The 44,810-nt window shown below is 38.9% G+C and carries 41 protein-coding genes; 24 read left to right on the top strand and 17 right to left on the bottom strand.

Going from position 1 to position 44,810, the window contains the following annotated elements; all coding sequences use genetic code 11:
- Positions 1-223 precede the first annotated feature (223 nt).
- The 10 genes from Q0625_RS11975 to Q0625_RS11930 all read right to left on the bottom strand — a co-directional run bounded on the left by Q0625_RS11975 (position 224) and on the right by Q0625_RS11930 (position 7,537).
- The gene (locus Q0625_RS11975) at positions 224-898 is read right to left on the bottom strand and encodes a hypothetical protein (protein ID WP_298827629.1); all 675 of its coding nucleotides are present in this window, start codon (positions 896-898) and stop codon (positions 224-226) included.
- A 3-nt stretch (positions 899-901) separates the two neighbouring features.
- Complete coding sequence (locus Q0625_RS11970) at positions 902-1,282, bottom strand: AHH domain-containing protein (protein ID WP_298827627.1); 381 nt, start codon at positions 1,280-1,282, stop codon at positions 902-904.
- Positions 1,283-1,397: 115 nt separating this feature from the next.
- Positions 1,398-1,736: a hypothetical protein gene (locus Q0625_RS11965; protein ID WP_009411958.1), complete on the bottom strand. Its 339-nt coding sequence runs from the start codon at positions 1,734-1,736 to the stop codon at positions 1,398-1,400.
- The gene (locus Q0625_RS11960) at positions 1,730-2,176 is read right to left on the bottom strand and encodes a papain fold toxin domain-containing protein (protein ID WP_298827622.1); all 447 of its coding nucleotides are present in this window, start codon (positions 2,174-2,176) and stop codon (positions 1,730-1,732) included. Before Q0625_RS11960 ends, Q0625_RS11965 begins: the two co-directional genes overlap by 7 nt.
- A 40-nt stretch (positions 2,177-2,216) precedes the next feature.
- Positions 2,217-3,074: a hypothetical protein gene (locus Q0625_RS11955; protein WP_298827619.1), complete on the bottom strand. Its 858-nt coding sequence runs from the start codon at positions 3,072-3,074 to the stop codon at positions 2,217-2,219.
- A 49-nt stretch (positions 3,075-3,123) separates the two neighbouring features.
- Positions 3,124-3,675, bottom strand: a complete 552-nt coding sequence (locus Q0625_RS11950; protein WP_298827617.1) for an RHS repeat-associated core domain-containing protein — start codon at positions 3,673-3,675, stop codon at positions 3,124-3,126.
- A gap of 169 nt (positions 3,676-3,844) precedes the next feature.
- Positions 3,845-4,519, bottom strand: a complete 675-nt coding sequence (locus Q0625_RS11945) for a hypothetical protein (RefSeq protein WP_298827614.1) — start codon at positions 4,517-4,519, stop codon at positions 3,845-3,847.
- A 193-nt stretch (positions 4,520-4,712) separates the two neighbouring features.
- Positions 4,713-5,609, bottom strand: a complete 897-nt coding sequence (locus tag Q0625_RS11940; protein WP_298827612.1) for a leucine-rich repeat domain-containing protein — start codon at positions 5,607-5,609, stop codon at positions 4,713-4,715.
- A gap of 67 nt (positions 5,610-5,676) precedes the next feature.
- On the bottom strand, positions 5,677-6,246 hold the full coding sequence (locus Q0625_RS11935) for a hypothetical protein (protein WP_298827610.1): 570 nt from the start codon (positions 6,244-6,246) through the stop codon (positions 5,677-5,679).
- A gap of 181 nt (positions 6,247-6,427) precedes the next feature.
- Positions 6,428-7,537, bottom strand: coding sequence for an adenylate kinase (locus Q0625_RS11930; RefSeq protein WP_298827608.1), 1,110 nt, complete (start codon positions 7,535-7,537; stop codon positions 6,428-6,430).
- A gap of 171 nt (positions 7,538-7,708) precedes the next feature.
- On the opposite strand from Q0625_RS11930, the gene Q0625_RS11925 reads away from it, so the two are divergent.
- The 5 genes from Q0625_RS11925 (at position 7,709) to Q0625_RS11905 (ending at position 12,113) form a co-directional block, all read left to right on the top strand.
- A complete protein-coding gene (locus Q0625_RS11925) occupies positions 7,709-9,070 on the top strand; it encodes a 3'-5' exonuclease family protein (protein ID WP_298827607.1) in 1,362 nt (453 codons plus the stop codon).
- A 63-nt stretch (positions 9,071-9,133) separates the two neighbouring features.
- Complete coding sequence (locus Q0625_RS11920; protein ID WP_298827605.1) at positions 9,134-9,682, top strand: redoxin domain-containing protein; 549 nt, start codon at positions 9,134-9,136, stop codon at positions 9,680-9,682.
- A 32-nt stretch (positions 9,683-9,714) separates the two neighbouring features.
- Positions 9,715-10,365 (top strand): PASTA domain-containing protein, encoded by a 651-nt coding sequence (locus Q0625_RS11915; protein ID WP_298827603.1) that lies wholly within the window; start codon positions 9,715-9,717, stop codon positions 10,363-10,365.
- A gap of 68 nt (positions 10,366-10,433) precedes the next feature.
- Complete coding sequence (locus Q0625_RS11910; protein WP_298827602.1) at positions 10,434-10,928, top strand: hypothetical protein; 495 nt, start codon at positions 10,434-10,436, stop codon at positions 10,926-10,928.
- Positions 10,929-10,940: 12 nt separating this feature from the next.
- Entirely contained in the window at positions 10,941-12,113 is a 1,173-nt protein-coding gene (locus Q0625_RS11905) for a sigma-54 dependent transcriptional regulator (protein WP_298827599.1), read from the top strand.
- A 149-nt stretch (positions 12,114-12,262) separates the two neighbouring features.
- Here Q0625_RS11905 and Q0625_RS11900 read toward each other — a convergent pair whose 3' ends face one another.
- Both Q0625_RS11900 and Q0625_RS11895 read right to left on the bottom strand, forming a co-directional pair.
- Entirely contained in the window at positions 12,263-13,840 is a 1,578-nt protein-coding gene (locus Q0625_RS11900; RefSeq protein ID WP_298827596.1) for an outer membrane protein transport protein, read from the bottom strand.
- Positions 13,841-13,864: 24 nt separating this feature from the next.
- Positions 13,865-14,896: a hypothetical protein gene (locus Q0625_RS11895; protein WP_298827593.1), complete on the bottom strand. Its 1,032-nt coding sequence runs from the start codon at positions 14,894-14,896 to the stop codon at positions 13,865-13,867.
- 136 nt (positions 14,897-15,032) lie between these two features.
- On the opposite strand from Q0625_RS11895, the gene proS reads away from it, so the two are divergent.
- Positions 15,033-16,511 (top strand): proline--tRNA ligase, encoded by a 1,479-nt coding sequence (proS, locus tag Q0625_RS11890; protein WP_298827590.1) that lies wholly within the window; start codon positions 15,033-15,035, stop codon positions 16,509-16,511.
- Positions 16,512-16,547: 36 nt separating this feature from the next.
- Here proS and Q0625_RS11885 read toward each other — a convergent pair whose 3' ends face one another.
- The gene (locus tag Q0625_RS11885; RefSeq protein WP_298827587.1) at positions 16,548-17,300 is read right to left on the bottom strand and encodes a polyprenol monophosphomannose synthase; all 753 of its coding nucleotides are present in this window, start codon (positions 17,298-17,300) and stop codon (positions 16,548-16,550) included.
- Between the two features lie 180 nt (positions 17,301-17,480).
- Between Q0625_RS11885 and Q0625_RS11880 the strand changes: the two genes are divergently transcribed.
- The 12 genes from Q0625_RS11880 to Q0625_RS11825 all read left to right on the top strand — a co-directional run bounded on the left by Q0625_RS11880 (position 17,481) and on the right by Q0625_RS11825 (position 33,428).
- Positions 17,481-19,427 carry a M3 family metallopeptidase gene (locus Q0625_RS11880; RefSeq protein ID WP_298827584.1) on the top strand — a complete coding sequence of 649 codons (1,947 nt, stop codon included), beginning with the start codon at positions 17,481-17,483 and terminating at the stop codon, positions 19,425-19,427.
- An 82-nt stretch (positions 19,428-19,509) separates the two neighbouring features.
- The gene (locus Q0625_RS11875; protein ID WP_298827582.1) at positions 19,510-21,105 is read left to right on the top strand and encodes a peptide chain release factor 3; all 1,596 of its coding nucleotides are present in this window, start codon (positions 19,510-19,512) and stop codon (positions 21,103-21,105) included.
- A gap of 196 nt (positions 21,106-21,301) precedes the next feature.
- Positions 21,302-23,785, top strand: coding sequence for an endopeptidase La (lon, locus tag Q0625_RS11870; RefSeq protein ID WP_298827580.1), 2,484 nt, complete (start codon positions 21,302-21,304; stop codon positions 23,783-23,785).
- A 145-nt stretch (positions 23,786-23,930) separates the two neighbouring features.
- Positions 23,931-24,227, top strand: a complete 297-nt coding sequence (locus tag Q0625_RS11865; protein ID WP_298827578.1) for an ErpK protein — start codon at positions 23,931-23,933, stop codon at positions 24,225-24,227.
- A gap of 72 nt (positions 24,228-24,299) precedes the next feature.
- Positions 24,300-25,634, top strand: coding sequence for a signal recognition particle protein (gene ffh, locus Q0625_RS11860; protein WP_298827576.1), 1,335 nt, complete (start codon positions 24,300-24,302; stop codon positions 25,632-25,634).
- Positions 25,635-25,713: 79 nt separating this feature from the next.
- Positions 25,714-26,172 (top strand): DUF2750 domain-containing protein, encoded by a 459-nt coding sequence (locus Q0625_RS11855; RefSeq protein ID WP_298827574.1) that lies wholly within the window; start codon positions 25,714-25,716, stop codon positions 26,170-26,172.
- A 194-nt stretch (positions 26,173-26,366) separates the two neighbouring features.
- Positions 26,367-26,837, top strand: a complete 471-nt coding sequence (locus Q0625_RS11850; RefSeq protein WP_298827572.1) for a hypothetical protein — start codon at positions 26,367-26,369, stop codon at positions 26,835-26,837.
- Positions 26,838-26,860: 23 nt separating this feature from the next.
- Complete coding sequence (rpoN, locus tag Q0625_RS11845; RefSeq protein WP_298827569.1) at positions 26,861-28,333, top strand: RNA polymerase factor sigma-54; 1,473 nt, start codon at positions 26,861-26,863, stop codon at positions 28,331-28,333.
- A 4-nt stretch (positions 28,334-28,337) separates the two neighbouring features.
- Positions 28,338-30,083 (top strand): ABC transporter ATP-binding protein, encoded by a 1,746-nt coding sequence (locus Q0625_RS11840; RefSeq protein WP_298827565.1) that lies wholly within the window; start codon positions 28,338-28,340, stop codon positions 30,081-30,083.
- 47 nt (positions 30,084-30,130) lie between these two features.
- On the top strand, positions 30,131-30,676 hold the full coding sequence (locus Q0625_RS11835; protein WP_298827561.1) for a hypothetical protein: 546 nt from the start codon (positions 30,131-30,133) through the stop codon (positions 30,674-30,676).
- Positions 30,677-30,757: 81 nt separating this feature from the next.
- Positions 30,758-31,222, top strand: a complete 465-nt coding sequence (locus Q0625_RS11830) for a hypothetical protein (RefSeq protein WP_298827558.1) — start codon at positions 30,758-30,760, stop codon at positions 31,220-31,222.
- 88 nt (positions 31,223-31,310) lie between these two features.
- Positions 31,311-33,428, top strand: coding sequence for a glycoside hydrolase family 97 protein (locus tag Q0625_RS11825; RefSeq protein WP_298827556.1), 2,118 nt, complete (start codon positions 31,311-31,313; stop codon positions 33,426-33,428).
- A gap of 45 nt (positions 33,429-33,473) precedes the next feature.
- On the opposite strand, the gene Q0625_RS11820 is transcribed toward Q0625_RS11825, so the two are convergent.
- Complete coding sequence (locus Q0625_RS11820; RefSeq protein WP_298827553.1) at positions 33,474-34,241, bottom strand: MBL fold metallo-hydrolase; 768 nt, start codon at positions 34,239-34,241, stop codon at positions 33,474-33,476.
- A gap of 134 nt (positions 34,242-34,375) precedes the next feature.
- Between Q0625_RS11820 and rpiB the strand changes: the two genes are divergently transcribed.
- The 6 genes from rpiB (at position 34,376) to Q0625_RS11790 (ending at position 40,584) form a co-directional block, all read left to right on the top strand.
- The gene (rpiB, locus tag Q0625_RS11815) at positions 34,376-34,798 is read left to right on the top strand and encodes a ribose 5-phosphate isomerase B (protein WP_298827550.1); all 423 of its coding nucleotides are present in this window, start codon (positions 34,376-34,378) and stop codon (positions 34,796-34,798) included.
- 21 nt (positions 34,799-34,819) lie between these two features.
- Positions 34,820-35,839, top strand: coding sequence for a phenylalanine--tRNA ligase subunit alpha (pheS, locus tag Q0625_RS11810; RefSeq protein WP_298827548.1), 1,020 nt, complete (start codon positions 34,820-34,822; stop codon positions 35,837-35,839).
- A 24-nt stretch (positions 35,840-35,863) separates the two neighbouring features.
- Positions 35,864-36,655 carry a YoaK family protein gene (locus tag Q0625_RS11805; RefSeq protein WP_298827546.1) on the top strand — a complete coding sequence of 264 codons (792 nt, stop codon included), beginning with the start codon at positions 35,864-35,866 and terminating at the stop codon, positions 36,653-36,655.
- Between the two features lie 80 nt (positions 36,656-36,735).
- On the top strand, positions 36,736-37,482 hold the full coding sequence (gene grpE, locus Q0625_RS11800; protein ID WP_314992842.1) for a nucleotide exchange factor GrpE: 747 nt from the start codon (positions 36,736-36,738) through the stop codon (positions 37,480-37,482).
- A 21-nt stretch (positions 37,483-37,503) separates the two neighbouring features.
- Positions 37,504-38,622 (top strand): molecular chaperone DnaJ, encoded by a 1,119-nt coding sequence (gene dnaJ, locus Q0625_RS11795; RefSeq protein WP_298827544.1) that lies wholly within the window; start codon positions 37,504-37,506, stop codon positions 38,620-38,622.
- A 57-nt stretch (positions 38,623-38,679) separates the two neighbouring features.
- Entirely contained in the window at positions 38,680-40,584 is a 1,905-nt protein-coding gene (locus Q0625_RS11790) for a S9 family peptidase (RefSeq protein ID WP_298827542.1), read from the top strand.
- 91 nt (positions 40,585-40,675) lie between these two features.
- On the opposite strand, the gene Q0625_RS11785 is transcribed toward Q0625_RS11790, so the two are convergent.
- The 3 genes from Q0625_RS11785 to Q0625_RS11775 form a co-directional block, all read right to left on the bottom strand.
- Positions 40,676-41,092 (bottom strand): CBS domain-containing protein, encoded by a 417-nt coding sequence (locus Q0625_RS11785; protein WP_298827540.1) that lies wholly within the window; start codon positions 41,090-41,092, stop codon positions 40,676-40,678.
- Between the two features lie 194 nt (positions 41,093-41,286).
- Complete coding sequence (locus Q0625_RS11780; protein WP_298827537.1) at positions 41,287-41,949, bottom strand: protein-L-isoaspartate(D-aspartate) O-methyltransferase; 663 nt, start codon at positions 41,947-41,949, stop codon at positions 41,287-41,289.
- An 87-nt stretch (positions 41,950-42,036) separates the two neighbouring features.
- Positions 42,037-44,745, bottom strand: a complete 2,709-nt coding sequence (locus Q0625_RS11775) for an AsmA-like C-terminal region-containing protein (protein WP_298827534.1) — start codon at positions 44,743-44,745, stop codon at positions 42,037-42,039.
- Positions 44,746-44,810: the final 65 nt, after the last annotated feature.

Here is a 44,810-nt window from a genome sequence, read left to right as displayed (position 1 = left end):
TCTTCTTCCTGTTGTTTTAGAATCCCAATCTGTACGTATTCTATAATATTTCATATTTCACTAATTTAGATATTCTATATTTTTGAGGATAATCATTTAGGTTTTTATTCCCCCTACCGCAAGCATTTTACTCATACCTCCTACAATTAGGCTTTATTTTTTTACATTATACTGCTTGGTAGGTTGTTGTAACTTTAACAACACGTCTTATACATTACTAATATTAATTTTCCAAGATACCTTCTTTTATCTCATAGCCCGTAATCATTTCTTTTTTAAATTCCTCTATAATAGTAGAGGATAAGAATATTCCTACTCTTGTATCTATTATATCATAATCCATTTTAGTATTTAGAAACAAATGAATAGGTGTAGCCATATGTCTATTATAATCAGTGTTTTCAAAATCATAAACATTTTCAAAAATTACTTTTTTACCAGTTCTATAGTCAAAGAAAATAGATTTGCTAAAATCAAAAGTATCCGCAAGTAATGTGGGGAAGCCTATTAAAAAATAATTCTGCGAAAAAGTATTTATTTTTACAGGGATTTTGTTGTGAAGAGGCAACTTATATTTAGAGAAAATATTGTAGACTCTTTCACTAATTAAAAATTCAATTCCTATTAGTCTAACACGATAAGTCATAAAATCCAATTCCTTGACACTTTTCGTTTTAGGGAAATAGGTAAGATCAAAATCCTGAGGAGGTTCATAAATAGCATAACTTCCCCAACGAGTTCGCTCAATATTTTTTATATTGGCTATAAAAAATTCTTTAAAATTTTTCTCCACTCTTTTATCTGTGAAAGAATTTTTATTCTGTTCAACAGCGCATCCTCCATTTCTTCTTCCTGTTGTTTTAGAATCCCAATCTGTACGTATTCTATAATATTTCATAAACTAATTTTTACATTCTATTTTATGTAATCCATTCTTAAAGTAATCATTTAGATTCATCCCTGTCCTTTCAAAGTTATCTAAAGCATTTTTAATATGATTTCTAAGATTATCTTGTAAGGTTTTTATCTTTTCTAATGTTAATCCTCCTTTTTTTAAATTATTTATCTCTTCTTCAACATAATCATTATATTTTGGATGATTCCCATGGAAAGGTTTATCTAAATCCAATAGATTTGTTTTATCTTGTGCTTTTTTTGAAACTTTTTGTATATATCCTTTTATACTTTTAAATAATTCTCTATTATTTCTAAAAACGGCATTAGGTATAAGATGATGAATATCCAACCCAAAAACATCTACCTGCACATTACTATCAAACACATCCGCATAGAAGTTGGGGTTGTTGCCTGCAAGACCTATGGAGTCTTGAGAGATATATAAACCAGTTTCGGGTGAGTAGTACTATGGTTTTAACAATACATTTGAGATGTTACCATTACCTTTCTATTTTATTAAATTCTTGATAATCTTTATAGAATGTATTTATTTTTTCAGATTCATCTGTAAATAAATCATTATAAATATTTCTCCAATTATCCCTTATTTTTAAATCATATTTAATATATAACCATTCGTCAAAAAATAAGAATTTTTCTTCTACATTTTTTCCTGAAGTATTTTTATGAAAAAGAAAACCAATTATAAAAAAATACAAATTATCGAATTTTTCTTCTTCTCCAAAAAACATAATACTTTTAGCTTTTAAAAGTTCTATTAACTCAGATAAGCTATAATCAATGTATTCCCGTTTTGTATAACTTGTTATTTTCACCATTCTAAAATATTAATATATTGTGTTTTATACTTATTGTTAAAATGAAAATCTATATCATCCAACCAATCATCCAATTTTACTCCTTTTGTTTCTAAATTATCAAAAACTATACTATCAATTTCGATTGCTTCATGAAACTTATTTTTACCTATAATTCCATTCTTTTTTGATATTATATTAGGGGCTATTACATTTTGAATTTGAATATGCTTACCTGTTATTCCAGCTTCTTTCATCAAACTTTTCAATTTTTCTGCAAAATCCTTACATTTGAATATTGCTTTATCTTCATCAGGTATTTTATCTACTAATTCTCTAACTTTCTCTATAGTGTTACAATCCAACCCAAAGACATCCACTTGTATGTTGCTATCAAACACATCCGCATAGAAATTAGGGTTATTCCCCGCCAGCCCTATAGGATCTTGGGAGATATACAAGCTCGTTTCGGGGGTGTAATGCTATGATTTTAACGACACATTACCCACTCTTTTCTCTTATATCTTCAAAAGTAATATCATAATTCTTATTCATAGAAATATGCAGTTCTTGCACACTTTCTTTATCTAAAATATGCTTGATACGATGGTCTTTTATATTAGTATCTCCAATGATATATACTATTTTTAGATTTGGCAATTCTAAAAGAAAATCTAAAGAAGGGATATCTCCACAATTTTCTATATATATTTGCTCCAAATAAGAGAGATTGCTTATCCTATCCCAGTTGGTGATTTTTTTACAATTCTTAAGTGCCAAAATTTTTAAACTTGTAAGAGCTTTATCTATCCAACTAATATCGGTTATTTTAGGATTATAACTCATACTAAATAACTCAATAGCTTTCATTCCCTCAATAACTTTAAATTCAGTAAATCTACAAAAAGAAATTTTTAAGTCTTTTACCTTGGTAAATACCTCAAATGGTACAGTTGTGTTCTCTGTGTAATGATATAATCGAATATATTCTAAATTACAGAGCGTAAAGAATTTCTTACAAGTTTTTTTGTCATAATTCAACAAAATATCTCGTACCTTTGTCATATACTCAAAAGGAATTTCAGTTCCTATTTTCCCTTCTATACTTATATTTTCTATATTAGGCAGTTTGTTAAGTATAGAAAGATCATCATAATATTTCCCTATAAAAGAAATCTTTTCTAAAAAGGGAAGTTGGGCAAGTAGTGCTAGTTCTTCTTCATCTATATCATTAACTACCCAGCTATTAATCTGATTCTTCACTAAAAATTCTTTACTTATATCCTTGAGACTTTTAATTAAAGGAGTGTATCTGTATATTTTTCCGTGAATTTCTTTCTCTTCTATATATGTTTCCATAAATTCTTTATTTTATTCTTTTTAAGTTTTACATATAGGGCTATTAATCTCATTTGCAAGATTTTTTATACCTCCAAATTCTTTTTATTACATTAGCCTCTGCTTTGAAAAAATCTTTTACTACACCATTGATGATTACTATAACATTTATACTTTCAAGAAATTTACTTTCAAGTTTTCCTTTTTGTAGATGTTGAAGCAATCTTCTATATAGATTGTTTGCTTTTCCAACATACCATTTTTCCTTCCCTTCTTTAAGGACTCTAAACATATAAGCTCCTCCTTTATTTTTATGTTCTCCTAGAATTTTTTTAAGAAAAGCCCTATCTACAGGATTAGTTGGAGATAACCCAAACACATCCACTTGTATGTTGCTATCAAACACATAGGCATAGAAGTTGGGGTTGTTGCCAGCAAGACCTATGGGGTCTTGAGAGATATATAAACCGGTTTCGGGTGAGTAGTATCTAAAGCGGTTGTAACAGAGTTGCGTTTCTTTATCGTAGTATTGTCCTTGATAGCGGAAGGGGATAAAATCTTCTTCTCCTTTTAAGAAACGTACTTTACCATAGATATCTAACTCCCGCTTCCAAATAAGCACGCCTTCGGCATTAAAGGCTTGAGTGGGGGTGCCTAAGGTATCTCTTTACGCTATTTAGAGCGCATTATAGGCTTTAAAATGCTTATCTCTAAGTGGGTAAAGGGAAAAATAAAACTTTGGTTCTTTTGTATTTTGTATTGAAACTTTAACAATATACATGATACATCCCTTAATTCTCTAAAATACCTTCTTTTATAATATAACCTGTAACCATTTCTTTTTGTAATTCTTCTATAAGTGGTTGAGAAAGAAATAGTCCGTGCCTTGTATCTATCACATCATATTCCATCTTAATATTTAAAAAAATGGATACAGGATCTGCCATATGTCTATCATATTCAGCGTTTTCATAATCATCTACATTCTCAAACATAACTCTTGGACCTTTTTCATATCTGCAAAAAACAGATTTTTTAAAGTCATACATATTAGCCAAAAGAGTAGGAAAGCCTACTAAAAAATAGTCTTGCGAAAAAGTTGCTATTCTTGCAGGTATCTTGTTGTGAATGGGAAGCCTATATTTAGCAAGAATTTTATAAGCTCTCTCACTTATTAAAAATGGAATTTCAAATAGTTGTTCACTATAATTCATAATATCCAATTCCTTGATACTTTTCGTTTTAGGAAAATAAGTAAGATCAAAATCCTGAGGAGGTTCATAAATAACATAACTTCCCCAACGAGTTCGCTCAATATTTTTTATATTGGCTATAAAAAATTCTTTAAAATTTTTCTCCACTCTTTTATCTGTGAAAGAATTTTTATTCTGTTCAACAGCGCATCCTCCATTTCTTCTTCCTGTTGTTTTAGAATCCCAATCTGTACGTATTCTATAATATTTCATAAACTAATTTTTACATTCTATTTTATGTAATCGTTTAGGGTTATTCTCGTTTCTTTAAAATTCCCCGCTGGCACGCCTCTTGTTGCTTGCACTCTATCAATCAAGCTTTATCTTTTTACATTGTACTGCTTGGTAGGTTGTTGAGGTTTTAACAACACATCTGATACATTACTAACCAATTTTGTAAAGCGTATTATATCCAACAATATATAATGTCATTTTTTGTCATTTGTCTTCTCATATAAGGAGAGACTTTATGTCTTTCAATACCAAATTTCTTTAAATGCTGAATAGGTTTTATACTATCTATTTTCTCTATTGGATTTCCAAATAGCTCAAGTACTTTTAAATTGTGCATCTGTTCTAATCCCTCAAGACTCTCTATTTCACTTTCTTGCAAATCTAAAATTTCAAGAGAATTTAATTTTACAAAAGGTAAAAAATTTGTAAAAGGTTCTCCATACAACTGCAAATATTTTAATTTAGTACAAACAGCAGCTCCATCGAAACTTTGATTTTTTATGCAATCATACGCATAAAGGTCTCGTAAATTCGGGGTGTATTTCAATGAATAGAGATCAAAATTTCCTGCAGTAATATATAATTCTTTTAATTTAGGAAAAGAAGTATCTATTGCTTTGATAGGATTACGTGTCATCGATAAATCTTTTAAGTTGGGAATGTTTACATTTGCTAAAGTTGTTACTGATGTTTCTGTAATACTTAAAGACTTAATTGAATTACTAAAAATATTAAAATGAGTTATTTCCCTTCCGTCAATTCCTAATCCTTTCAAATTTGGAAAATTAGGGAAATTTTCAAATATGCCCGTATTAGAAAAATGACAATTTCTAAATCCCAATCTTATAAGTTGTTTAAAAAATTTTAAACTACTTAAGTCAGACAAATTACAATTACGAAAAGCTATTTTTTTTAATGTATCTGCAAAGGGCAACAAATCATCTAAAGTATCAATATCCTCTTTAAAAAATATCACCTCTACTACTTTATTTCGATATAGCCTTATATAGCTTTTTTCAGACTTAAGGTAGTTTGCAGAAACCTTGTCTAAGTGATATTTTTCTTTCAAGTATGATAACATATTTATTTACAAATTGATGCTTATTATTAAATTTATCAAGATATGTTGCGTTGAATTACCTTACTAAAGAAAAAGTAAGACAATTCAAATTCATTTTCTGCCATTCCTTCTTTATTTCTTCAGAAACAAAAATACTCTTTTCACTATCCACACATATACAATCCTTGGTAAGTGTAGCTATTTTCAAAGGATCATAAATGGCATTAAGAAAAACATAACTCTTCTTCGCTTCATCTCTTATCTTAAAGTATGATTTGTCCCAATCAATACATTCTTCTGTTTGTAGGAAGTTGATAATCTTATAATTATGTTTTATCTCTTCATCATTGGTATTAAATAGCTTAAAGGGCAACAATTGTATCCCCTCACTTATCTTAGAGTTTTGCAAAATAACGTCCTGGAATCTTTCGCTCAACAAGTAAATCCCAAAATAAGGCGTGATAATATCTTGATCAAAGAATAATTTTTCTTCTCCATACATTTTAAAACTAATATAATCAAAAGATGCATCTAATTGCATTCCATAATTGATTAACCAACGATTATCATTAAGATCCATCATTTCTAACATGAAATTCTCTTCCGTGATATGTTCACTATAATTCTTTATTGCATAATATTTCATAAAACTAATCTTTACGTTTAATGTTATCTCTCATAAGGTACCCTTTGGCAAGAGTTTTCATTAGTTTCTGTGGAGGGAATAACTTATCTATGGGGACAAATATACAAAAAATTATACCACAACGCAATAAAAAAATCTCTAACCATCAAGGTTAGAGATTTGCTTTCTATATAGGTGTTTCTTACAACACATCTATCACTTTGGAGAGGCGCTGGGTGATTTCCTCAATAGAGCCTATACCATTGATAGGGTGATATTTGCCTTGTTTTTTATAAAAGTCAATCAGTGGAGCGGTTTTTTGGTTGTATTCTACAAAGCGATTGCGGATCTTGCCTTCGTCTTGGTCATCAGAGCGCCCACTTACTTTGCCACGCTCTACAAGTCTTTTGATAAGTTCTTCATCATCTGCATCGAGGGCTAAAGTCGCACTGATATTCATTTGTTTAGAGGCCAAGAAAGCATCTAGCGCTTCGGCTTGGGCTATAGTACGTGGGAAGCCATCAAAGATGAATCCTGCAGCATTGGGATTCTTTTCTATCTCTTCTTGAAGGATCTTGATTGTTACCTCATCAGGAACAAGAGCCCCCTTATCCATATAAGATTGAGCTAATACCCCCAACTCTGTACCATTTTTCAAGTGATGACGGAACAAATCGCCTGTGGAGATATGTACCAATCCATATTTTTCTTTTAGGAAAGCTGCTTGTGTCCCCTTCCCTGCTCCTGGTTTGCCAAACAAAACCAAATTCTTCATATTTTCTATATTTAATTGATATATTTCTGGTAGATTTCGCCCTAACTCATCATAGTCCAATCCATATCCTACGATAAAGCGATTGGGAATAGAGAAACCTATATGGTGTATAGGCAAGTCTTTCTTATAGGCTTCGGGCTTGAAGAAGAGGGTAACAATACGTAAGGAAGCCACCTGCTTATCGGCAAAGAGGTTATAAATCTCCTCCAAGGTATTACCTGTATCCACAATATCTTCTATCACTACCACATCACGACCAGCTATATCTAAGGGAAGTCCTAAGAGTTGTTTTACCTGATGAGTGGTTTCCATTCCTTGATAAGAGGAAAAGCGTACAAAGGAGATTTCGCACTCACCCTGATAAGCACGGATAAAATCCGAAGCAAACATGAAGGAACCATTGAGTATGGAAATGAAAAGGGGTCTCTTTCCTTGCATCTGCTGCTCCACCTCTTGGGCAAGCCTTGTTATCTCTTGAGCAAGCCTTTCTCTTGAAATATAAGGGCGGAACTCTTTATCAAGTATTTTAATTAACATAAACAGCGTTTTTAAAGCTACAAAGGTACTATTTTTTTATCATATAATGATACTTTTTTTCATATTTTTATTTTATGGGAATCATGCAACCTCTTCGAGGCAAAAATAAACTGTTTTTCTTTTTGTGAAAATAGCTAAAATTGCTACCTTTGCCCACTAAAAAAAGTAGATTTGTACGCCATTTTAGATATAGAAACCACTGGAGGAAAGATGGGTGAGGAAGCCATTACGGAGATAGCTATTTACCGCTTTGATGGTAGGGAAGTTACCGACCGATTTATCTCTCTTATCAATCCCGAGAGAAAGATAGATGACTTCGTAGTACGCCTTACGGGTATTTCCAACAAAATGGTTCGCCAAGCTCCCAAATTCTATGAAGTAGCCAAGCGGATCGTTGAAATCACCGAAGGATGTATCTTGGTTGCCCACAATGCTTCGTTTGATTATCGTATATTGTGCTTAGAGTTTCGACGATTAGGGTTTGAATACCAGCGTAATACAATATGCACGGTGGAGATGTCCCAGCGCCTACTTCCCGATGAGCCTTCCTACAGCTTAGGAAAGCTCTCCCGCTCATTGGGCATTCCTCTGTCCGATCGACATAGAGCCAATGGTGATGCAATGGCTACGGTACATCTTTTCAAACTCCTTTTGGAAAAGGATACTCAAAAGATTGCCTTAAGTGAGTTCGTCAAGCAAAACCTCACTACCCTACCCATCCACTTACTATCCCTCTTGGATGGTCTGCCTAACCAATTGGGAATATATTACCTATATGACAAATCGGGAAAACTGCTTTTCCTCTCCAAAAGTAAGAATATATATAAGCGTGTCAATGAACACTTTACCTCAGAGGGGAAACGTGATCTTTTCCTACAAAAACAGGTGGGGAAGGTTATGTATGAGCTTACTGGCACCCTACTTATTGCTACCCTCAAGGAAACAGAAGAGCTTCAAGTACAATCGTCACTCCGTAAATATAGAAAAAAGAAGAAAACCTACCCCTTTGCTCTAGTCTGCCATAAGAACAAGAAGGGATATCTCTGCTTGTCTGTTGTTCTAAGAGCGGGCGCTAAGGAACCTTTAGCCATCTTTGAAAGCAAGGAAGAGGGACTAAACCTACTTTTTGAGATGACTGAACGTTACGGGTTATGTACCAAGCTCAATGGCTTTTCTCAAGCACGTACCTACTGCTATAATCATTCTATCGGAAAGTGTGCAGGCGCTTGTATGGGGGATGAAGAGGTAGAGAGCTATAATCAGCGTGTGCAGGAAGCTCTTGCACACTATACCCTCACAGGTAGAACCTTTGTTATCATGGACAAAGGGCGTACCGTACATGAGAAAAGTGTTATCCTAATAGAAGATGGCAGGCTTAAGGGGTATGCCTTTGTCGCTCTGAACTATCAGCTATCCAAACCTATCCTTGAAAAACACCTAACTCCTATGACACACAACTCGGAAATGGCACATCTGATAGAACACTACTTACGTACGCACCCCTTAGCCAAGCAAATAGAGATAAAAGATTAACATCTTGGAGGAAAATCACATTTTTTTATGTACCTTTGCCCCAAGAAAAGACCATACTTTCCTATGAAAAAACGTACAGTACTGAATTTGTTAGTCTTAGCACTTATTATTTCGTTCTTTACCACTAACTTAGGTTATGAATCAAAGATACTCCTGCAACGGATTTTCTCCTCACAAGTAGAGATACTACCACAGGAAAAACAATATAGCATAGACCCTGATTGGACGCTGAAAGACAGAGATAATAAGCAATTCTCTTTCACCCGATCAGAAGGAAAGGTTAAGTTTGTTTATTTCTTTTCCTCTTGGCGAGCAATGAGTATAGCTGACCTTATAGGTATAGACAAGCTCTACAAAGACTATCATGACAAGGTAGACTTCTATATTATTACCAATGAGCTACCTGAACCTGTAGAACAAAAACAAAAAGACAGAAAGTTCACCTTCAAGGTCACCTACCTTATCCAAGAGGTGAAGATGCCCTTTGATCCTGAGAAAATCCCTTCGGGCTATATCATAGATAAAACGAATAAAGTCGTAGCACAGGGCTTTGGGAATACCCGTTGGAATAGTGATAAGGTACGCGAACTATTGGATACTCTTCTAAAATAACTCTAATAAATAAACTAATAAAATATTGTCTTATGAATATAAAAACTATCCTATCACAGATATTCCAAAACAAGAATATACGCTTTTGGGGATTGCAAGTATTTTTGGCACTATTTCTTCTTTTCGGAGGGATATATGCTGTCTTGTTGTCCTTAGACGGTTTTACAAGACATGGGGAATTTGTCGTAGTCCCTGACCTTGAGCATGTTTCTCTTAGCAAAGCCCAAGAACTTTTGGATAAAAGTCACCTACGTTACGAAGTAAGGGACTCCACTGCCTATAACAAGGACTACCCTCCTTACACAATCATGAAACAAAACCCAGAGGCAAACGAAAAAGTAAAGAAAGATCGCAAAATATATCTTACAATCAATCCTACCAATTACAGGAAGGTAGAACTGCCAAAGATTATCCGACGTCCCCTAAAGGAGGCACGCCCCAACCTTGCCTCTCTTAGTCTTAAGATAGGTAAGATAACCTATGTCAATGATATAAGCAAGGATGCCGTACTAAGAGTTTTTCACAAAGGAAAAGAGATCCATCCAGGAGACAAAATCTTTGAAAATTCTGTCATAGACCTAGAATGTGGTAATGGATTCTCCATGGGAGATCCTGAAAGCATCTCCAATAGTACCCAGCAAGAAGGAGGCAACACAGATAATTCAGAAGGTATAGACTTTTAGTTAAATCTTTTAGAATATTTCTATCATTAGAGAATAAATTGTATTTTTACACCCAAAAAAATAACCAAATGAAAAAAATATTACTTTCCATACTTTGTATGAGCCTATATGCTTGCCAAGAGAGCAAGCCCGAAGGAGAAGAAATTACCCAAGAAGAAGTAGAAAAGCAAGAGGTTGATAAGCGTTTGGCTGAATTGGGCAATGAAGTAGATGAGTATCCTTCCTTTAAAGAATGTGAGAGTATCACCACCAAGGACGAAAAGCTCAAATGCTTTACTGATAGGCTTTCAAAGGCTTACCAAGATGCTCTCAACAGCCAAAAATTGGCCATAGGCGATGCCCTCAACGATACCATAAAAGTAACCCTTGTGGTAAATAGCGAAGGGGTTCTCAGTATAAAGGATATAGAAGCCTCTAGTAATACCTTAGAATTACTTCCCGACTTGGAGAAAATCCTAAAAGATAAGACTGCAGGGTTTGAGTTTGTACTCACTCCAGCCAAGAAAAACCAAGTGAATGTTACCACTGAGTATGTACTTCCCTTGGTAATAGATGTAAAATAAAACAGATAAGCCATGCCTAAAATACTATTAGTTGAAGATGAGGCATCTATACGGCGTGTGCTGGGTAGTATCCTCAGCGAAGAGGACAAAAGCTATCAGATAGAAGAAGCTACCAATGGGCAGGAGGCCATGGATATGATAGATAAGACAGACTACGACTTAGTACTCTGCGATATCAAAATGCCCAAAAAGGATGGATTAGAGGTACTTCTGGAAGCTAAAGCGCTCAAACCTACCTTGCGTATAGTGATGATTTCAGGACATGGTGACTTAGAAACTGCTGTACAAGCCATGAAAATGGGTGCCTTTGATTACATAGCCAAACCACCCGACCTGAATCGATTGCTTACCACTGTTCGTAATGCCCTAACCTCCGCCCCTGAAGAAAAAACCAACAAGGGAGAGGTTAAAACCAGTAAAAAATCCTATCAAAACTCACCTATGATAGGTAAGAGTGCTGCCATACAAAAAATCAAAGATATGATTGATAAGGTTGCTCCTACCGATGTGCGAGTACTCATCACAGGACCTAATGGTTCTGGAAAGGAACTTGTAGCCCGAGCCTTACACCAAGGCAGTGAGCGTGCCGCACAACCCATGATAGAGGTTAATTGCGCTGCTATCCCATCGGAACTTATCGAAAGTGAACTATTTGGACACATCAAAGGATCCTTTACCTCCGCTGTGAAAGACCGTGTAGGTAAGTTCGAGGCAGCGGATAAGGGAACTATTTTCTTAGATGAGATTGGGGATATGAGCCTTTCTGCTCAAGCCAAGGTATTACGTGCCCTACAAGAGAAAAAAATTACTAAGGTAGGTAGTGAAAAAGACATTGCAGTAGATGTACGTGTAATTGCCGCTACTAATAAGGATCTAAAACAGGAGATTACTCAAGGACGATTCAGAGAGGACTTATACCACCGCCTAGCGGTAATCCTTTTGGAAGTTCCTTCACTAAATGAACGTAGGGACGACATACCGCTGTTAGTAGAGCATTTCACTAAGCATATTTGTCAGGAACAAGGTATCAGTAAGCAATTCCAACCCAAAGCTATAGAACAACTCCAACAATACGACTGGAGTGGAAATGTTCGAGAACTAAGAAATGTGGTAGAACGCCTATTAATTCTCTCTGAAGGAGAAGTAACTATAAAGGATGTAAAAGCCTTCGGAGGAAAAGAATAAAATCAATTGTCAATGATTAATTGTTAATTGTCAAGGACTATTAATGTTAGGTACCACCTTTTTAGGGCTATTAAGAATAAAAGAAATGGGAGGCTTTGTGGAGCCTCCCATTTCACTTAAAATGAAAACAAACTAAATTAAACCAGCTCTTATAGCTTTAGAGAAAAGCTCAAGAGTATATTTTGCAAGGTGTTATCCACCTGTGGGGTGTCTGTAAGAACACTTTCAAATATCTGTGGATGGTAAGCACGAGTTGCTCTATCATAAGAAAGGTCAAAACGCATACTACCAAAACTTACCCCAAGTCCTGTAGAAAAGCCTGTGAGATCACCTATAGGTTTATACTCTGTCTTGTAAGGGCTTTGCTCATACCTGTACCCTCCTCTAAAGAATAAATGATTTGTCTTACTCAAAGGCAAGCGGTATTCAGCACCAAAACGTAGGGAATTGGTATCACCTAAAGTATTTTGGATAATAGCATTTTCTGATTCTAATCCAGAACGGAAACGCATATTTCCATAACCTTTGTACATATAGTCAGCACTAAGAATTAACTGCTTATTCCACACCCAACTAGCACCTACAGTCCAAGAACCTGGGGTACGGAAATAATATTTTTCATAAACAGCTACTACATTAGGATTGGCGAAAAAAGTACCATTACTTTGAGTAGTTGTTGATAGTGATTGAGACATCTCATCCTGTAAGGTATACCAAGTAGGCGAAGCATAGGTAAGACCTATACGTAGACCCGTAGCTACCTCGGCTATAGCTCCTAACTGGAGAGAAAAACCACTTCCTACAGTTCTGACTTCACTTTGATATAGGGCAGAACGAATATCTGAAGCAGTATTATTTACATAGTTTTCTCTATACTTATTTACTACTCGATAATCTACACTATGGGAGTTAAGATTGATCCCAAAAGAAATAAAATCATAGCGCCCTGCAAAGTTAAAATTATATTTATTAACCCCTCCTTCGGTATATTGTTCTACATTCTGTATAGTAGTTATACCATCAGATATGTTTTTTTTATATTTTCGCTCTTCTAACACAGCATCTGCTTCAGAATCAGACATAGAAGGTATTAGTTCTCTCTTACCACTTGCAGGATTTACTAATCCAGTTGTATAACCTAAAAGTGCATTTCGGAATTTTTCAGGTTCCTTTAATTTCCCCATCCTACTATACAATTCATATAAGTTATCCCTTCCAACTTTTCTTTTATTCTTATAAACATCTAACATTAAATCTTGCTGCATGATTCCATTGGCTTTATCAAGAAAAAAGTCTCCGAGATTAGCTCCATTATTTCTATAAGTATAATTTAAATCATTGGCATCAAAATTATGGGTCTTCTGATAGTTAAAAGCAAAAGCGATATTTTTCCACCCTTCCTCTCCTATTGTAATAGGGAAGGCAACCCCAAATTGACTCAATAGGAAATCGGAAGAAATGGTTGATCGTCCATTAGCATCATTTTTGGAATTAACTCCTGCCAATGTAAGACTCATTTCACTTCTTGTAAAAATGGAAGTTCCTGCTGGGTTCAGTGCCACAGCCGAGAGATCTCCCCCTAAGGAACTAAAGGCTCCACTCATGGCATTGAATCGGGAAGTTCCATTAAGCCCTTCCATAGAATAGCGCAGCCCATCAGTAAGGTTTTGGGCAAAAATAAAAGAACTTGCCAAACAGAAACCTATTGTAATTATATTTTTTTTCATTTCTTTTTCTTTATTAGTTAGTAATTAATAACTTCTTCTTGTTGTACCGCTTCCTCCCCCACTATTTTCATTGCCCGAACTTCCTTGATAGGAGCGAGAGGAACTATCATAAGAACGAGAGGAGTTATCATAGGAATTATTATAATTACTATTGTTATAACTATTACTATTATAACTTCTTGAGGAATAATCATAACTACGAGTTCTATTATCTTCATAAGAACGAGAAGAATTATCATAGTTACTATTTCCATAAGAACGGGAGGTACTACCATTTTGGTAATTATAATTTTCATAACGGCTAGTATCATCCCCTCTTCTACCATAGGTTGGAGAATACTTACGAGAGGTATTTCCATAAGGGTCTTGGTAGTAATAGTAATTATTTTCGCTATTGTAGCGATAAGAAGGATAATAATAGTAGTTATACCCATAATATGGATAATAGTAATTATACCCATAGTAAGGATAGTAATAGTTATATCCATAATAAGGATAGTAGTAGTTGTATCCGTAATAAGGGTAGTAATAACTATCATAGTAGCGCCAGCTCCAGTATGGATCATAAGTACCTACCGAGAAGCCTATGCTCCAGCGAGAACGTGGATAGTAGTAGGAAGAGGAATAATAACCTCCCCAAGCACCTGATCCCCAATAGTAAGGTGAAGTACCTGTGTAGTTATTGTATATATTCACAGAAGAAGGAGGTGCATTGTCCCCCCATCCTCCATAGGTATTGTAAGAGGTTGTATTTTGCTGCCCTTCTGAGCGATAATTATCTACATTAGTCATAGGGGTATAGGAAGGAGCAGGACGCTGTACTTGTTGTTCGAAGTCCTTATACCCTGCTATTTTCTGGTTGAGGTGTTCGCGATAGCTACCACTTTGCTCATAATTTCTCTCATAACGTGGCGCCTCTCTATGATATACGGGTTGTGGTGCCTCATCGCCATAGATACCATCATCATAGCCCATTCCTGAGTATGCGCCACAAGAACTAAGCCCTATCAGTGCTGTAAAAGCACCTGCTGCATGGATTATTGCTGTCTTTTTCATAACGATATTATTTAGTTTGTTGATTATCAGTACTTTCATTTATTTTGTAAAATTCCCCTCTGCAAAAGGAGTACTTTTCCAAAATTATTTTGTACTTTTGCACACAAAGTACAATTTTTGTGCCAAAGATTTTAGTATGAGTAAAAATTTAACATCAAGAGCCGAAGATTATTCCAAGTGGTATAATGAACTCGTTGTAAAAGCTGGGCTTGCTGAGAGTTCAGGAGTGCGCGGCTGTATGGTTATCAAGCCCTATGGCTATGCCATTTGGGAGCGTATGCGAGATATTTTAGACAAAATGTTCAAGGATACAGGTCATCAGAATGCCTATTTCCCTATTTTCGTTCCTAAAAGCTATTTTGAAGCAGAAGAGAAAAATGCCGAAGGCTTTGCTAAGGAATGTGCTGTGGTTACCCATTATCGCCTTAAAACTGACCCTAACCAAAAGGGCAAACTCATGGTAGATCCTGAAGCCAAATTGGAGGAAGAGCTTATTGTACGCCCTACCAGTGAGGCCATTATTTGGAATACCTATAAGAATTGGATACAATCCTATCGCGACCTGCCTATTCTTATCAACCAATGGGCAAATGTAGTGCGATGGGAGATGCGTACACGTCTGTTCCTTCGTACTGCTGAGTTCCTTTGGCAAGAAGGACATACTGCCCACGCTACCCGTGAGGAAGCTATAGAAGAAGCACAGAAGATGAATGAAGTGTATGCTACTTTCGTAGAGCAATATATGGGTGTACCTGTAGTGAGAGGTAGAAAGACCGAAACTGAGCGCTTTGCCGGTGCCGATGATACTTATTGTATAGAAGCGCTTATGCAGGATGGAAAAGCCTTACAAGCTGGTACTTCCCACTTCTTAGGACAGAATTTTGCCAAGGCTTTTGAAGTAAAATATGCCACCAAAGAAGGAGCTCTTGAATACGTATGGGCAAGCTCTTGGGGTGTTTCTACCCGACTTATGGGCGCCCTTATCATGAGTCATAGCGATGATAATGGTTTGGTACTTCCTCCTCTGTTAGCTCCTATACAAGTAGTGATTGTACCTATATATAAGGGAGAAGAGCAATTACAGGCTATTCGCCAAAGAATAACTCCTCTTATGCAGGCGCTGAAAGAACGTAATATCACCGTAAAATTTGACGATGATGACACACAGAAACCTGGGTTCAAGTTCCATGAATACGAACTCAAAGGAGTACCTGTACGCTTGGCAGTAGGACAACGTGATTTGGAAAATAATACCTACGAGGTTGCACGCCGTGATACCCTTACCAAAGAAAGTGTATCAGGAGAGACAATAGTCTCTCATATAGAGAAACTCCTCAAGGATATACAAGAGAATATATACGAAAGAGCTTTAGCCTACCGTGATAGCCATATCACTGAAGTAAATAGCTATGAGCAGTTCAAGGAAGTCTTGGAAAGCAAGGGAGGGTTCCTCTCTGCTCACTGGGATGGCACTCCTGAAACAGAAGCCAAAATCAAGGAAGAGACCCAAGCAACCATTCGTTGTATTCCCTTAGATCAAAAAGAAGAAGCAGGTATCTGTATCTATTCAGGCAAGCCTTCTAAAGGAAGAGTGCTTTTCGCTAAGGCATATTAACGTAGTGGCTAGTTCTTAGTGATTAGTTGCTAGTTGCTAAGAACTAAAAAGCTGTCTCACTCGCATAGCGATGACCCCAAAGATGGCCTCACGGATAATGGAGGTGTTCATTTTGGATTTGCCTCGTACGCGGTCGGTGAAGACGATAGAGACCTCTGAAAGGCGAAATTTCTTTACGTAGGCTTTGTATTTCATCTCTATTTGGAAGGCATAGCCTACGAATTTTATCTTGTCAAAGTCGATACTCTCTAAGACCTTTCGCCGATAACAGATAAAGCCTGCTGTGGGATCTTGTACCCTCATTCCCGTAATGAGTTTTACATAGAAAGAAGCACCATAGGAAAGCAAAATACGCCTAAGTGGCCAATTGACTACATTGACCCCCTTGACATAGCGAGAGCCAATAGCCATATCGGCATGTTGCTCCTTACAAGTTCTGTATAGGCGTATGAGGTCAGAAGGATTGTGAGAAAAGTCGGCATCCATTTCAAAGAAATAGCTGTACCTCTTTTCACTCCTAAGCCCCCAGAGAAATCCATGTATATAGGCAGTACCAAGTCCTGTTTTCTCTGTACGCTCAGCAAGAAACAATCTGTCAGGGAACTCTTGTTGTAATTGCTTGACTCTTTGTGCTGTACCATCAGGAGAATTATCATCTACTATGAGTACATCAAAATGATGCGCCTGCAAGAGGGTTACTCGTATGATGCTCTCTATATTCTCTATCTCATTATAGGTAGGGATAATAACTAAGCTATCGGAAAATGTCTCTACTAAAGCAGTATTCATTTTTTCTAAATAAAGCGCAAAGATACAACTAATTTGCCAATGTGTCAATGAGATAATTTGACAATTTGCCAATGTGTCAATGAGACAATGTGTCAATGAGACAATGTGATAATTTGCCAATGAGATAATGTGATAATTTGCTACTAACAACTAATCACTAAACACTAACAACTGAACACTATGTTATTACAAAAGAGTACGCTTGCTCATCAGGCGCCTGATTTCTCACAAATAAAGAGTGAGGATTTTGCCCCTGCACTACTTGAGGCGATGTCACAACAACAGGTGGCCATCACTACTATAACAGAAGATTCCTCTCCTGTGAGCTTTGCCAATACTATCCTTGCCTTAGAGAAAAGCGGAGAGGCACTCCTTAGGGTAAGCAACCTTTTCTTTGCTCTTGCAGGAGCACATACCAATGAGACTCTCCAGCAAACAGAAAAGGAAATACTCCCCCTATTGGCGGCTCATGAGGATAGTATCTACCTCAATGACAAGCTATTTGAACGTATAAAGTCACTCTACCAAACACGTATTTCTTTGAACCTAGATGCAGAGTCCCTCAAGCTCTTGGAACATTATTACGATCTCTTTGTACTTCGTGGGGCGAACCTTTCTCCAGAAGGGAAAGCAACACTCAAGCAACTCAATAGCCAATTGGCTACCTTGGAGAATGACTTCAATTACAATACCCTACAAGCACGCAAGGAAGCCGCCCTTATCATTACTCAAGAAGAAGCCCTTGCTGGACTTTCTCCTCAAGAAAAACAAGCCCTTAAGCAGCCCGACGGCAGTTGGAAAATTGCGCTTACCAATACCACTCAACAACCTCTGCTCTCCCAGCTAGAAAACGAAGATACTCGTCGCCAACTCTTCGAGCATTCATGGCATAGGGCGAGCCAAGGCTCCTACGCAACAGAACCTATTGTTCTGAAAATTATCTCCTTGAGACAGCAAAAAGCCATCCTATTGGGCTATAAAAACTATGCTGAATGGTCTTTGCAAAAGAGTGTGGCCAAGACACCTGAGACCGTGATGGACTTCTTTGAAAAATGGATTCCTCTTACCTTAGAAAAGGTACAGAAGGAACTTGAAACCCTTAAGACCATTGCCCAACGAGAGGATATAGCCCCATACAACTGGGACTACTATACCGAAAAGGTGCGCAAAAGCCAATATGACTTAGACGAAAATGAGCTGAAACCTTATTTTGAACTCTTCAATGTACTGGAAAAAGGCGTTTTCTATGCAGCCACTTGCCTCTATGGAATTACTTTCCAAAGACGTACCGACCTGCCTGTATATCACCCCGATGTAGTTGTTTATGAACTTTTTGAAGCAGATGGTAGCCCTTTGGGACTCTACTATGGAGATTTCTATACACGTGAGAGCAAGCGTGGTGGTGCTTGGATGAGCGAGCTTGTAACTCCATCCAAACTCTTTGGACAAAAGCCTGTGATTTATAATGTATGTAACTATACCCCTCCCACTAAGGCACTTCCCTGCCTACTCTCTTACAGTGAAGTAGAAACGCTCTTCCATGAGTTTGGCCATGCGCTACATGCTTTCTTTGCTGAACAGCAATATGCTACCCTTGCAGGAACCGCTGTGGCAAGAGACTTTGTAGAATTTCCCTCGCAGTTCAATGAGTATTGGGCACTACACGAGGAGGTACTCCCCCACTATGCACGCCATTACCAAACACAAGAGATGATTAGTGAGGCTCTTATAGAGAAAATCAAGAACTCCAGAGACTTCAACCATGGATATAGATTCTGTGAAGTTCTAGCCTCTGCTTACTTAGATATGAAGTGGCATACCCTTGCAGCAGATAGCCAGATAACAGAAGTTGCTCCTTTTGAAGTATCAGCTACCAAGCGATTCCCCAAGGAAGTTCCTCTGCGCTATCGCTCCTTATACTTCTCCCATATCTTCGGAGGTGGTTATGCTGCAGGCTACTATGCTTACCAATATTCGGAGATTCTTGCCGAGGATACCTATCATTGGTTTGAAAAGCATGGAGGACTTAGCCGTAAGAATGGGGATCGTTTCAGATTACTCATCCTATCCAAGGGTAACACCATGGACTATCAAGAAATGATGAAACTAATGCTTAGTGATCAGTAGTCAGTGGTCAGAAGGCAGTGGACAGTGGTCAGAAGGCAGTAGTCATTAACAATTAACAATTGATAATTAACAATTAAATAAAGTGTCTTTAGAAACAGAAATACAGAAGCGCCGTACTTTCGGCATTATCTCGCACCCTGATGCGGGGAAAACAACTCTCACTGAGAAGCTACTCCTTTTTGGGGGAGCTATTCAGGAAGCAGGAGCAGTGAAGTCCAACAAGATTAAGAAAGGAGCTACCTCCGACTTTATGGAGATAGAACGCCAACGTGGTATCTCTGTTGCTACCTCTGTCCTAGCTTTCAATTACAAGGAACACAAAATAAACATCTTGGATACGCCTGGTCACAAGGATTTTGCAGAAGATACCTTCCGTACCCTTACAGCCGTGGACAGTGTAATTGTGGTGATTGACGTAGCCAAAGGGGTGGAGGAACAAACCGAAAAACTCGTAGAGGTATGCCGTATGCGCAATATTCCCATGATTGTCTTTATCAATAAGCTCGACCGAGAAGGGAAAGATGCCTTTGACCTCTTGGATGAGGTAGAACAGAAATTAGGGCTACATGTAACTCCTTTGAGTTTTCCTATCGGTATGGGGTATGACTTCAAGGGTATTTACAATATATGGGAGAAAAATATCAACCTTTTCTCAGGCGATAGTCGTAAGAATATAGAAGAAACTATTTCCTTTAGCGACATCAATAGTCCTGAATTAGAGCAGCTTATCTCCCCAAAATTGGCAACTTCCTTACGCAATGATTTAGAACTTGTCTATGAAGTATATCCAGCCTTTGACCGTGAAGCCTACCTCAAAGGCATGCAACAGCCTGTCTTCTTTGGCTCTGCTCTGAACAACTTCGGGGTAAGGGAACTCTTGGACTGCTTTGTTGAGATTGCCCCATCACCCCTACCCAAAGCCAGTGAAGAACGATTGGTACAGCCCAATGAAAAGACCTTTACAGGTTTTGTCTTCAAGATACATGCCAATATGGATCCCAATCACCGCGACCGCTTGGCTTTTGTGAAAATCGTTTCGGGAAGTTTTGAACGTAACAAACCTTATTTGCATACCCGTTTGGGTAAGAAACTCAAGTTCTCTAGCCCAAATGCCTTCTTTGCCGAGAAAAAAGAAGTAGTGGATATCTCCTACGCAGGTGATATTGTCGGTTTGCATGATACAGGTAACTTCAAGATAGGAGACACTCTCACCGAAGGAGAAGTTCTCCATTTCAGAGGGATACCTAGCTTCTCCCCTGAACACTTCCGCTATATCAACAATGCCGACCCTCTTAAGTCCAAGCAGTTAGAGAAAGGTATAGACCAACTTATGGACGAAGGGGTCGCCCAGCTCTTTACTTTGGATTTCAACGGACGAAAGGTTATCGGTACTGTGGGTGCTCTCCAATATGAGGTAATCCAATATCGATTAGAACACGAATATGGTGCTAAGTGTAGTTATGAGAACTTCCCTATCTACAAAGCATGTTGGGTAGAAGCACCTGAAAACCCTAAAGATCCTGATTACTTAGATTTTTTACGTGTAAAACAAAAATTCTTAGCACGTGACAAGCAAGGGCAATTAGTCTTTCTGGCTGACTCGGCCTTCTCTATAGAGATGGTCAAGCAGAAATATCCACAGCTAAAACTACATTTCACTTCAGAATTCTTAAACTAAGAGGAGGATTAACTTCGACAGAGGGAGCCTTTCCATTCTGATTATTTTTGGCATATTAATTGCTTACTATATAGGTCAGTTTGCAGCATATATTATACTATGCTGTTTATCAGTAGTTTGTAATTTTCTTTTTTACTCTATCAGAGAAGCAAAAAGGAAATGCTGACAATATTACATATATTAGCGAGAAAATTTCATGAAAATAGGAAATTTTGACAGTCTTTTTGAAGACCATCTTGAAGATGCAAAAATTATAGCTATCCCTCATCAGCGAGACGAAGAGGAGATGGAGGAAGAGCATACTGATGCCCCACTTCCTGAAGTGCTCCCTATACTCCCCCTGAAGAATACTGTACTCTTCCCTGGGGTGATTATGCCTATTTCTATCAAGCGAGAGGCTTCTTTGGAACTTATCAATGATGCTAAAAAAGAACGCTTAATAGGAGTGGTGAGCCAGCGAAACGACAACGATGCTCCTAGCAAGGAAGACTTTTACAGTATAGGAGTGGTAGCACGTATCATCAAAATACTCAAGATTCCTGATGGGAGTATCAGTGTCCTAGTACAGGGAACACGTCGCTTCCAGATTACTGAATTTGTAGAAGAACAACCCTATTTTAAGGCCAAGATACAGGAAAGCCCCGAACTACTCCCTGAAGAGCAGGATGAAGAGTTTTCTGCCACTATGGAAGTAGTAAGGGATATCTCCCTAAGACTAGCCAAGGAGACTTCCACAGGCGGACTTGAAGTGCCTTTCGTGTTGCAAAACATAGATAATGACTTCTTTCTGATCAACTATGTAGCCTCCACTTCTCCCTTATCTGTAAGTGAAAAGCAGGATATATTGGAGCAAAACAGCTTGGTTACCCGCGCTTGGGCTATTATCAAGTATTTTGGGGTAGAGCTTCAAAAAGCTACCTTAAGAAAGGAAATACAGAACAAAGTCCACATGGACTTTGACAAGCAACAGCGTGATTATTTCCTACACCAACAGATACAAACTATCCAGAAAGAATTGGGCAATGAGTCCTTCGAGGCGGATATAGAAAAATTCAAAGAGCAAGCCAAAACCAAGCAATGGAATGAGAAAATTCAAAAGCACTTTGACAAGGAACTAGCTAAGCTCCAGCGACTTAATCCTCAAATGCCTGACTATGCTATACAGCGTAACTATATAGACTTGCTCTTGGATCTCCCTTGGAATGTGTATTCCAAAGACAAATTTGACCTCAAGCGAGCACAGAAAATATTAGACAAAGACCATTATGGCTTGGAAGATGTCAAACGACGTATCATAGAATACTTAGCTGTATTGAAATTACGCAATGATATGAAATCGCCTATCCTCTGCCTCTATGGTCCTCCAGGGGTAGGAAAGACTTCCTTAGGGCGTTCCATAGCCAAGGCCTTAGGACGTGAATATGTGCGTATGGCTCTTGGTGGCCTGCGCGATGAGGCAGAGATACGTGGACACCGTAAGACTTACATAGGGGCTATGCCTGGGCGTATCCTACAACTGATCAAAAAAGCAGGTACTTCCAACCCTGTTTTCGTCTTGGACGAATTGGACAAACTCAGCCAAGGCTACGGAGGTGACCCCTCTTCAGCTATGCTGGAGGTACTTGACCCTGAGCAGAATAATGAGTTCTATGACAATTTTCTTGAGATAGGCTATGACCTTTCTAAGGTGATGTTCATCGCTACAGCCAATGACCTAAGCACTATACAGCCAGCCCTAAAGGATAGGATGGAGATTATCAATATCTCTGGTTATACCATTGAGGAGAAGGTAGAGATAGCCCGTCATTTTCTTTTGCCTAAGGTACTCAAAGAGCATGGTATGGAGCACAAACAAATCCAGCTAGGCAAAAAAGAAATAGAACGTATCATAGAAGGCTATACACGCGAGTCAGGGGTAAGAAACTTAGAAAAGCAAATCGCTAAAATAGTACGCTATATAGCTCGTGCTATAGCTATGAATGAGGAATATAATCCAAAGATATCCTTGGAGGATATCCGAAAAATATTAGGTATTCCCACCGAGCGAGATAAGTATGAGAATAATGAAGTGGCAGGGGTTGTAACAGGACTGGCTTGGACAAGTGTAGGGGGAGATATTCTCTTTATAGAATCTGCCTTTTCCAAGGGCAGCGGTGGCCTTTCTATCACAGGAAATATAGGTACCGTAATGAAGGAATCAGCTACCATTGCCTTGGAATATATCAAGGCACATGCCGAGCAATTTGGGTTAGATACACGTATTTTTGACCAATACAAAATCCATATCCATATCCCCGAAGGTGCCACTCCTAAGGATGGACCAAGTGCAGGTATTGCCCTACTTACTTCTCTCTTTTCAGTACTTACTCAAAGAAGAGTGAAGAAAAATCTGGCTATGACAGGTGAGATTACGCTAAGAGGAAAGGTGCTTCCTGTGGGTGGTATCAAAGAAAAGATACTCGCCGCCAAGCGAGCAGGTATCAAGGAGATTATTCTGTGCAAAGACAATGAAAAAGACATTGACGAAATAAAGCAAGAATACCTACAAGGTCTCACCTTCCACTATGTTACCGAAATGGAGGATGTACTCAAGCTTGCTGTAACCCAAGAAGCTGTAAAGAACCCTAAGACTTTCACCTTTGAAGATAAAGTAGGGGCGAATGGCAATTCGCCCATGTAAAGAGGTAATTTTACCCATGTAAAAGAACCATTTACCATCACAAAAGTACAATTAACAATTAGTGATTAACAATTAACCATTAATCATTAATCATTAACAATTAAATTTGTATTTTTGCAGAATTAAAAAATCAAAAGATTAGATTATGGACAAAGAACAATTCCTTAAAGAAGCACAAGACAAAATCAGTGCTTTGACTGAGAAAATCAATTCCTTAACTGAAGCTTTAGGCCTTCAAACAGGAGACCTCAAAGAGAAAGCTCAAGAAGAAATCAACAAACTATTAGCTGACAAATCATCTCTTACTGAAAAATTCGAAGCCTTGAAAAATGTTTCTGATGACAAGTGGGAAGATGCTAAGAAAGCTTTCAATGATATTGCTTCTGGTAACCTCTCTGAAGGTATCCAAAAGGGTATTGACACCTTAAAGAATTTATTCTAATTCAGTAGTTAGTGGTTAGTGATTAGTTGTCAGAGACTAACCACTAGCCACTAATAACTAACAACTAATAACATGTTTGATAATTTAAGTGATAAATTAGAGAAGGCCTTACATGTACTCAAAGGGCACGGACAGATTACCGAAATTAACGTAGCTGAAACACTTAAGGAAGTGCGCCGTGCACTCTTGGATGCGGACGTGAACTATGCTATTGCCAAGGACTTTACCGCAAAGGTAAAAGCCAAAGCTTTGGGTGCCAATGTACTCACTACCCTACAACCAGGCCAGCTCATGGTTAAGATTGTCCGAGATGAGCTTACTGAACTTATGGGAGGTGATGCCACAGGAGTCAATCTCAGCGGTAACCCTTCGGTAATACTCATGTCGGGATTACAGGGGTCTGGTAAAACAACCTTCTCAGGAAAATTGGCCAACTTCCTCAAAACCAAGAAGAATAAAAAACCTCTATTGGTAGCCTGCGATGTATATCGTCCAGCAGCGATTGATCAGCTACATATTGTAGGTGATCAGATAGGAGTACCTGTATTTTCCGAAAAAGAAAATAACAATCCCGTAGATATTGCTCAAAAAGGAATCGCCTATGCCAAAAGTAATGGGCTGAATGTGGTTATTATAGATACCGCTGGTCGCTTGGCTGTGGATGAGCAGATGATGAAGGAAATCGCCAATATTCATAAGGCGGTTACTCCCCAAGAGACCCTCTTTGTTGTAGATGCTATGACAGGGCAAGATGCAGTAAATACTGCCAAGGCCTTCAATGATATCTTGAATTTTGACGGGGTAATCCTTACCAAATTGGATGGGGATACCCGTGGGGGAGCTGCTATCTCTATCAAGTCGGTTGTAAATAAGCCTATCAAGTTCGTAGGTACAGGGGAGAAAATGGATGCAATAGATGTATTCTATCCTGCTCGTATGGCCGATCGTATCTTGGGTATGGGGGATGTGGTTTCCCTTGTAGAACGTGCTCAAGAGCAATTTGACGAAGAACAAGCTCGTAAGTTACAAAAGAAAATAGCCAAGAACCAATTCGGTTTTGACGACTTCCTCTCCCAGATACAACAAATCAAGAAAATGGGGAACATGAAAGACCTATTGGGTATGCTCCCTGGAGTAGGCAAGGCTGTAAAGGATTTAGATATCAGTGATGATGCTTTCAAATATATAGAAGCCATTATTTACTCTATGACCCCTGCCGAACGTAGTAACCCTTCTATCATCAATACCTCTCGCAAGAATCGTATTGCCAAAGGAAGTGGTCGCAACATCGCTGAAGTTAATCAGCTTCTGAAACAGTTTGATCAAATGAGCAAAATGATGAAGATGATGCAAAGCGGCGGTGCCAAACAAATGATGCGCATGATGCAATCCATGCCAAGAATGTAAAATATAGTTTTTGAGTTCTCAGTTTTGAATACACTTGATTTCAAAACAAAGGACTCAAAACTCAAATTTTTTAAAATATATGGAACAAGAATTATTGGATAGTTACTATCACTTTATAAGAGAAGTAGTAGCCACAGGCATCGTTTATTGTCTAAGAGATACACAAAGCGAATATGTAGCCGCTTGTACCTCTAATCAGTTTGTAACCCAAGACCAAGAGGAGCAAGTAGGTGTATTTGCCTTTTGGTCTGATAAGGAAGGGGCTAAAGCATGCCAAAAAGAAGAATGGGAAGAATACACCATCAGTGAAATTCCCTTAGCCGAATTCATGGAAGACTGGTGCCTAAGCATGTATCAGGACGATATCGTAGCAGGAATTAATTTCTCTGAAGACCTATATGGACATGAGGAATCCCCCATAGAACTACTTAATGCACTTATCGCTGAAGTAGAAGCCAATAAGGTTGTCCTCTCCTTCAAAGGATTTACCTCCCTTGATGACTTAAAAGAATACGTTAAAGAAATAGAGGCTGAATAAACATTTTTTTTCATTCATTTTCACAACTACTGTCCGTTATGTACCCCAAAAGGTACTTTTCGGACAGTTTGTTGTCTTATCAAATATTAAAAATAATTTTATTGTTTATAATTATTAGTTAAAAATTAATTTTTAAATTGTTTTTTACAAAAAAATAATTAACTTGCGCACTAATAACTATAATCATATATCCTATGAAGTTGTTTTTTACCCTAGTGAGTATGTTCCTATGCTTGGGAACACTCCATGCCCAAAAAGCTCAAAAAGTGACTGTTGAAAGGTTTATTGAAGCCCTCAGAAACACCTCCGAAGAGGACTTCCCTATCCTATACCCTATGTTGAAAATTACCCAAGTTATTCCAGCCGAACAAGGCGGTATGGAAAAAATACGACAAGTTTTCACTGTTATAAAGAGTCAAATACAAGAGCAAGGGCCTATTTTGTACACCTCTCAAGAGGCTATTGATCTGATCAACTCAGGACAGACCAAGCAGCGTGTTAGTGATATTCTCACCTCTGACAGGGGAGTTGTGATCTATATCTATTTACCTTACAATGACAAACTATTAGTGCGTTTTCCTATTGTAGTTGACAAAGAAAATGAAATTATAGCTATCAATATAGATTATTGCAAAGACAACACTATCTGCCTGCAATATTTGTAATTCCATAGCTTTTAAAACAAATTATGTTAAAACAACAATTACAACTTAAGCTCACTCAGAAGCTATCCCCTCAGCAAATCCAACTAATGAAGTTGGTACAACTTCCTACTCTTGCCTTTGAACAACGAGTAAAAGAAGAATTAGAAGAAAATCCTGCCTTGGAAGCTACTGAGGAGCACCAAGACTGGGAGCAGGAGGAAGCCCCTGAAGATGACTATAACACAAATGATGAGTACGAAGATAACCAAATCATAGAAGCTGATGCCATCAATGTAGATGAATATCTCAGTGATGATGAGATTCCTGATTATCGCCTCTATGCTAACAATTATCATGAGGATGATGCTTTTGGGCTACCCTATCGTGAGGAAGTTTCTTTTCACCAATACCTAATAGAACAACTCAATACCTTTCGCTTAGGAGAGAAAGAGCGAGAGATAGCGGAGTTTTTGGTAGGAAGTATCAATGACAATGGGTATATTCGTCGCTCTATGAGGGATATAGCCGATGATTTGGCATTTACTCAGAACGTATATACTGATGAGAAGGAGGTAGAACATATCCTCAAAACGGTTATCTTCCAGCTAGACCCTGCAGGAATAGGTGCCAGAGACTTACAAGAAAGCCTTATCGTACAACTAAAGCGCAAGCCACAAACGGCTATCACCGAACTAGCGATTACGATCCTTACTGAGAACTTTGATATCTTCAGCAAGAAGCACTATGACAAGCTCATCCAAAAATACAATATCTCAGAAGAAACGCTCAAGGAAGTAATCCAAGAGGTAGAGAAGCTCAATCCCAAACCAGGGAGTTCTTATGCCGAAGGAAGTAAATTCACTGAGCAGGTAGTACCCGATTTTACTGTTACTATCAACGATGGAGAATTGGAACTTTCCCTCAATGGACGAAATGCTCCCGAACTACATGTCTCTCAAGAATACACCGAGATGTTCAAGACCTATCGGGATTCAGCAGAGAAAGATAAGCAAAAACAGAAAGAAGCAGTGGAGTTCATCAAGCAAAAGCTGGATGCCGCTAAGTGGTTCATTGATGCTATTAAGCAGCGTCAGAATACCCTTTTGGTTACGATGAATGCTATTATGTTACACCAAAAGGAATATTTCCTTACAGGAGATGAAACCAAGATAAAACCACTTATCCTCAAGGATATAGCCGAGAGTATTGGTATGGATATCTCCACTGTTTCTCGAGTAGCCAATAGCAAGTTCGTTAGTACCCCTTATGGTACTAAGCCCGTGAAAGCCTTTTTCTCAGAAGCTATCAAGAATGAAGAAGGGGAAGATATCTCCACCTATGAAGTCAAGAAGATTCTCCAAACAATCATAGAAGGAGAGAACAAGCGTAAGCCTTATACCGATGATAAGCTTATGGAGCTGCTCAAGGAAAAGGGTTACCCTATTGCGCGCCGTACCATTGCCAAGTATAGGGAACAATTGGATATTCCTGTGGCGCGCTTAAGAAAAGAATTATAGTAGAATGAAACACTTAACTCACGTAAACAAATATTTTTACAAATATCGCAAACAGCTCTTTTGGGGGGTACTCATCACTATCATAGCAAGACTTTTCTCCCTTGTCATGCCCAAGGGGGTACAATACGCTATCAAATCGATAGAGAACTATATAGTACATCCTACCCCTGAACAATCCTTAGGAAAGATATTGTTGCCTTGTGCTTTGATAATCATAGGTTCAACCTTGCTTTCAGGTTTTTTTACTTTCTGGATGCGACAACTCATTATTAATGTCTCTCGCTATATAGAGTATGACATGAAGAATGAAATATACCAAAAATACCAAATCCTCTCTCAGCGCTTCTACAAGCAAAACCGTACAGGTGATCTTATGAACCGTATTAGTGAGGATGTAGGAAAGGTGCGTATGTACACTGGTCCTGCCCTTATGTATAGTGTACAGACAATTACCCTCTTTCTTTGTAGCATTCCCCTGATGTTCTACACCTCGCCTACACTGGCTATCTATGCACTCTTGCCACTGCCTATACTGGCCATACTCATTTATTTCATCGCTCGAAAGATCAATAAGAAAACCCTTGAGGTACAGCAATTCCTGTCAGAAATATCCTCTTTCTCTCAAGAGATTTTTTCGGGTATACACACAATCAAAGCCTATGCCCTAGAGAAGGAAGCTCAGAAGAATGTAGAGACTCTTAGCGAAGAGGGACGTAAGAAAAACTTATCTTTGTTGCGTATTCAGGCTTGTTTCTTCCCTATTATGCTGCTACTTATCGGGATTAGTATCATCTTTGTTATCTTTATAGGAGGACGATTGTATATCAATGGACAAATAGACTCTATTGGGGTGATTACCGAATTTAGTATCTATGTAATGATGCTTACATGGCCGGTAGCTACGGTAGGTTGGGTAAGTAATATTGTTCAACAAGCAGAGGCTTCTCAAGGACGTATCAACGAATTTCTAGATGAAAAACCCGATATTGAAAATACAAACTTCTCCCCTACACCTATCATAGGAGATATCCGCTTTGAGCATGTAACCTTCACCTATCCTGATACCCAAATTACTGCCTTGAAGGATATTTCTTTCCATATACCTAAGGGAAAAAGTATTGCTATTATAGGACGTACAGGCTCAGGTAAATCCACCATCCTCGACCTTATCACCCGTATGTACGATGTACAAGAGGGACAAGTGCTTATTGATGGAAAAAATATCAAATCTCTCAACCTTAATGATTTGCGAAAATCCATCTCTGTTATTCCACAGGATTCCTTCCTTTTCTCCGATACTATAGAGAATAACATTAAGTTTGGCAAACCTGAAGCTACCGATTTGGAAGTCATCCATGTAGCCAAACTCGCGCAAGTGCATGACAACATCATGGATTTCAAAGATAATTATAGGACTATTCTAGGAGAAAGAGGTATTTCCCTAAGTGGAGGGCAACGTCAGCGTGTATCCATAGCCAGAGCCTTGCTCAAGCAGGCTCAGATCTATCTCTTTGATGACTGTCTCTCAGCTGTAGATACTGATACAGAAGAGAAAATACTCCATAACCTTTCTCAGACGGTGCAAGATACCACCCGTATCATTGTCAGCCACCGTGTATCGGTAGCTAGAAATGCCGATTATATCCTCTTCTTAGACCAAGGTTGTCTCATAGGAGAGGGTACCCATACCGATCTATATGCGCAAAATGAAACTTATCGTAACTATTATGATACTCAAGTCATTAAGTAATTAGTGAAAACCGAATAATAAATAGTAAAACTTAAAAATTCAAAATTATGAGACATACTCTTACACTTTTAGTAGCTCTTTTGAGCCTTGTAGCCTGCTCCGATGGCAAACTCTCTCCCTCTCAAGCCCATGACTTAGTAGAGGCAGCCTTGCAGGATACCCCTATGTACGAAACAGCTCACCTAACATTGGGTGAAGTAAAGTACCGTACCAAAAAGGATGGGGATAAGATAAAACAAATCAAACAATTGGAAAGTGATGATTACCTATCCATAGAGGAAATTAAGGTAAAGAAAAAATGGCTTTCCAACGATAGTATATGGGTTGTCAATATCAAGTGTACTGATAAGGCACTCCCCTATGTTACCGAACTAAAGGAAACACGTGCCAAGGTAAAAACCCTAGAATATGTACTCTCCAATGAGGTTACCGTAGAGCAAAAAAATGAAAAAAGTGCTACCATCACCGCTACCTTCCAAAAGAAAGAAACTCCCTTCAGTTTCCTAAACAAAAAGGCAGGCGGACAGGACTTTATCCAAAAGAAATACAAGGCCAAATACCGAGAAAAAGAAGGATGGACGCTCTCTAAATAATATGAAGTCTATCCAAAAAATCCCATTTTTAGTGGGTGAAATGCCTTTTGCCCTTATTATCACCTTTTATTTTTTACCTTTATGAAAAGAAGTACGTCCCTTTTACTCTTCCATGCCCTTCTCTCTGTGGTTTCGGGCATACTCATCACTCAAATGTCTCTCTTGGGGCGTATTGGTATTCACACCATGTATAGGCAATTCATGGTTTTTCGCTCGTGGTGGAAGACAGCTCTACTGCTTTTTGTTGCACAGTGCCTACTCCTTGGCCTACTTTGGGGCGTACGAAAAATGGCTAATCTTTCAGTGGCTAAAAAAACGGCATGGCTACTACTTATTGTAGGTATAGCAGGCTTTGGAGCTACTTATTGGGATTTCTCCACCACTATGCACAAGGTTATGAAAGCCAAATTCCACTTCGGTTTTTACCTCTTTTGGATTGGCTGGTGGATAAGTTGCCTATACTTTATCACCATTAAGAATGAAAAACCTAATAATGAGATAGTAAGTCAACTTGATAATGAGCCTGTTGACAAATTAACAAATTGACAAATCCCCTCATTTTTTTTGAGTTTTTTCTTTTTTATGTCCTATTTTTTTTGTAACTTGCACCGTAGTAATTACAAAAAAAATTCTAATGAAACAATTGGTAATAGCCCTTTCTATGGCTGTCCTTCCCAGCATTTTCGCACCTGTTAGGGCACAGGAGCAAACCTCTCCCGACGGGAAAGTAACCCTTACCTTCTCCCTTACCAAGGAAGGCACTCCAGCCTATAAGGTAAGCTACAAGAATAAACCTGTTATCAAGGAAAGTACCTTGGGCTTCCTGCTAAAAAAATCAGAGTCCCTTACCAAACAATTTAAGATTGTTGACACTCAAAAGACTACTTTCAAGGAAACTTGGAAACCTGTATGGGGGGAAGAAAATCAAATCCTTAACCACTATAATGAACTCTTAGTGGCTCTAGAACAAACTTCTACTCATAGGAAAATGAACCTACGTTTTAGAGTTTATAATGAGGGAGTTGGTTTCCGCTATGAGTTCCCTCAGCAAAAGGAACTTACCTACTTTGTAATAGAGGAAGAATTGAGCCAATTTGCCATGACTGGTGATCATACAGCATGGTGGATCCCTGGAGACTACGACACACAAGAGTATGATTATACCGAATCTAAACTCTCCCAAATTCGCTCTCTCATGCCACAGGCAGTGATTAAGAATGTATGTCAAACTCCTTTCTCTCCTACAGGCGTACAAACATCATTAATAATGAAAAGCCAAGATGGTCTTTACATCAACCTACATGAAGCAGCACTAGTCAATTACGCTTGTATGCATCTGAATTTGGACGATAAGACTTTCGTATTCCAATCCCAACTCACCCCCGATGCCAAAGGCGACAAAGGTCACCTCTACTCCCCTTGCCACACCCCTTGGCGTACTATTATGGTGAGCGATGATGCTCGTAATATATTGGCTTCTCGCCTTATCCTAAACCTTAATGATCCTTGTGCTCTTACAGATACTTCTTGGATAAAACCTGTGAAATACATAGGAGTATGGTGGGAAATGATCTCTGGTAAGTCCTCTTGGGCTTATACCAATGAGTTCCCTACTGTGGATCTCGACAAAGTGGATTACTCCAAAGCTCGTCGCAATGGTACTCATGCCGCGAACAACCAAAAAGTACGTCGTTATATTGACTTCGCTGCCCAACATGGCTTTGACCAAGTACTTGTAGAGGGCTGGAATATAGGCTGGGAAGATTGGTTTGACAATTCCAAAGATTATGTCTTTGACTTTGTAACACCTTACCCTGATTTTGATCTCAAGGGCTTAAATGATTATGCGCACAGCAAGGGAGTGAAACTTATGATGCATCATGAAACATCTGCTTCTTTGCGCAACTACGAACGACACATGGAAAAGGCTTACCAACTGATGAATGACTATGGTTATAATTCTGTAAAAAGTGGCTATGTAGGAAGTATTATTCCACGCGGTGAACACCATTATGGTCAATGGGCTGTGAATCATTACCTATATGCTATTAAGGAAGCTGCCAAGCATAAGATTATGGTCAATGCTCACGAGGCTGTACGCCCTACGGGTCTATGTCGCACCTATCCGAATATCATTGGCAATGAGTCTGCTCGTGGTACTGAATACGAAGCTCTTGAAACTGTAAAGCCTTTCAATACTACCATCTTACCTTTCACCCGCTTACAAGGGGGACCTATGGACTATACCCCAGGTATCTTTGAAACTAATTTGGTGAATGTTAATCCTGAGAACCACCATACACTAAGCAGTACCCTTGCCAAGCAATTGGGCTTATATGTTACTATGTATAGTCCTTTACAAATGGCAGCTGACCTACCTGAAAACTATGAAAAATTCTTAGACGCTTTTGAGTTTATCAAAAAAGTACCTGTTGATTGGCAAAAGAGCGTTTATTTGGAAGCTGAACCAGGTCAATATATTACCATTGCTCGTAAAGACAAGCACAGTAATAATTGGTATATAGGTAACACTAGCAATGAAAACGGACATACCTCAGTGCTCTCTCTGGATTTCTTAGACAAAGGGAAAGAATATGAAGCTACCATCTATGCCGATGCTCCTAATGCCAATTACCAAGGCAATGCCCAAGCCTACACCATCAAAAAGCAAAAGGTGAATGCCAAAACCAAGCTTACCCTAAAAGCTGCTCGTGGAGGAGGATACGCCATAGAAATAATAGAGAAAAAATAAAAAACAAAAAGGTGAAAAGTAAAATTAGTTTTTACTTTTCACCTTTTACTTTATATCTATTATAAGATTATCATATGCTAAGAATACATGGGCGGGGAGTTCTTTCTGTACTTTAGCATGAAAACCCATAGTTTGACTTATATGCGTAAAAAAGGTCTGGCGTGGGTGTACTTCCTTGACAATGGCCAAGGCCTCTTCTATGTTTAGGTGAGTAGGATGTGAGGCTTTACGCAAGGCATTGAGCACCAAAGTATCTACTTTATAGAGCTTGGAAAGCTCTGCTTGAGTGATATATTTAGCATCGGTGATATAGGCTAGGTTTCCTATACGATAGCCTAAAATAGGTAAAGTACCATGCTCCACGGCAATCGGGATCACCTCCTTGCCAAAAAGAGTAAAAGGCGTATCAGCAGTAATTTCAGTAGCAGCCACTGAAGGAGCTCCTGCATAACGATTCTCAGTAGCAAAGATATAGGCAAAGCGTATGCGTAGCTGCTCTATCACTCTAGCAAGTCCATAGATAGGCATATCCCCTTGCTTTAGGACGAAAGGACGTATATCGTCCAAACCTGCCGTATGGTCGGCATGTTCGTGTGTAAAGAGGATTGCTTCCAAGTGCTGTACCCTATGGCGCAACATCTGTTGGCGAAAGTCAGGAGAACAATCTATATTCACATTCACACCACCCCATGAGAGCAAGGCCGAAGTACGCAAACGCTTATCTCGCTTATCTCGGCTACGTGCCACAGGAGTATCCATGCCTATCACAGGTACGCCTTGTGAGGTGCCTGTTCCTAAAAAGGTAAGTTTCATCAGGCTTATTTTTAATTAGTTAGCTTTTTCTATTGGAAAAAATTTCCACTCCTGCAAAAATACAATTTTTTCTTGATAATAGCTTTTAAAACTACCAAAAAAAATGTACCTTTGCACCTTAAAAACACTGACTAATGAAAATTACCATTGGAAATGATCACGCAGGTACTGAATATAAGAAAGTGATTATGCAATACTTGCTATCACAGAATTATGAAGTTACTAATGTAGGTACTGACTCCCCTGAAAGTGTGGATTACCCTGATTTTGCTCACCCCGTAGGAGAGATGATAGATAAGGGTGAGGCTGACTGGGGAATTGTTATCTGTGGAAGTGGCAATGGAGTAGCCATGACCGTGAACAAGCACCCCAAAGTGCGTTGTGCCTTATGCTGGAATAAGGAGATAGCCGCCCTAGCAAGAGAACATAACAACGCCAATGTTATCGCCATCCCTGCCCGATTTACAGCTATAGAACAAGCACTTGAGATGGTCAAGACTTTCCTAAATACCCCCTTCGAAGGAGGCAGACATGCTCGACGTGTAGAGAAAATTTAACCACATAATATTGTTATTCCTATGATAGATAAAATCAAAGCACATATCGCCAAGGTAGAGGCTTTTGCGACTGAAAAAAAGGAAGAGTTAGAACAATTCCGTTTGGAATACCTCGGTAAGAAGGGACTGCTCAATGACTTTTTTGCGCAATTCAAGGAAGTTCCTAAGGAAGAAAAAAAGGAATTTGGACAGATTATCAATGAACTCAAAAGCAAAGCTGAAGCTAAGATTAACGAACTTAAAGAAAGATTGGGCGGTCAAAGCACTGCAGCACCTGCTTATAATGATCTTACCCGACCTGCTTTCCCTATAGAAATCGGAAGCCGACACCCTGTGTCCCTTATCAAAAATAAAATTATTGAAATATTTGCCAACATTGGCTTTAGCATAGCCGAAGGCCCCGAAATAGAGGACGATTGGCACAACTTTACAGCACTAAATCTCCCTGAATATCACCCTGCAAGGGATATGCAGGATACTTTCTTTATCCAGACCCGACCTGATATTCTTCTACATACTCACACCAGCTCAGTGGAGGTGCGTTATATGGAACAAAACCAACCTCCTATCCGCATCATCGCCCCTGGACGTGTGTATCGCAACGAGGATATATCCGCTCGCTCTCACTGTCTTTTCCACCAGATAGAGGGCTTGTATATTGACACCAATGTGTCCTTCGCTGACCTCAAGCAAACGCTGCTTTACTTCACCAAGGAGATGTTTGGCAAGTCCAAAATACGCCTTAGACCTTCCTATTTCCCTTTCACTGAACCCAGTGCAGAAATGGATATCTATTGGGGACTGAACAACGAAATCGATTATCGCATCACCAAGGGAACAGGTTGGTTAGAAATTATGGGCTGTGGTATGACTGACCCCAATGTACTAAAAAACTGCAATATAGATCCCGAAAAATATTCAGGTTTTGCTTTCGGTATTGGACTAGAACGTGTAGCCATGCTACTATATCAGATAGGAGATATCCGCGCTTTCTATGAAAATGATGTGCGCTTCTTAGAGCAATTCAAAAGCTCTATATAACCCGCCTTTGATAACCGCGTTATTATGTTCAGACATCAAGGAAAAAAGCGTTCTGCCAAGAATAACTTACAAATAGCCGTTGTACTTTCTTTTGTAGCGGGTATAGTCAATGTAGTGGGCTTCCTTTTCTTAAGCAGGCTCACTACCAATGTAACAGGGCATTTCGCTTTTTTCATTCATGATATGTCTATAGCGGAGTTTTGGAAAGGTACTATCTATTTGTGCTATATCATTTCCTTCCTTTGTGGTTCCTTTACCTCTGGCTGGCTGATTGAAGATGCCAATTATCACAGAAGGCAAAATAAGTATTTCAGACCTACCCTCTTAGAGTGCTTAGTACTGGGATTAGTCATTTCATGCAATACTCTATGGGAGCAATTTCCGCATGAAATTACCACTTTTATGTTGCTCTATGCCATGGGTTTGCAGAACTCTTTTGTAACTAAGATCTCCAATGCTACTGTACGTACCACGCACCTAACGGGCTTATTTACAGATTTGGGAATTGAACTTTCTCAGTTATTCTATATCAGAAGAAACAATTATCTACAACAGGAGAAAAATATAAAAAATAGCATCAAGCTACGCCTTTTTATCGTTGTTTTTTTCTTCCTAGGCGGCTTTTTTGCAGGGTTCTCTTACGTAGAACTATCCTTGGGAATCAAGACCCTTTTCTTTGCCATTATCATTCTGTTGGCAGGATTATATTATGATGATGTACGCTTTAGATATCTCACCGAACGAAGAAAGCACCGAAACCATCCAAAACATATCAAACACTCCAAACATTCCACCACCCCAATTGACACTCATTAGTACATGCCATTTTGTCACTTTTCAATCTTTGGCAATACTTTTGCTATGAATAAAAATTAGTAATACAAAATAATACACCCATGAATACAGGACACACTCATAACGAAGACGACTTCTACGCAGATGACATTCATGACGCTGATTTTCAGGATGCTGAAATCATAGATGAAGAAATACTTAATGATGCCCCTGCTCAAGAGGCATCTTATATAGAAAAAGAGCCTCAAGCAACAGAAGCGCAAGCATCATATACTCAAGAAGAAACTGAAAAACAAAACAGTAACGCCCAAGCTGAATTTGCTGAAAGGCAAGCTGACGCTGAAGCTAAAAGACAAGCCGAGGCTGAAAGACAAGCCAGTGATGCCGCTCAGGCCGATGAAGCTATCTCTATCCTTGAGGCTGAACTACACAAGGAAAAGGACAAATTCATGCGACTTTTTGCTGAATTTGAAAACTACAAACGACGTACTGCCAAAGAGCGACAAGACTTACTCAAATCAGCAGGACAAGATGTCATACAATCTTTACTCCCTGTCTTAGATGATTTTGATCGCGCCCTAGTGGAAATCTCCAAATCAGAGGACGAAAACTTACTTCGCGGCGTGGAACTTATTCACAGCAAGCTCCTGAGCACCCTACGCTCCAAAGGTTTGGAAGAAATCCCTGTGGCTGCCTCTGATGCTTTTGATAGTGACATCCACGAGGCACTGACCCAAACTACCGCCCCTACCCCTGAACTCAAAGGAAAAATAATTGATGTGGTAGAAAAAGGATACAAATTGGGAGAAAAGATTATCCGTTACCCTAAAGTGGTAGTAGGACAATAGGTTTTCTTAGTGATTGAATAAATGAAAAAAGATTATTACGAAATTTTAGGCGTTAGCAAGACTGCTACTGTCGCTGAAATAAAAAAGGCCTACCGAAAAAAAGCATTAGAATATCACCCCGATAAAAATCCTGGTGACAAAGAGGCCGAAGAAAAATTCAAAGAGGCAGCTCAGGCCTATGAAATACTGAGCGACGAACAAAAACGAGCACAATACGACCAATTCGGACACGCAGCCTTCGAAGGAGGCGGTGGCGGAGGTTATAGCTCTATGGAAGATATTTTCCGTAACTTCGGGGATATCTTCGGTGGACACTTCAGCGGCTTTGGTGGCTTTGGTGGCTTCGGTGGGGGAAATTCTCGCTCTTATAGAATAAAAGGGGGAGATCTACGTATCCGTGTGAAACTTACCTTGGCTGACATCGTAACAGGTACCGAAAAGAAAGTAAAGGTGCTTCGTAAGGTGAAGGCTGAAGGAGCTACTTATAAGACTTGTAACACCTGTCATGGTAATGGTAGTATTGTCCGTGAGGTCAATACCATGCTTGGTCGTATGCAATCCTCTTCCCCCTGCCCTACTTGTGGTGGAAGCGGTGAAGTGATTGACAAAAAGCCCGATGGTGCCGACTCTCAAGGGTTAAAGAGTATAGAGGAGACTGTCTCTATCAAAATACCCGCTGGAGTAGTGGAAGGCATGCAGATGAAAGTACCTAACAAAGGAAATGAAGCCCCTGGTAACAATAGTATCCCTGGGGATCTATTGGTACTAATTGAGGAAATAGAACACGAGACCCTAAAGCGCGAGGGAGAAAACCTCCATTTAGACCTCTATATAAGTATGCCTGAAGCTGTCTTGGGTACCTCCAAGGATATAGAAACAGCCACAGGAAAAGTGCGTATCAAGCTGGAAGAGGGTATCCAATCTGGAAAAATTCTACGCCTCAAGGGCAAGGGACTCCCTAACCTCAATGGATATGGAGCAGGAGACCTATTAGTACATGTGAATGTATGGACTCCTAAAACCCTTACCAAAGAGCAGAAAAACTTCTTCCAAAAGATGATGGAAGATGAGAACTTTACTCCTCAACCTGACAAATCAGAAAAAAGTTTCTTTGAAAAGGTCAAAGATATGTTCTCCTGACTGACAGATTGGTTATTTTCTAAATTATCATGAAAGAAATTTCTAATTCTATATATGATGAGAAAAATTTTACTAATTCTTGCATTGATTATGACCTATAATACGCAAGCACAGCAGCCACTTACCCCTGAGAAATTATGGGAGGTACAAAGAGTGGGGGGTATCGGGCTTACTCCTGACAAGAAACAGGTTTTACTGAGTGTTACCACACCCAATGTGGCTGAAAATTCCCTCAAAAAGGAATATTACAAATTGGATGTAAATGGGGGCAAACTGATTCCTATTACCAAAGAACAGTTGGACAACCTTACCATTAAGTACAACGCAGACAAGAGTCTCAAGCTCATCCATAAGTCAGTAAAAATAAACCCTGTTTTAGGAAAAGACTTCTATAAGGAATTAAGCAAATCCACAGGAAAAGTGTATGAAGGCCTAGATCATCGTCACTGGGATAAGTGGAATGAAGGAGCTTACAACCATGTATTTGTTGAAAATATATCTACTGGGGTGCAGACAGATCTTATGCAGGGATTGCCTTATTATTGTCCTCAAGAGCCTTCTGGCGGAGAGGAAGACTATATCTGGAGTAATGATGGCAAAAAGGTTCTCTATGTAACCAAAGCAAAAGTGGGTACTCAGTATGTAGTAAGTACCAACACTGATATCTACGAGTATGATATAGATACCAAGACCACTGCTAACCTCACCGAAGGTATGATGGGCTATGATACCCACCCTTCTTTTAACAAAGACGGTGTATTAGCTTGGTTGAGCATGAAGGAGGATGGTAATGAAGCTGACAAGAATGATCTATATATCCTCCACGAAGGCAACAAAATCAACCTTACAGCCTCTTGGGATAATACTGTTTTTAGTTATATTTGGAGTAATGACGGAAAGAAAATTTATTTTATCGCTGCTACCCAAGGTACTCAGCAACTTTTCGAAATAGAACCATTCGCTAAAAACCCTACTCCTAAGCAACTGACCAAAGGAATCTTTGATATAGGTGATATCTTAGGCCAATCCGGTGATCTCTTAGTGGTTTCCCGAAATGACATGAATAGAGCCGCTGAGATATATACCGTTAATCTCAAAGGGCGAAAAACTCCCTTGGAAGTAAAACAGCTCTCTCATATCAATGATGACCTTTACAAGAACATTGCAAAATGTCCTGTAAAAGAGCGTATCATAAAAACCACTGATGGCAAGGATATGTTTGCTTGGGTTATCTATCCACCAGATTTCTCTCCTAAGAAAAAATACCCTACCCTACTCTACTGTGAGGGAGGACCTCAGTCAGCACTAACTCAGTTCTACAGCTTCCGCTGGAACCTCCAACTGATGGCCTCACAAGGTTACATTGTTATCGCTCCTAACCGCCGTGGTATGCCAGGGCATGGAGTAGCTTGGAATGCCGAGATTAGTGGAGACTGGGGAGGTCAAGTAATGAAAGACTATCTAGCTGCTATTGATGATATTGCCAAAGAACCTTATGTAGATGCTTCCCGATTGGGAGCTGTAGGCGCTAGCTACGGAGGTTATTCTGTATATTACTTAGCTGGTATCCATAACAAGCGTTTTAAGACCTTTATCGCACATTGTGGTGTGTTCAACACCCAAAGTATGTATGGTACCACCGAAGAGACTTTCTTCAACCAACATGAGTTCGGAGGACCTTATTGGGAAAAAGACAATGCCATAGCTCAGAAGGCTTTCACCGAGTTCAATCCTATAGAAAAAGTAGGTGCTTGGGATACGCCTATTCTCATCATTCACGGAGGTAAGGACTACCGTGTTCCTGAAGAACAAGGCTTCCAAGCCTTTACCGCTGCCCAGCTCAGAGGAATAAAGAGCAAATTACTCTATTTCCCCGACGAAAATCACTGGGTACTACAACCTCAGAACGCACTGCTTTGGCAACGTACTTTCTTTGGTTGGCTAAAGGAAACTCTGAAATAATATTACACCCTCAAATAGTTTTGTATACTAGTAAAATAAGCCGAAATCCAAGGATTTCGGCTTATTTTCTTGACCCATAAATTGTGTAGGATTAGTACTGTTCTAGCAGGTACTTGATAAGGTCGGTAGTAGTAAGCATACCTACCAAATTTCCATTTTCAGTAACAGGCAAGGCGTGGAAAGTTTGTCCTGCAAGTATCTCCGCAGCTTCCTTAATAGTGGTATCAGGAGAGATAGAAAGCGGTACCTTAGCCATTACTTGTGGAATGGTGAACATGTCATACACTACACTATCCACATGCTTTTCGTCATCGGAAAGGTCAGCAAAACTGATTCGCAATAAGTCTGTAAGGCTTAGTACCCCTACGAGCTTACGCCCTTCCACTACTGGAATATGACGAATATGGTGTTTTTTGAATAATGCCTCTGCCTCATACAAAGTATTGGTAGGGTCTATAGTAACTATGTCCTTGGACATAATCTGGGAAACGGGAACTCTCTGTTTCATATCTTTATAATTTAATTAATGATTTAATGATTCTTTTTTGCACTACAAAGTTAATAAAAAATATTCGAAATATAGCAAAAATTCCATTTTTATTTTCCGTTTCTTTTTCGTATATTTGCATTTCGTAAGTAAAAGATAAAAGGTAAAAAGTAACACCTGTAATATATTAGGTTTTACTTTTTACCTTTTATTTTTTACCTGATTTTCGCTTGTACATTCTCCAGCATAGGAACAAAGCCGAAGGTACCATATTCCTCTTTGTTAAACTCATTGGGCGAGAGTCGTGTAAATACAGTCATAATCTGTTCTCCTTTTCCAATAGGAATTACTAGTCGCCCTCCTATTTTAAGTTGCGCCAAGAGTTCCATGGGCACCTCTGGGGCTCCTGCTGTTACTAAAATGCGGTCATAAGGCGCTTGTTCTACATACCCCTTATAACCATCCCCAAAAATCATTTTCTTAGGAATATAGCCCATTTTCTCAAGTAATAGTTTGGTCTTCTTAAAAAGCTCTTGTTGCCTTTCTATGGTATAAAGATCGACCTTTAGAAAGACCAACACAGCCGACTGGTAACCACTTCCTGTACCTATCTCAAGAACTTTCTGTCCTTGCCTCACTTGTAGCAACTCCGTTTGAAAAGCCACTGTATGAGGGCGAGAAATTGTTTGATCGGCACCAATAGGAAAGGCTATATCCTGATAAGCTTTTTCTTCAAAAATACTATCCAAAAACAAATGTCGAGGGATGGTTCTAATGGCTTGTAACACCTTTTCATCAGAGATGGGATAGTGCGGACGCTCCGAAAGCTGTCTTGCCAAAAGATTCCGCATACCCCGATGCCTTGCTGTATCTTTCATTTCTAATGATTAATGACTAGTCATTAGCGACAAATGACTAGTGACAATAGGATTCGTCACTAGTCATCTGTCGCTAGTTATTGATTTTTATTCTTTCTTCTTAAACAATCCATCCAAGAGATTATTCACTGCTTTTTTAGCTTGATCTTTAGGGGCTTGTTGTTGAGTTTTGGTAGAGTCAGCGGGGTTGGCTTGTGTCTTGCCACCTCCTATAATCTTGCCCAAAGCATCGGTAGCTTTGTTCATCACTTCTCCACCTACTTTTTCAGTAATCTTATTAGTTACCTCATTGGTTACCTTATCCATTACCTTATCAGTAAGTTGGTTAGCCTGTGCCTTCGCTACTTGTAGGGCAAGGTTACTTACTACTTGCTTCATATCGGTAGAGACCTGTGGTTTGGTAAAGTTCCCTCCCATATTCACATTTACAGGAATATCACCCAACTTTTGTTGTTCTGTTGCGGTAAGCTTAGCAAGTAGCGCTGAAGCCTCCTGACCGAGCATTTTAGCTGGCACATTGAAGGTCAGTTTGTAGTCCATCGTTTGGTCAAAACCATGAGTTCCCGCTACATTAATAGTACTATTGTTCCACTTGATTGTGAAAGGTTTTACCACCACGCGACCTTTCTCAAAGGTTACATTGGCCTTAAGATCTTTAAGATTCATTTTTGAAAGATTCAACTGAGTGAACTGTGAATCCAAAGCAGAAACCAAAGGTGAAGCTCCTTTCACATGACCATCCAACAAAGAAGCTGATAAGCTACCAGAGAGTGAATTCATATCAGGGGTAAGTTCAGGGGTAAGTTTCCCTGTCACATTGATCTTGGAACTAAAGAACCCTTCTACCGCCTTGGCAATAGGCATGATATTCTTAAGCATCTCTATCTGAGTGAAGGACTCTACTATATTAAGCTTATTCATATCTAAATCCACTGAGAAAGTAGAGCTATCCCCTTTGGTAGAAACACTTCCTGTAACGGCTGTCTTCCCTCCAAAGATATCAGTTTGCAAGTTCTGTAGGCTTACTTTTTCGTCCTTGATAATAAGTTTTCCAGAGACATTGGCGAGGTTGAGCTTGTCATAAAGCACACTCTTAGCCTTAGCATCCAAGGTACAATCCAAGAAAGCAGGAATCTTGATAGAAGCTCCCGCAGTAGAGGTGTTTGTAGTGGCTGGCTTAGTCTCTGCTGGTTTTTCTTCCTCTTGCTTAGGTGTTTCAGTAGCTGGTGCATCGGTCTGCATAAAGTCACCTACATCTATGTGGTTGGAGGCAAGGTAGAAGTTTCCTTTAAGCACCTCATTACGAAGGGTAAAGCCATAGAAGTTTTCAAGTGTTCCTTTGATATTGAAGTCCGTCTTTCCTGTCTTAGCATCTAGTTCAGTAAGCTCTATCTTAGTATTATTGAAGGAAAGTCCTGCCTTATTGATATGGAAAGGTTGTAGGAAGCCTGCTCCTGAATAGACAAATTGTTCCAAAGAGGCATGACCAGAGTTACGAATACGTTCGTAGGCTTGCTTTTCCACCGATGCCATATCAAAAGAGGTAGAAACATCAGCCTTGAGGATTCCCTTTAGATCTAAATCCATCTGTACAGGATAGGCCTTTTGGATATTCTCCAAGTTGATAGTTCCTTTGAGGTCTGCATCCACAAGCATATTCCCTGTAAGGTTTCTTAGAAGGGCTTTCACTGAGAAAGCATCTTGGTCTATGGTGAAAGCAAAACGATTGATATTCACATAAGTATCTTCCAATTTCTCGGTATCGTTACCTATCTTTACATCTATATCAATATTCTTAACTGATTTAGGGAGAGATGGATACTTGAAAGACGCATTATTGGAGAGCATACGAATATCCAACTTAGGAATAGTCGTAGGGGTGTATTTGCCCGCTACCTTTCCGTTAATAGTAAATTCGCCTGTTGTCTGTACCCCTTCTATACTCTTAGTATAAGCAGCAGGAATAAGGTCTAAACAGTTCTTAAAGGTAGTCTTAGGAGTCTTGAAACTGAGGTCATAGAGCTGACCATCTTCTAATAGTTGTACAAAACCCTCAAAATTAAGCTCTAAGTCGTTTAGCTTTAGGGTGTTGTCCTTTAGAGTATATTTCTGCTGATTAAGGTCTATTCCCAAGATAGCATCAAGGGTCACCACATTGTTGCGCAAAAAGGCAGTACCATCAGAAGCAAAAGACAACTTAAGCGCCGTAGTAGTCTCTAGGTCAAGCACTTGATTTGCAAAGTTTCCTTTTCCTTTGTGATAAAGGCTATCCACAATTACACTTATCTTAGAGCCATCTTCCTTAAAGGTAAAGCGCAGGTTATCAATACTATACTCATTTAAGTCAAGAGAGAAATTATTTGGCTCCTCGCTATCAGGGGTATCAGAAGTGCTCTTAGCAATGTCAAAGTTACCTTTGCCTGCCTCATTTATACGTACATTGACCACTGCATCGGCTATAGAGAAGCCTAAGAGTTTGTAAGGCTCGTTATCTTTCTTAAAGAGTATATCCTTAAGATTCACCTTTGCAGAAAAATTGCCTACATAGGCCAAGGTATCCCCTTCAAAAGGGGCATTATTAATCACCTTCAGCCCATCCACTTCCACCGTTGCATTGGGAAAATTCTTGAACAAACTGAGGGAGAAGTCGTTAAAACTTATTTGTGCATCTACACTTTCATTCACCGCCTCCATGACTTTCTCCTTTATCGTATTTTTAAAGAGAAAAGGAATGGAAACAAGCAGCAGTACTAAGACCACAAAAATAATTCCAATGATTTTAAAAATTTTTTTCATCTATAATAGGGGTTTAGGTTTATAATGGATTAGTCACTTGTCACTCGCCATTAGTCACTAGTAAT

The organism is uncultured Capnocytophaga sp., assembly GCF_938029845.1.
Classification (GTDB): Bacteria; Bacteroidota; Bacteroidia; order Flavobacteriales; family Flavobacteriaceae; genus Capnocytophaga.
The sequence above is the reverse complement of the archived record's forward strand: the minus strand, read 5'-3'. Positions and strand labels throughout refer to the sequence as shown.

Bases quoted from the DNA above. Each gene is read 5' to 3' on its own strand.
- Q0625_RS11915 (WP_298827603.1), top strand. From the start codon at position 9,715: ATGAATATAAAAACTATCCTATCACAGATATTCCAAAACAAGAATATA.
- Q0625_RS11780 (WP_298827537.1), bottom strand. From the start codon at position 41,949: ATGAAAGATACAGCAAGGCATCGGGGTATGCGGAATCTTTTGGCAAGA.
- Q0625_RS11865 (WP_298827578.1), top strand. From the start codon at position 23,931: ATGGACAAAGAACAATTCCTTAAAGAAGCACAAGACAAAATCAGTGCT.
- Q0625_RS11775 (WP_298827534.1), bottom strand. From the start codon at position 44,745: ATGAAAAAAATTTTTAAAATCATTGGAATTATTTTTGTGGTCTTAGTA.
- Q0625_RS11820 (WP_298827553.1), bottom strand. From the start codon at position 34,241: ATGAAACTTACCTTTTTAGGAACAGGCACCTCACAAGGCGTACCTGTG.
- Q0625_RS11955 (WP_298827619.1), bottom strand. From the start codon at position 3,074: ATGGAAACATATATAGAAGAGAAAGAAATTCACGGAAAAATATACAGA.
- Q0625_RS11850 (WP_298827572.1), top strand. From the start codon at position 26,367: ATGAAGTTGTTTTTTACCCTAGTGAGTATGTTCCTATGCTTGGGAACA.
- Q0625_RS11920 (WP_298827605.1), top strand. From the start codon at position 9,134: ATGAAAAAACGTACAGTACTGAATTTGTTAGTCTTAGCACTTATTATT.
- Q0625_RS11835 (WP_298827561.1), top strand. From the start codon at position 30,131: ATGAGACATACTCTTACACTTTTAGTAGCTCTTTTGAGCCTTGTAGCC.
- Q0625_RS11830 (WP_298827558.1), top strand. From the start codon at position 30,758: ATGAAAAGAAGTACGTCCCTTTTACTCTTCCATGCCCTTCTCTCTGTG.
- Q0625_RS11840 (WP_298827565.1), top strand. From the start codon at position 28,338: ATGAAACACTTAACTCACGTAAACAAATATTTTTACAAATATCGCAAA.
- Q0625_RS11790 (WP_298827542.1), top strand. From the start codon at position 38,680: ATGAGAAAAATTTTACTAATTCTTGCATTGATTATGACCTATAATACG.
- Q0625_RS11825 (WP_298827556.1), top strand. From the start codon at position 31,311: ATGAAACAATTGGTAATAGCCCTTTCTATGGCTGTCCTTCCCAGCATT.
- Q0625_RS11905 (WP_298827599.1), top strand. From the start codon at position 10,941: ATGCCTAAAATACTATTAGTTGAAGATGAGGCATCTATACGGCGTGTG.
- grpE (WP_314992842.1), top strand. From the start codon at position 36,736: ATGAATACAGGACACACTCATAACGAAGACGACTTCTACGCAGATGAC.
- Q0625_RS11945 (WP_298827614.1), bottom strand. From the start codon at position 4,519: ATGAAATATTATAGAATACGTACAGATTGGGATTCTAAAACAACAGGA.
- Q0625_RS11900 (WP_298827596.1), bottom strand. From the start codon at position 13,840: ATGAAAAAAAATATAATTACAATAGGTTTCTGTTTGGCAAGTTCTTTT.
- ffh (WP_298827576.1), top strand. From the start codon at position 24,300: ATGTTTGATAATTTAAGTGATAAATTAGAGAAGGCCTTACATGTACTC.
- Q0625_RS11910 (WP_298827602.1), top strand. From the start codon at position 10,434: ATGAAAAAAATATTACTTTCCATACTTTGTATGAGCCTATATGCTTGC.
- rpiB (WP_298827550.1), top strand. From the start codon at position 34,376: ATGAAAATTACCATTGGAAATGATCACGCAGGTACTGAATATAAGAAA.
- Q0625_RS11880 (WP_298827584.1), top strand. From the start codon at position 17,481: ATGTTATTACAAAAGAGTACGCTTGCTCATCAGGCGCCTGATTTCTCA.
- Q0625_RS11935 (WP_298827610.1), bottom strand. From the start codon at position 6,246: ATGAAATATTATGCAATAAAGAATTATAGTGAACATATCACGGAAGAG.
- Q0625_RS11895 (WP_298827593.1), bottom strand. From the start codon at position 14,896: ATGAAAAAGACAGCAATAATCCATGCAGCAGGTGCTTTTACAGCACTG.
- lon (WP_298827580.1), top strand. From the start codon at position 21,302: ATGAAAATAGGAAATTTTGACAGTCTTTTTGAAGACCATCTTGAAGAT.
- pheS (WP_298827548.1), top strand. From the start codon at position 34,820: ATGATAGATAAAATCAAAGCACATATCGCCAAGGTAGAGGCTTTTGCG.
- Q0625_RS11965 (WP_009411958.1), bottom strand. From the start codon at position 1,736: ATGGTGAAAATAACAAGTTATACAAAACGGGAATACATTGATTATAGC.
- rpoN (WP_298827569.1), top strand. From the start codon at position 26,861: ATGTTAAAACAACAATTACAACTTAAGCTCACTCAGAAGCTATCCCCT.
- Q0625_RS11785 (WP_298827540.1), bottom strand. From the start codon at position 41,092: ATGAAACAGAGAGTTCCCGTTTCCCAGATTATGTCCAAGGACATAGTT.
- Q0625_RS11975 (WP_298827629.1), bottom strand. From the start codon at position 898: ATGAAATATTATAGAATACGTACAGATTGGGATTCTAAAACAACAGGA.
- dnaJ (WP_298827544.1), top strand. From the start codon at position 37,504: ATGAAAAAAGATTATTACGAAATTTTAGGCGTTAGCAAGACTGCTACT.
- Q0625_RS11855 (WP_298827574.1), top strand. From the start codon at position 25,714: ATGGAACAAGAATTATTGGATAGTTACTATCACTTTATAAGAGAAGTA.
- Q0625_RS11930 (WP_298827608.1), bottom strand. From the start codon at position 7,537: ATGTTAATTAAAATACTTGATAAAGAGTTCCGCCCTTATATTTCAAGA.
- Q0625_RS11805 (WP_298827546.1), top strand. From the start codon at position 35,864: ATGTTCAGACATCAAGGAAAAAAGCGTTCTGCCAAGAATAACTTACAA.
- Q0625_RS11885 (WP_298827587.1), bottom strand. From the start codon at position 17,300: ATGAATACTGCTTTAGTAGAGACATTTTCCGATAGCTTAGTTATTATC.
- proS (WP_298827590.1), top strand. From the start codon at position 15,033: ATGAGTAAAAATTTAACATCAAGAGCCGAAGATTATTCCAAGTGGTAT.